This window comes from Demequina aestuarii (assembly GCF_000975095.1).
Classification (GTDB): domain Bacteria; phylum Actinomycetota; class Actinomycetes; order Actinomycetales; family Demequinaceae; genus Demequina; species Demequina aestuarii.
The window spans coordinates 1,721,548-1,777,269 of sequence record NZ_BBRD01000001.1 but is presented as its reverse complement, the minus strand read 5'-3'; the positions used below and the strand labels follow the sequence as shown (position 1 = coordinate 1,777,269).

General features: G+C 69.5%; 59 protein-coding genes and 1 pseudogene (2 of these 60 cut by a window edge). 47 read left to right on the top strand and 13 right to left on the bottom strand.

Annotated features, from left to right (window positions below; translation table 11 throughout):
• Positions 1-5, top strand: the end of a protein-coding gene (smc, locus tag AOP72_RS08375; RefSeq protein WP_062134947.1) for a chromosome segregation protein SMC. 3,556 nt of this gene lie to the left of the window's left edge; 5 of the gene's 3,561 nt are visible here — the last part of the coding sequence; the start codon falls outside the window, past its left edge; it ends in the stop codon at positions 3-5.
• 31 nt (positions 6-36) lie between these two features.
• Here smc and AOP72_RS08370 read toward each other — a convergent pair whose 3' ends face one another.
• Positions 37-1,332, bottom strand: coding sequence for a hypothetical protein (locus AOP72_RS08370; RefSeq protein WP_152650309.1), 1,296 nt, complete (start codon positions 1,330-1,332; stop codon positions 37-39).
• A gap of 129 nt (positions 1,333-1,461) precedes the next feature.
• On the opposite strand from AOP72_RS08370, the gene AOP72_RS08365 reads away from it, so the two are divergent.
• The 13 genes from AOP72_RS08365 (at position 1,462) to AOP72_RS08305 (ending at position 13,873) form a co-directional block, all read left to right on the top strand.
• Positions 1,462-1,833, top strand: coding sequence for a hypothetical protein (locus AOP72_RS08365; RefSeq protein WP_152650308.1), 372 nt, complete (start codon positions 1,462-1,464; stop codon positions 1,831-1,833).
• A gap of 24 nt (positions 1,834-1,857) precedes the next feature.
• Positions 1,858-3,009: a signal recognition particle-docking protein FtsY gene (ftsY, locus tag AOP72_RS08360; RefSeq protein ID WP_062134937.1), complete on the top strand. Its 1,152-nt coding sequence runs from the start codon at positions 1,858-1,860 to the stop codon at positions 3,007-3,009.
• A gap of 153 nt (positions 3,010-3,162) precedes the next feature.
• Positions 3,163-4,401 (top strand): ammonium transporter, encoded by a 1,239-nt coding sequence (locus AOP72_RS08355; protein WP_062134934.1) that lies wholly within the window; start codon positions 3,163-3,165, stop codon positions 4,399-4,401.
• Positions 4,402-4,403: 2 nt separating this feature from the next.
• Entirely contained in the window at positions 4,404-4,742 is a 339-nt protein-coding gene (locus tag AOP72_RS08350; protein WP_062134931.1) for a P-II family nitrogen regulator, read from the top strand.
• Between the two features lie 31 nt (positions 4,743-4,773).
• Positions 4,774-6,558 carry a [protein-PII] uridylyltransferase family protein gene (locus tag AOP72_RS08345; protein WP_238581644.1) on the top strand — a complete coding sequence of 595 codons (1,785 nt, stop codon included), beginning with the start codon at positions 4,774-4,776 and terminating at the stop codon, positions 6,556-6,558.
• 72 nt (positions 6,559-6,630) lie between these two features.
• Positions 6,631-8,220 (top strand): signal recognition particle protein, encoded by a 1,590-nt coding sequence (gene ffh / locus AOP72_RS08340; RefSeq protein WP_062134923.1) that lies wholly within the window; start codon positions 6,631-6,633, stop codon positions 8,218-8,220.
• Positions 8,220-9,302 carry an amidohydrolase family protein gene (locus tag AOP72_RS08335; protein ID WP_062134920.1) on the top strand — a complete coding sequence of 361 codons (1,083 nt, stop codon included), beginning with the start codon at positions 8,220-8,222 and terminating at the stop codon, positions 9,300-9,302. Before ffh ends, AOP72_RS08335 begins: the two co-directional genes overlap by 1 nt.
• 128 nt (positions 9,303-9,430) lie before the next feature.
• Positions 9,431-10,777 carry a ferredoxin reductase family protein gene (locus tag AOP72_RS08330; RefSeq protein ID WP_062134917.1) on the top strand — a complete coding sequence of 449 codons (1,347 nt, stop codon included), beginning with the start codon at positions 9,431-9,433 and terminating at the stop codon, positions 10,775-10,777.
• Between the two features lie 4 nt (positions 10,778-10,781).
• On the top strand, positions 10,782-11,399 hold the full coding sequence (locus AOP72_RS08325; RefSeq protein WP_152650306.1) for an FMN-binding protein: 618 nt from the start codon (positions 10,782-10,784) through the stop codon (positions 11,397-11,399).
• Positions 11,400-11,429: 30 nt separating this feature from the next.
• A complete protein-coding gene (locus AOP72_RS08320; protein ID WP_062134912.1) occupies positions 11,430-12,188 on the top strand; it encodes an FAD:protein FMN transferase in 759 nt (252 codons plus the stop codon).
• A gap of 60 nt (positions 12,189-12,248) precedes the next feature.
• Positions 12,249-12,926, top strand: a complete 678-nt coding sequence (locus AOP72_RS08315) for a hypothetical protein (protein WP_152650305.1) — start codon at positions 12,249-12,251, stop codon at positions 12,924-12,926.
• A gap of 159 nt (positions 12,927-13,085) precedes the next feature.
• The gene (rpsP, locus tag AOP72_RS08310) at positions 13,086-13,640 is read left to right on the top strand and encodes a 30S ribosomal protein S16 (protein ID WP_062134906.1); all 555 of its coding nucleotides are present in this window, start codon (positions 13,086-13,088) and stop codon (positions 13,638-13,640) included.
• 2 nt (positions 13,641-13,642) lie between these two features.
• On the top strand, positions 13,643-13,873 hold the full coding sequence (locus tag AOP72_RS08305; protein ID WP_062134901.1) for a KH domain-containing protein: 231 nt from the start codon (positions 13,643-13,645) through the stop codon (positions 13,871-13,873).
• An 85-nt stretch (positions 13,874-13,958) separates the two neighbouring features.
• Here AOP72_RS08305 and AOP72_RS08300 read toward each other — a convergent pair whose 3' ends face one another.
• Entirely contained in the window at positions 13,959-14,351 is a 393-nt protein-coding gene (locus AOP72_RS08300; protein ID WP_152650304.1) for a DUF7144 family membrane protein, read from the bottom strand.
• 115 nt (positions 14,352-14,466) lie between these two features.
• Here AOP72_RS08300 and rimM point away from each other — a divergent pair, with 115 nt between their 5' ends.
• From rimM to rnhB, 5 genes are all read left to right on the top strand, one after another.
• The gene (rimM, locus tag AOP72_RS08295) at positions 14,467-15,006 is read left to right on the top strand and encodes a ribosome maturation factor RimM (protein WP_062134897.1); all 540 of its coding nucleotides are present in this window, start codon (positions 14,467-14,469) and stop codon (positions 15,004-15,006) included.
• Positions 15,007-15,008: 2 nt separating this feature from the next.
• Positions 15,009-15,689, top strand: a complete 681-nt coding sequence (gene trmD, locus AOP72_RS08290; protein WP_062134895.1) for a tRNA (guanosine(37)-N1)-methyltransferase TrmD — start codon at positions 15,009-15,011, stop codon at positions 15,687-15,689.
• Positions 15,690-15,857: 168 nt separating this feature from the next.
• Positions 15,858-16,205 (top strand): 50S ribosomal protein L19, encoded by a 348-nt coding sequence (gene rplS / locus AOP72_RS08285; RefSeq protein WP_062137053.1) that lies wholly within the window; start codon positions 15,858-15,860, stop codon positions 16,203-16,205.
• A gap of 91 nt (positions 16,206-16,296) precedes the next feature.
• Positions 16,297-16,923, top strand: coding sequence for a signal peptidase I (gene lepB, locus AOP72_RS08280; protein ID WP_062134893.1), 627 nt, complete (start codon positions 16,297-16,299; stop codon positions 16,921-16,923).
• Positions 16,923-17,618, top strand: a complete 696-nt coding sequence (rnhB, locus tag AOP72_RS08275) for a ribonuclease HII (RefSeq protein ID WP_062134889.1) — start codon at positions 16,923-16,925, stop codon at positions 17,616-17,618. The genes lepB and rnhB overlap by 1 nt, the downstream gene beginning before the upstream one ends.
• A gap of 83 nt (positions 17,619-17,701) precedes the next feature.
• Here rnhB and AOP72_RS08270 read toward each other — a convergent pair whose 3' ends face one another.
• From AOP72_RS08270 to AOP72_RS08245, 6 genes are all read right to left on the bottom strand, one after another.
• Positions 17,702-19,942, bottom strand: coding sequence for a glycoside hydrolase family 31 protein (locus AOP72_RS08270; protein WP_062134886.1), 2,241 nt, complete (start codon positions 19,940-19,942; stop codon positions 17,702-17,704).
• Positions 19,939-21,042, bottom strand: coding sequence for a glycoside hydrolase family 15 protein (locus tag AOP72_RS08265; protein WP_062134883.1), 1,104 nt, complete (start codon positions 21,040-21,042; stop codon positions 19,939-19,941). Before AOP72_RS08265 ends, AOP72_RS08270 begins: the two co-directional genes overlap by 4 nt.
• Positions 21,043-21,132: 90 nt before the next feature.
• Positions 21,133-22,398, bottom strand: coding sequence for an ABC transporter substrate-binding protein (locus AOP72_RS08260; RefSeq protein WP_062134880.1), 1,266 nt, complete (start codon positions 22,396-22,398; stop codon positions 21,133-21,135).
• 35 nt (positions 22,399-22,433) lie between these two features.
• Positions 22,434-23,249 (bottom strand): carbohydrate ABC transporter permease, encoded by an 816-nt coding sequence (locus AOP72_RS08255; RefSeq protein WP_062134877.1) that lies wholly within the window; start codon positions 23,247-23,249, stop codon positions 22,434-22,436.
• Entirely contained in the window at positions 23,242-24,186 is a 945-nt protein-coding gene (locus tag AOP72_RS08250) for a carbohydrate ABC transporter permease (RefSeq protein ID WP_193746427.1), read from the bottom strand. The genes AOP72_RS08255 and AOP72_RS08250 overlap by 8 nt, the downstream gene beginning before the upstream one ends.
• Positions 24,183-25,394 (bottom strand): ROK family transcriptional regulator, encoded by a 1,212-nt coding sequence (locus AOP72_RS08245; RefSeq protein WP_062134874.1) that lies wholly within the window; start codon positions 25,392-25,394, stop codon positions 24,183-24,185. The genes AOP72_RS08250 and AOP72_RS08245 overlap by 4 nt, the downstream gene beginning before the upstream one ends.
• 176 nt (positions 25,395-25,570) lie before the next feature.
• Between AOP72_RS08245 and AOP72_RS08240 the strand changes: the two genes are divergently transcribed.
• The 5 genes from AOP72_RS08240 to AOP72_RS08220 all read left to right on the top strand — a co-directional run bounded on the left by AOP72_RS08240 (position 25,571) and on the right by AOP72_RS08220 (position 30,391).
• Positions 25,571-25,897, top strand: a complete 327-nt coding sequence (locus AOP72_RS08240; protein WP_062134871.1) for a DUF2469 domain-containing protein — start codon at positions 25,571-25,573, stop codon at positions 25,895-25,897.
• A 52-nt stretch (positions 25,898-25,949) separates the two neighbouring features.
• A complete protein-coding gene (locus AOP72_RS08235; protein WP_193746390.1) occupies positions 25,950-26,612 on the top strand; it encodes a TetR family transcriptional regulator in 663 nt (220 codons plus the stop codon).
• Between the two features lie 37 nt (positions 26,613-26,649).
• Positions 26,650-28,281: an MDR family MFS transporter gene (locus AOP72_RS08230; RefSeq protein ID WP_062134865.1), complete on the top strand. Its 1,632-nt coding sequence runs from the start codon at positions 26,650-26,652 to the stop codon at positions 28,279-28,281.
• 128 nt (positions 28,282-28,409) lie between these two features.
• Positions 28,410-29,000: an ArsR/SmtB family transcription factor gene (locus AOP72_RS08225; protein WP_062134862.1), complete on the top strand. Its 591-nt coding sequence runs from the start codon at positions 28,410-28,412 to the stop codon at positions 28,998-29,000.
• A complete protein-coding gene (locus AOP72_RS08220; protein WP_084631574.1) occupies positions 28,997-30,391 on the top strand; it encodes an MFS transporter in 1,395 nt (464 codons plus the stop codon). Before AOP72_RS08225 ends, AOP72_RS08220 begins: the two co-directional genes overlap by 4 nt.
• A 269-nt stretch (positions 30,392-30,660) precedes the next feature.
• On the opposite strand, the gene AOP72_RS08215 is transcribed toward AOP72_RS08220, so the two are convergent.
• The 3 genes from AOP72_RS08215 to AOP72_RS13610 form a co-directional block, all read right to left on the bottom strand.
• Entirely contained in the window at positions 30,661-31,092 is a 432-nt protein-coding gene (locus tag AOP72_RS08215) for a hypothetical protein (protein ID WP_062134859.1), read from the bottom strand.
• A gap of 176 nt (positions 31,093-31,268) precedes the next feature.
• On the bottom strand, positions 31,269-31,694 hold the full coding sequence (locus AOP72_RS08210) for a hypothetical protein (protein WP_193746389.1): 426 nt from the start codon (positions 31,692-31,694) through the stop codon (positions 31,269-31,271).
• Positions 31,688-31,840 carry a hypothetical protein gene (locus AOP72_RS13610; RefSeq protein WP_193746388.1) on the bottom strand — a complete coding sequence of 51 codons (153 nt, stop codon included), beginning with the start codon at positions 31,838-31,840 and terminating at the stop codon, positions 31,688-31,690. Before AOP72_RS13610 ends, AOP72_RS08210 begins: the two co-directional genes overlap by 7 nt.
• 429 nt (positions 31,841-32,269) lie before the next feature.
• Here AOP72_RS13610 and AOP72_RS08205 point away from each other — a divergent pair, with 429 nt between their 5' ends.
• From AOP72_RS08205 to AOP72_RS08185, 5 genes are all read left to right on the top strand, one after another.
• Positions 32,270-32,626 (top strand): YraN family protein, encoded by a 357-nt coding sequence (locus AOP72_RS08205; RefSeq protein ID WP_062134853.1) that lies wholly within the window; start codon positions 32,270-32,272, stop codon positions 32,624-32,626.
• Complete coding sequence (locus AOP72_RS08200) at positions 32,623-34,140, top strand: YifB family Mg chelatase-like AAA ATPase (protein ID WP_062134850.1); 1,518 nt, start codon at positions 32,623-32,625, stop codon at positions 34,138-34,140. Before AOP72_RS08205 ends, AOP72_RS08200 begins: the two co-directional genes overlap by 4 nt.
• Complete coding sequence (gene dprA, locus AOP72_RS08195) at positions 34,137-35,324, top strand: DNA-processing protein DprA (protein ID WP_062134847.1); 1,188 nt, start codon at positions 34,137-34,139, stop codon at positions 35,322-35,324. The genes AOP72_RS08200 and dprA overlap by 4 nt, the downstream gene beginning before the upstream one ends.
• A 122-nt stretch (positions 35,325-35,446) precedes the next feature.
• A complete protein-coding gene (locus tag AOP72_RS08190; protein WP_062134835.1) occupies positions 35,447-36,442 on the top strand; it encodes a tyrosine recombinase XerC in 996 nt (331 codons plus the stop codon).
• Between the two features lie 7 nt (positions 36,443-36,449).
• A complete protein-coding gene (locus AOP72_RS08185) occupies positions 36,450-37,283 on the top strand; it encodes a sigma-70 family RNA polymerase sigma factor (RefSeq protein ID WP_084631571.1) in 834 nt (277 codons plus the stop codon).
• 118 nt (positions 37,284-37,401) lie between these two features.
• On the opposite strand, the pseudogene AOP72_RS13830 reads toward AOP72_RS08185, so the two are convergent.
• Positions 37,402-37,584 (bottom strand): annotated as a pseudogene (locus tag AOP72_RS13830) (peptidoglycan DD-metalloendopeptidase family protein); the annotation flags it as partial.
• Here AOP72_RS13830 and AOP72_RS13825 point away from each other — a divergent pair.
• The 14 genes from AOP72_RS13825 to AOP72_RS08115 all read left to right on the top strand — a co-directional run bounded on the left by AOP72_RS13825 (position 37,520) and on the right by AOP72_RS08115 (position 51,275).
• Positions 37,520-37,696, top strand: a complete 177-nt coding sequence (locus AOP72_RS13825) for a hypothetical protein (protein ID WP_238581643.1) — start codon at positions 37,520-37,522, stop codon at positions 37,694-37,696. The pseudogene AOP72_RS13830 and the gene AOP72_RS13825 sit on opposite strands and share 65 nt — an antisense overlap.
• A gap of 477 nt (positions 37,697-38,173) precedes the next feature.
• Positions 38,174-39,229, top strand: a complete 1,056-nt coding sequence (gene rpsB / locus AOP72_RS08175) for a 30S ribosomal protein S2 (protein WP_062134830.1) — start codon at positions 38,174-38,176, stop codon at positions 39,227-39,229.
• Positions 39,230-39,238: 9 nt separating this feature from the next.
• The gene (gene tsf, locus AOP72_RS08170; protein WP_062134828.1) at positions 39,239-40,078 is read left to right on the top strand and encodes a translation elongation factor Ts; all 840 of its coding nucleotides are present in this window, start codon (positions 39,239-39,241) and stop codon (positions 40,076-40,078) included.
• A 59-nt stretch (positions 40,079-40,137) separates the two neighbouring features.
• Entirely contained in the window at positions 40,138-40,887 is a 750-nt protein-coding gene (gene pyrH / locus AOP72_RS08165) for a UMP kinase (RefSeq protein ID WP_062134826.1), read from the top strand.
• Between the two features lie 23 nt (positions 40,888-40,910).
• On the top strand, positions 40,911-41,468 hold the full coding sequence (gene frr, locus AOP72_RS08160) for a ribosome recycling factor (protein WP_062134825.1): 558 nt from the start codon (positions 40,911-40,913) through the stop codon (positions 41,466-41,468).
• 28 nt (positions 41,469-41,496) lie between these two features.
• Positions 41,497-42,471: a phosphatidate cytidylyltransferase gene (locus AOP72_RS08155; RefSeq protein WP_062134824.1), complete on the top strand. Its 975-nt coding sequence runs from the start codon at positions 41,497-41,499 to the stop codon at positions 42,469-42,471.
• Positions 42,468-43,577 (top strand): dual-specificity RNA methyltransferase RlmN, encoded by a 1,110-nt coding sequence (gene rlmN, locus AOP72_RS08150; protein WP_062134823.1) that lies wholly within the window; start codon positions 42,468-42,470, stop codon positions 43,575-43,577. The genes AOP72_RS08155 and rlmN overlap by 4 nt, the downstream gene beginning before the upstream one ends.
• Entirely contained in the window at positions 43,577-44,131 is a 555-nt protein-coding gene (locus AOP72_RS08145; RefSeq protein ID WP_062134822.1) for a DivIVA domain-containing protein, read from the top strand. The genes rlmN and AOP72_RS08145 overlap by 1 nt, the downstream gene beginning before the upstream one ends.
• Complete coding sequence (dxr, locus tag AOP72_RS08140) at positions 44,128-45,291, top strand: 1-deoxy-D-xylulose-5-phosphate reductoisomerase (protein ID WP_062134821.1); 1,164 nt, start codon at positions 44,128-44,130, stop codon at positions 45,289-45,291. Before AOP72_RS08145 ends, dxr begins: the two co-directional genes overlap by 4 nt.
• 9 nt (positions 45,292-45,300) lie before the next feature.
• The gene (locus AOP72_RS08135; protein WP_062134819.1) at positions 45,301-46,611 is read left to right on the top strand and encodes a M50 family metallopeptidase; all 1,311 of its coding nucleotides are present in this window, start codon (positions 45,301-45,303) and stop codon (positions 46,609-46,611) included.
• A gap of 45 nt (positions 46,612-46,656) precedes the next feature.
• Positions 46,657-47,811 (top strand): flavodoxin-dependent (E)-4-hydroxy-3-methylbut-2-enyl-diphosphate synthase, encoded by a 1,155-nt coding sequence (gene ispG / locus AOP72_RS08130; RefSeq protein ID WP_062134816.1) that lies wholly within the window; start codon positions 46,657-46,659, stop codon positions 47,809-47,811.
• The gene (locus AOP72_RS08125) at positions 47,808-48,728 is read left to right on the top strand and encodes a GNAT family N-acetyltransferase (protein WP_062134813.1); all 921 of its coding nucleotides are present in this window, start codon (positions 47,808-47,810) and stop codon (positions 48,726-48,728) included. Before ispG ends, AOP72_RS08125 begins: the two co-directional genes overlap by 4 nt.
• A 135-nt stretch (positions 48,729-48,863) precedes the next feature.
• Complete coding sequence (locus tag AOP72_RS08120) at positions 48,864-49,412, top strand: hypothetical protein (protein WP_062134810.1); 549 nt, start codon at positions 48,864-48,866, stop codon at positions 49,410-49,412.
• A gap of 69 nt (positions 49,413-49,481) precedes the next feature.
• Entirely contained in the window at positions 49,482-51,275 is a 1,794-nt protein-coding gene (locus tag AOP72_RS08115; protein ID WP_062137044.1) for a proline--tRNA ligase, read from the top strand.
• Between the two features lie 214 nt (positions 51,276-51,489).
• Here the strand turns inward: AOP72_RS08115 and AOP72_RS08110 are convergent, their stop codons facing one another.
• Complete coding sequence (locus tag AOP72_RS08110) at positions 51,490-52,482, bottom strand: hypothetical protein (protein ID WP_152650302.1); 993 nt, start codon at positions 52,480-52,482, stop codon at positions 51,490-51,492.
• Positions 52,483-52,572: 90 nt separating this feature from the next.
• On the opposite strand from AOP72_RS08110, the gene rimP reads away from it, so the two are divergent.
• From rimP to infB, 4 genes are all read left to right on the top strand, one after another.
• A complete protein-coding gene (rimP, locus tag AOP72_RS08105; protein ID WP_062134806.1) occupies positions 52,573-53,037 on the top strand; it encodes a ribosome maturation factor RimP in 465 nt (154 codons plus the stop codon).
• A gap of 51 nt (positions 53,038-53,088) precedes the next feature.
• Positions 53,089-54,117: a transcription termination factor NusA gene (nusA, locus tag AOP72_RS08100; RefSeq protein ID WP_062134803.1), complete on the top strand. Its 1,029-nt coding sequence runs from the start codon at positions 53,089-53,091 to the stop codon at positions 54,115-54,117.
• Between the two features lie 12 nt (positions 54,118-54,129).
• The gene (locus AOP72_RS08095; RefSeq protein ID WP_084631564.1) at positions 54,130-54,411 is read left to right on the top strand and encodes a YlxR family protein; all 282 of its coding nucleotides are present in this window, start codon (positions 54,130-54,132) and stop codon (positions 54,409-54,411) included.
• A 136-nt stretch (positions 54,412-54,547) separates the two neighbouring features.
• On the top strand, positions 54,548-55,722 hold the beginning of the coding sequence (infB, locus tag AOP72_RS08090) for a translation initiation factor IF-2 (protein ID WP_062134800.1). The gene runs 1,537 nt beyond the window's last position; the window shows 1,175 of its 2,712 coding nt (coding positions 1-1,175); it begins with the start codon at positions 54,548-54,550; the stop codon falls past the right edge of the window.

The following is a 55,722-nucleotide window of genomic DNA, read 5'->3' as shown; positions in this document are numbered from 1 at the left end:
CCTGACCCTGCGCTGTCCGTCCCCGGCACCGTTGAGCTACGCGCCCCCGCCGGCGACGATGCGCAGGTCGTAGTCCGCTGCGATCCCGGTGAAGTACGTCGTCACCGCGATGATCCACTGGCCTTCCGGCACCGTCTGATCGAGCAGCGGGTCGAAGTCCGCGAGCACGTCGGAGTACGGGTTGCCGTCGGCCCATGCGAGCCGGTACGGCGCCTCGTCGAAGCCCAGCACCTCGAGCACCAGGTCCTGGTCCGTCACGGTCGCGGCCTGGAGCGTCAGCCGCTGCGCCCGGTCGTTGTCGAGGCACACGTAGGTGCGTTCGCCCTCGACCGTGAGGGTGTCGCCCGGCGCGACCGAGGCGCCGTCCCCACAGACGTCCGGCGTGACGTCGGCGTGCATGCTGGTCGCCTGGCCCCGGCGGAACAGATCCGCATCGTCGTCGTAGTAGAACTCGACAGCGCCCGTGGCGCCGCCGAGCCACGCGCTCGCGGCGATCATGTACGTGCCAGGGTCCAGCTCGAGGCTCGTCTCGGGATCGAATCCGATCGCATCGTCCGCTGTGCGCACGAGCGTCGCGTCGCCGTCGCTGCTCGTGAGGTAGACGGCCATGGTGAGGTCGGGGGAGTCGACGTCCTCGGGATCCTCCGACGAGAGACCCACCTTGGCGAACACCGGCTCCTCGACCACGACGCAGGCGTAGTGCACGTCGCCCGGCGCGCTCGGGTCGAGCGTCGCCTCGGTTCCGACGGGGTCCGCCGCGACGGGCACGGGCGCGTCGTCCGCCAGCAGCGGCACCTCAGCGCCGCATGCCTCGGTCGACGGCACCTCGGCGGTGTCGATGCCGTCGTCGGGTGCGGCTGAGGTCCCTGGCTGCGGCGCAAAGGTCGCGGTGTAGAGAAGGAACGGAGGTTCCTCTCCCATGGCGATTCCCGCGACCTCGATCACGTACGTGCCGGGCTCGAGGTCGACGGTGATCTCGGGGTCCCAGTCCGGCGCGCTCGCCGCCGTGGCCAGCTCCGTCCCGGCCTTGTCGTAGACCGTGAGCTCGATCGTGTCCGTCGGCTCGAGCGCTGCGGCGCCGATGGTCACCGACGCCGCGGCGTCGAGCTCGAAGCAGGTGCGCGGCTCGGGCTGCACCACCTGGATGTCGAGGTCGATAGACTGTCCCTCGACGCCAGCGCAGCCGTCACTCGCCTCGGTGGGGCCCATGGTGGGCTCGACCGTCTCGGAGGAGCCGCCCAGCGTCACCAGCGCCGCGATCACCGTGCCCGCAGCGACCACTGCTCCTGCCGCCCAGAGGGCAACCTTCCGGCCATGCCACGCGTTGTCCATGCTGGGAGGGTAGCCGCTTGATCCCTGGCCGCCTGAGACGCTGCCGGGCGCGCCCTCCTGAGTGAATCTGAGTTGAATCTGAGTTCGATGGCGGGTCACACTCTGTCCGAAATGTTCCAAGAAGGAGACGTGATGCTCTCGTCCATGATCGGCCCGCTGTCGTTCGCCATGGTGCTCGCCACCGCCTTGATGCTGGCAGCGATGATGGCTGAAGGCCGCGGCCGTCACCTCGCGCGTCTCGTGTTCGGCCTGCGGTCGCGCCAGAGCCTTGGCGACATCCTCGAGGATGCGCCTCGCGAGGCGGGCGACTGGGAACTCGTCGCGCACGTCGACTCGACACCCGACCGGCCCGCGCCGGGCGCCCGCGCCGCGACCTGGGTCGCCGACGCTGGGACCAAGGCCTCGCGCGTCGTCGCCGAGCGCGCATCGGCCCTCGCCCGTCCCGACGACGCCGTCGAGAGCACGCCGCGCAGCGGCGAACTGGGCCTCGCACGCCAGTAGCCGCGCACCTGACAGACTGACGCCATGGACGTCTCATGGATCCCCGGTTCTGCTGACCTCGTCGTCATCGCCGTCGCCGCTGTGGCGGTGCTCGGTGGCGTCGGCGCCTATGTGGGCGGTCGTCGCAAGCGCGATGCGCCGACTCCTCGGGGCGATGCGCCCTCCGGCCCGGCCGATGCGCCGGCGCGGGAGACCCCGGCCGAGGCCTCCGTCACCACTGCGCCTTCTGACACCACTGCGCCTTCTGACACCACCGAGGCCCCCGAGTCCCCGGACTCGCGCCTGGCGCGCCTGCGGGCGCGCATCGGCGGCGGTCTGGGCGCAAGCCTGCTCGCGATCTTCTCGCGCAGCAGCCTGTCTCAGGACGACTGGGACGAGCTCGAGGAGACGCTCCTTCTCGCTGACGTGGGCGCCTCCGCGACCGACGACATCCTCGCGGGCCTCCGGTCGCGCCTGCGCGCCGAGCCGGACGGCGACCCGCGCGCGATGCTGCGCGCCGTCCTGATCGAGACGATCGACCCCGCTCTCGACCGCTCGCTGCGTCTGGCGGCGCCGGGCGCGAGCGAGTTCGAGCCCATCGTGGTGGTGGGAGTCAACGGCGTCGGCAAGACGACCACCGTCGGCAAGATCGCCCGCATGCTCGTGGCCGAGGGGCGCTCCGTCGTGCTGGCCGCCGCGGACACGTTCCGCGCCGCGGCCGCCGACCAGCTCGAGACGTGGGGAGCCCGGGTGGGCGTGCCCGTCGTCAGGTCGGACCGCGAGGGAGCCGACCCCGCGTCCGTGGCGTTCGAGGGAGCGGACCGTGCCCGCACGGACGGCGCCGATGTGCTGCTCGTCGACACCGCGGGGCGCCTCCAGAACAAGGCGGGGCTCATGGATGAGCTCGGCAAGCTCGTGCGGGTGGTGACCAAGGTCAAGGCGCCCGTCGAGGTGCTGCTGGTGCTCGACGCGACCACCGGTCAGAACGGCCTGGCCCAGGCCCGCGTCTTCGCCGAGGTCGCGCAGGTCACGGGCATCGTGCTGACCAAGCTGGACGGCACGGCGAAGGGCGGCATCGTGGTCGCGGTGCAGCGTGAACTGGGTGTGCCCGTCAAGCTCATCGGCCTCGGCGAGGGCGCCGACGATCTCGCGCCCTTCGACGTCGTGCAGTTCGTCGACGGACTCCTCGGTTCCTGAGAGGTTCCCGCTCCTCCTCACCCGCAACACACCTTTTACCGCAGCGCGGCTGATGTAACCGTACGGAAACACGGCGGAGGTTCAGAGGCAACACAACTGCGGGAGGGTGACTCCTGACTCGCCGAACGGGCGGGAAAACAAAGGAGAAGCAGAATGGATAGCGGCAACATTGCCTGGCTCCTGACTTCTGCGTCGCTCGTGTTGCTGATGACGCCTGGACTGGCGTTGTTCTACGGTGGCATGTCGCGTGGCAAGTCGGTCCTGAACATGATGATGATGAGTTTCGGCGCGATGGCAGTCGGAACGCTGGCCTGGATCACCTTCGGGTTCTCGATCTCCGCGGGCGACACCATGAACGACATCATCGGAGACCCGCTCTACGACTTCGGCCTCCAGAACGTGATGGAGGGTGGCGATGCGATGGCCATCATCTCCGCCGGTTTCGGTGCCACCTTCGCCATCATCACGGTCGCGCTGATCTCGGGCTCGATCGCTGATCGCGTCAAGTTCAGCTCGTGGCTGATCTTCGCGTTCCTGTGGGTCATCCTGGTCTACTCGCCCGTCTCGCACTGGGTCTGGGGCGACGGCTTCGCCGCCCTCCTCGGCCCCGACGGCCCGTGGTTCGCTGACCTGCCCGGCCCGTACGACTTCGCCGGCGGTACCGTGGTGCACATCAACGCTGGTGTGGCCGGTCTGGTGCTCGCGCTGGTCGTCGGCATCCGCAAGGGCTTCGGCCGCGACCCGATGCGTCCGCACAACCTGCCCTTCGTCATGCTGGGTGCCGCGCTCCTGTGGTTCGGCTGGTTCGGCTTCAACGCCGGTTCGGCCTTCGCCGCGGACAACTTCGCAGCGACCGCATGGGTCAACACCACTGTCGCCACGGCGATCGCGATCCTTGGCTGGCTGGTCGTGGAGAAGCTCCGCGACGGCAAGGCCACCTCGCTCGGCGCCGCGTCTGGTGTCGTCGCCGGTCTGGTCGCCATCACGCCGGCCTGTGCCTCGGTGGACGCCTTCGGCGCGGCCATCATCGGTCTGGTCGCCGGTGCGCTGTCCGCGCTCGCAGTTGGCCTCAAGTACAAGCTGGGCTACGACGACTCGCTCGACGTCGTGGGCGTCCACCTGGTCTCCGGACTCTGGGGCACGCTCGCCATTGGCCTCATCGCCAACGGCACCATCAACGGTGACGCCGGCCTGTTCTACGGCGGCGGCATCACGCTGCTGGGAGTCCAGGCAGCAGCTGCGGCGGTCGTCATGGCCTACTCGGCGGTTGTTACGCTGATCATTGCACTGGCCATCAAGTACACCATCGGTTTCCGCGTGAGCGAAGAGGTCGAAGTTGCAGGCATCGACTTCGCCGAGCACGGCGAGACTGCCTACGAGGAGGCGAAGTAGCCATGAAGCTGGTCACCGCAATCATCCAGCCCCACCGCGTGGACGAGGTCCGTGCTGCTCTCGAGGCCGCAGGCGTCAAGGGCGTCACGGTTTCCGAGGCCGCCGGCTACGGCCGCCAGAAGGGTCACACCGAGGTCTACCGCGGTGCGGAGTACACCGTGGACCTGGTTCCCAAGACCCGCATGGAGGTCCTCGTCGACGACGCGGATGCCGCCGTGGTGACCGAGGCGATCGTCTCGGCCGCGCAGACCGGCAAGATCGGCGACGGCAAGGTCTGGACGGTCCCCGTGGACGACGTGGCACGTGTTCGCACGGGCGAGCACGGCGCCGACGCCCTCTGATCGGTTCCGTTCACTCTCAATGAAGGACCCGATGGGCACTGCCTCTCACGGTCCGCACGCTGAGGTCCCGCACCCCCACGGGGTGCGGGACCTCAAGCGTGAACGGGCCGCCCTCGCCGATTCGCTCGTCACCGCCGGAGTCACCGGGCCGGAGCGCCGCACGGCGATCACCGAACTGATGCTCACCCGGCTGCGCGAGCACTGGGATGACTCCGAGCCGCTCGCTGAGGGAGTGGCTCTGGGCGCAGTGGGGTCGATCGGCCGCGGCGACGCGGGCCCGTGGTCCGACCTCGACCTGGTGCTGATCCATGACGGGCGCACCCACGCCACGCAGGACGTCGCGGAACTTGCGCAGCGCCTGTGGTACCCGATCTGGGACGCCGGGCTGGAGCTCGACTATTCGATGCGCTCGCTCACCGAGTGCCGCCAGGTGGCGTCGAAGGACCTCGCCGCCGCGGCCGGCCTTCTCGACCTGCACCCGGTCGCGGGTGACGCGGCACTTGCTCAGCAGGCGCGCTCGGCGATCTATCAGGACTGGCGTTCCGCCGCGCGCAAGCGCCTCCCCGAACTGCTCGCCGCGTCGCGTCAACGCGCCGAGCGTCACGGCGAACTCGCGTACCTGATCGAGCCTCATCTCAAGGAGGCGCGTGGTGGGCTCCGTGATCACATGAGTCTGACCGCGCTGTCCGCGACGTGGCTGACTGACCGACCGCACGGCGCTGTCGACGAGGCGGGCATCCACCTCAAGGACGTCCGCGACGCGATTCAGATCGTGACCGGCCGGCCCGTGAACGTGCTGGGGCGGCACATCGCTGACGAGGTGGCGGAGCTCCAGGGCTTCGATCACCCCGATGATCTGCTGGCGTCGCTCGCCGAGGCGGGCCGCACCGTCGCCTACGCCCTCGACACCACCGAGCGCGGTGCGCGCAGTGCGCTCGAGCGCTCCGGCATCGGCTCGCGGGCGTGGAAGGCGCGCCGGCGCGGCATCGCCCCGCGCCATGTCGAGGTCGCCTCCGGGCTCATCGACGTCGATGGCGAGCTGGCCCTGGCCCCGCACGCTGAGCCCGTCTCCGACGCACTGCTGCCGCTGCGCGCCGCCTCGACGGCCGCCACGACGGGACTGAACTTCTCGCCGCACCTGCTGGCGGCGCTGGCGCACACGCCTGATCTTCCTGATCCGTGGCCGGAGCAGGCCCGCGTGCACCTGCGCGACCTCCTGCGCGCGAGCCAGCACCTCATCGCCGTCTGGGAAGCGGTCGACCTTCACGGTCAGGCCGTGCGCTGGGTCCCCGAATGGGAAGGGGTGCGCAACCGTCCGCAGCGCAGCCCGGTGCATCGGTTCACGGTCGACCGCCACATGCTCGAGACGGTGGTGCTGGCGGGCAAGCACCGTCGTCACGTGGCCGACGGCGACGTGCTGCTGCTCGCGGCGTGGCTCCACGACATCGGCAAGCGCCCGGGAGCGACGAACCACTCGCTTGATGGCGCCGCGCTGATCCCCGGCATTGCTCGCAGGCTCGACCTGGCACCTGCCGCCGCACACGATCTCGAGCTGCTGGTGCGCGAACACCTCACGCTCGCGGAGCTCGCGACCAAGGAGGACCCGACCGCGCCTGCGACGGTCGCGCGGCTGCTGGACGCCGTGGAGCATCGGCTCGACCTCCTGGACACGCTGCGGGCTCTCACCGAGGCCGATGCGCGGGCCGCAGGGCCCAAGGCGTGGACCCCCTGGCGGGCCAGCCTCATCGACACCTTGACCGCCCACGCCCGGCGAGCGCTGGGCCAGTCGGACGGCCCTGGCGAGCGCGGCGTCTGAACCGGCCCGCGATCAGACGCACGGTGAGGCGCCGGGTAGGCTGGTGGCCACGCTTTCCTCGAAGGGACACCTGTGTTCGCGAACCTCTCCGACCGCCTGACCTCCACCTTCCGCAACCTGCGGGGCAAGGGCAGGCTGACCGAGGCGGACATCGACGGGACCATCCGCGAGATCCGCCGCGCACTGCTCGACGCCGACGTCGCCGTGTCCGTCGTGAAGACCTTCACGGGCAACGTGCGCGAACGCGCGCTCGGCGTCGAGGTGTCCGGCGCCCTGAACCCTGGTGAACAGGTCGTCAAGATCGTCAACGAGGAGCTCATCGCGATCCTCGGCGGCGAGTCCCGCCCGCTGCGCCACGCCAAGCACGGGCCCACCGTGATCATGCTCGCGGGTCTCCAGGGAGCAGGAAAGACCACGCTGGCGGGCAAGCTCGCTCACCACCTCAAGGAGCAGGGGCACACCCCGCTGCTGGTGGCGGCGGACCTGCAGCGACCCAACGCGGTGAACCAGCTTCAGGTGGTCGGCGAGCGCGCCGGGGTGCCGGTCTTCGCTCCGGAGCCCGGCGTCACACGCGAGGGGGAGCGCGAGCGTGGCAACCCTGTCAAGGTCGCCAAGAAGGGACTCAAGGAGGCGGAGCAGCGCCAGCACTCCGTGGTGATCGTCGACACCGCCGGTCGCCTGGGCGTCGATGCCGAGCTCATGAAGCAGGCCGCGGACATCCGCAAGGCGGTCGAGCCAGACGAGGTGCTGTTCGTCATCGACTCGATGATCGGCCAGGACGCCGTCGCGACTGCCACCGCCTTCCAGCAGGGCGTCGACTTCACCGGTGTGGTGCTCACCAAGCTCGACGGCGACACGCGCGGTGGCGCGGCGCTGTCCGTGCGCGAGGTCACCGGCCGCCCCATCATGTTCGCGTCGACGGGTGAGAAGCTCACCGACTTCGAGGTGTTCCACCCCGACCGCATGGCGGGGCGCATCCTCGACATGGGGGACATCCTCACGCTGATCGAGCAGGCCGAGAAGGCCTTCGACCAGGACGAGGCCGCCCGCATGGCGGAGAAGGTCTCGAAGGGCGAGGACTTCACCTTCACGGACTTCCTGTCGCAGATGCAGCAGCTCAAGAACATGGGCTCGATGAAGAAGATGCTGGGGATGCTCCCCGGTATGGGCGCCATGCGCGACCAGATCGAGAACTTCGACGAGCGCGAGCTGGTGCGCACCGAGGCGATCATCCAGTCGATGACGCCTCTCGAGCGCGACAACCCCAAACTGCTCAACGGCTCGCGTCGTGCGCGCATCGCGCGCGGCTCTGGCATGACCGTCGCGGACATCAACTCTTTGGTCAAGCGCTTCGAGCAGGCGCAGCAGATGATGCGCGCGATCAACGCCAACGGCGGGAACATGCCGCAGCTGCCCGGCCAGGGCGGCGGTCCCGGAGCGTGGGGCGGGATGCCCGGCGGCAAGAAGTCGAAGGGCAAGCAGGCGCCGCAGCGCAAGGTCAAGGGCAAGTCGGGCAACCCGGCCAAGCGTGCCCAGCAGGAGGCGGCCGCGAAGAACCGCACCCCCAAGCAGGCGGCGCCAGGCAGCGCCTTCGGCCTGGGCAAGCAGGAGGACTTCGATCCGTCCTCCGTCGACGCGGACCTGAGCAAGTACCTCAAGTAGTGCCCGCCCTCCACCTCACCGGGCCGGTCGTCGTCGGGGATGACGACGTCCGCGGCGAGGCGTGGGTGATCGACGGGCGCATCACGTACGAGCGCCCGCGCCACATGGGCGAGGTCACCACGGTCCCGGGCATCGTGATCCCTGGGCTGGTCGACGTCCACTGTCACGTGGGCCTGGACTCCGGCGGCGCTACCGACCGTGACCTGGCCGCCAAGCAGGCGACGGTGGACCGGGACGCCGGCACGCTGCTGATCCGGGATGCAGGCTCACCGCTCGACACGTCCTTCGTGCACACGCGCGCCGACCTGCCCCGCCTGATCCGCGCCGCACGGTTCATCGCGCGTCCCAAGCGCTACCTGCGCTACTACGCCCGCGAGATCGAACCGGAGGACCTCACCACGGTCGCCGTCGACGAGGCTCGCAAGGGAGACGGCTGGATCAAGCTCATCGGCGACTGGATCGACCGCGAGGAGGGCGACCTCACCCCATTGTGGAGCCCCGCCCAGGTGGCGGATGCGTTGGCCGCCGTGCACGCGGAGGGCGCCCGCGCGACGGTCCACGCCTTCTCGCACGAGGCGATCGGTCCCCTCTTGGACGCGGGCATCGACTGCATCGAGCACGGCACCGGCATGACCGAGGAGCACATGCGTGTCGCGGCCGCCGCCGGGATCCCCGTGGTGCCCACGCTGCTGCAGGTGGAACAGTTCGCGGCGTACGCGGACGCCGGGGATGCCAGGTTCCCGCGCTACGCCGAGCGCATGCGCGGCATGCACGAGCGTCGCTACGAGCAGGTCCGCGCGCTCTGGGAGACGGGGGTCCCGCTCCTGGTCGGCACCGATGCGGGCGGCACCCTCGGGCACGGACTGCTGCCTCGCGAGGCCGCTGAGATCGTCACGGCGGGAGTTCCTGCGGCCGATGCGGTGGCCGCCGCGAGCTGGCGTGCGCGCGCGTTCCTGGGCGCGGACTCGCTCACTGAGGGCGCGAGCGCGGACCTGGTCGTGTACCGGCGGGACCCGCGCGCCGACATTGCCGAGCTTGCCCATCCGGCGCACGTCGTGCTGAGGGGCGTGGCGGTCGGCTGAACTGAGCCGGGATGAACCCGCGGGTGTGCTGAGGATCGTGCCGAGCACGATGACAAAGGCCGGGAACGCGGGGGATACTGGCGACGTTCGTCCACCGACGGCGAACCCAAGGGAGACACGTGACAGCGATGACGACGGGCCCGCGCGCCCGCACTGCCGAGCGCCGGGGCTGGTGGATCGACGGCCTCGAGGCCGCCATCTGGCTCGCGTGCGCGTGCGGCATCGCACTCATGATCGCCTCCGGCGGTCTGCTCGCGGAGACCGCGACGGACTGGTTCTACACCCTCGGGCGTGCGCTCGGGATCGTCGCCGCAGTGCTGATGATGACGCAGGTGCTGCTCGCCTCACGCGCGCCGTGGGTGGAGCGCGCGATCGGTCACGACCGTGCGATCGCCCGGCACACCCGCATCGGCCCCGTCGCCATCGTCCTGCTGTTCGTGCACCTGGCGCTGATGACGGGCATGACGGGCATCTACGACGGGCGCTCATTCGTGGAGCAGTCGCTGTCGTGGTCGAACTACGGCTGGTTCATGCTGTTCGCGCAGATCGCCGCAGCCGCCTTCCTCATCGTGTTCGTGACCTCGGTCGCAGCAGTACGGCTGCGAGTGCCGTACGAGCGCTGGCACGCGGTGCACATGCTGGTGTACGTGGGTGTCGCGTTCGCCGTGCCCCACCAGTTCCTCGAGGGATCCACCTTCCGGTCGGGCGGTCTCGCGTGGTGGTTCTGGGCAGCCCTATGGACCGCGTCCATCGGCTCGTTCGTGGTGTTCAGGCTGATCCGTCCGCTGGTGCTGCTGCGGCGCCACGGGCTGACGGTGGAGTCGGTCGACGCCCGTCCCGACGGTTCCACGACCGTCACTCTCACCGGGCGCGACCTCGCGCGGCTGCGCGCCAGCGCCGGTCAGTTCTTCCTGTGGCGGTTCCTCTCGCCGGGGCTGCGCACCCAGTCGCACCCGTACTCGCTCTCGGCAGCGCCGGGCGACCGCCTTCGCATCACCGTGAAGGCCTCGGGGGACGGCTCGGCACGGGTGCGAGCTCTCGAGCCCGGGACCCGCGTGCTCGCGGAAGGACCGTTGGGCGTCTTCACGCACGCGACGAGGACCCGGGAGTCGCTGCTGCTGGTCGCGGCGGGCATCGGCGTGACGCCCGTGCGCTCGATGCTCGAGGCCGCCCCCTCGGGGGACGACATCACCGTGGTGATCAGGGCGCGCTCACGGGACGAGGCGCCCCTGCTTGACGAGGTGGAGGCGCTCGCTGCGGAACGAGGGGCACGCCTCGAGGTGCTGCTCGGTGCTCGCGGCGACACGTGGGGCACCCTCGAACAGCCGGCCGCGGTGCGGGAACTCGTGGACCGGCCGGGCGACACGGACGTCTACATCTGTGGCCCGCGACCGTGGGCGCTGGCGGTTGAGGCAGATGCGCTGGCCGCGGGGGTTCCCCGCGACGCGGTGCATCGCGAAGAGTTCGGGTGGTGACGGCATGAGAGCATCTCGGTCAATCATGGTGGGCGGGGCGTCCGCCGTCATTCTGACGGCGGGGTGGGTCGCAGCGCCCGATGCGGTCGAGCAGACGCAGGCGCAGCCGGGTGCCGATGACCCCTGCGCAGAGGGCGGAACGGGCGCGGCGCTGCGCGTCGCGGCCGACGACGACCGCGACATCGATCCCGACTCCAACTCGGGCCGCGGCAATTCCGACGACTCTCTCGAGGAGCGCGAACGAGACGACGATCCGAGCGACGACGATCAGGACGAGGACGCACCCGTCGAAGGCGGCGTGCCGTCAGCATCTCCTGCGCCCCCAGCGGGTGGGGGCGAGGAGTGCGGCGACGTCATCGACGGACCGGTCGTGACGAACATCCGTGGTGACTACCAGGTGCGGCTGCACATCGTCGACGGCGTCGTCGTGGACGTGGAGTTCCCCGTCGCGGGAACCGAGGCGGCGGAGTCGCGCCAGGTCAACGCGATGGCGCTGCCGGTGCTCGAAGAGCGCATTCTCGAAGCGCAGAGCGCCGACGTCGAATACGTGTCCGGCGCCAGCTACACGTCGCCCGCGATGGTGGAGTCCGCGCAGGCGGCGTTCGACGACGCCGGGCTCTAGCGCATGAGCGCCTCCTGCACGGTCACGGCGATGACCATGGACTTCCGCCTGGAGGCGGAGGGCGACGTCTCGCCAGAGGCGCTCGAGGTGGTGATGAGTCACGTCGAGTCCGACCTGCGGTGGGTCGACGAGGTCTTCTCCACCTATCGAGAGGACTCGTGGATCTCGCGCCTGTCGCGGGGAGAGTGCGGGGTGGCTGATGCGCCGCCCGCCGTGGCCGAGGTGCTCGACCTGTGCGAGCGGTTCCGCGACGAGACCTCGGGAGCGTTCGACGCGCGCAGTCCTGCGGGCGCGATCGACCCGACCGGCGTCGTCAAGACCTGGGCGATGGAACGGGTGCGGTGGAGGCTCGGGCTGCTCGGGGCGACCGGGTGGCTATGGGGATGCGCGGGCGACGTCGTCGTCGACGGCCGTGGGCCTGCCGACGGCGGCTGGCGCGTGGGGATCGCGGATCCGCGCGCCGCCGCCGCAGAGACGTCCGTCGCGCCGATGGTGAGCGCGACGGTGCTCGATGCGCGCGCATCGGCGCTCGCCACCTCCGGCGACGCCCACCGACCGGGCCACATCTGGGACCCCCGGACGGGCACGCCGGCGACGCACTACGCGCAGGTCAGCGTGCGCGGCACCGACCTGATCGCGTGCGATGCCTGGGCGACCGCGATCGTCGCCGGGGGGAAGAAGACTCTGAAGCTGGCTCTCGATCACGGTGTCGACGTGATGGCCCTGCGCACCCTCGAGGGGAAGGTGCACGCGCAGTCGAGCCCCGGATGGGAGCGCAGGCGGGCGTGATGCATCATTCTCAGTCTTGCGCTAGATTGGCGGGCACACGGCTGAGCCGAGGGGAAATCGATGGCAACGATGAACACTCCCCGGCGGGCATGGGTGCTCGCTGGCGCGTTGGTGCTTGCAGCATGCGAGCCCGCCGCGGTGGATGGCGCGCCCGCGCAGGCGGAGCTCCAGACAGACGTCTCGACGGCGGCTGACTCGTCAGCGCTCGACGCTGCCGAAGGCGCCGGAGACGCCAACGACACCGCAGACTCAGCCTCGGCGCTCGTGTCTGAGGGCCTTCAGCATCTCGTGGCGATGTCCGGACAGCCGGGTGAGGATGGCGCCCTGGGCGCCGGATGTGCGGACGAAGAGGCGGAGACCCTGCCGGACGGCGACTGGTACGCGTTCGTGGTCGACTACGACGAGTTCCGGGTGACGGTGGACGTCGCGTGCGTCTACGGTCCCGGAACAGAGCAGTTCGAGGCGTATGCCGCGACCCAGACCGACGAGGACGAGCACGGCGTGCTCGCCAACCACGTGGTCAACAACGACGTCATCCATGAGCGCACGTTGCGCATCGCCGCCGGCGCGGACGCCTACCTGGCGTCAACCCAGTGGGAGCCGATCACGGCGGCGGGCTTCCCGCAGGCCACGAACGGACCCGACTCGGGCGATCACCGCGGCGTGTGGCTGCGCCTCGAGGGCGGCGTCGTCACGGCAGTGGTCCAGCCGTACATCGCAGGAGTCGCCGCGGGCTGACGGTCGCCGTTGCTCGCACGGCAACGGATCTGGCACAATAGGGGGCTGGTCGTAGCGGCCCTCTACCCGCCACGGCTATTCGTCTTGCCAGCACTCGTTGCCCACCTTTCCCCGGGCGTCGAGCGCCGGCTCACACCGAATACACAAGGAGAAGCCATCATGGCTGCAAAGATTCGTCTCAAGCGCTTTGGCAAGAAGAAGGCCCCGTTCTACCGAGTCGTCGTGATCGACAGCCGCGCCAAGCGCGACGGTCGCGCGATCGAGGAGATCGGCCTCTACCACCCCCTCGCGAACCCCTCGGTCATCGAGATCAACTCCGAGCGCGCGCTGTACTGGCTCGGCGTGGGCGCCCAGCCCTCCGACCAGGTCCGCAAGCTGCTGACGCTCACGGGCGACTGGGGCACGTTCAAGGGCGAGAAGGACTCGAAGAGCACCGTCGAGATGCCCGCGGGCAAGCTGTCGCCGGACGAGCAGATCCAGGCCAACGCCGATGCCGCTGAGAAGCTGAAGGCCGAGAAGGCTGCCGCTGACGAGAAGGCGAAGCAGGAGGCCGATGCGGCCGCCAAGGCTGAGGCCGATGAGGCTGCGAAGGCGGAGGCCGAGAAGGCGGCCGTCGCCGACGCCGCGCCCGCCGAGGACGCTGCCGCCGCAGCGCCCGCGTCCGATGAGGCCACCGGGCCGGCTGAGCCGGAGTCCGCTTCCGAGGACAAGTAGCGATGGTCGTCGACGCGCTGGAGTTCCTGATCAAGAGCATCGTCCGCAACCCGGACGATGTCACCGTCACGGAGCGCGATGGTCGCCGCGGCACCACGCTGAACGTCGTCGTCAACCCGGATGACCTTCCGCGCGTGATCGGCCGCCGTGGCCGCACCGCGACGGCGATCCGCACCGTGATCGACGCCATCGCCCGCGATGACGTCCGCGTCAACATCGTCGACGTCGACTAGCGCCACACCCGCGATAAGGGCCTCTGCCGGGCACTGCTTGAATCCAAGCCGTGCGGCAGGGGCCCTTTCGCGTAGCCGGGCGGGGTCAGCGCTGGTGGAAGTACCGCGACGCGGGGGCGGTGGTCAGCAGTATCAGGATGAGCAGTGACCAGGCGATCGACACCAGTCCCTGCGGCAGAGAGTAGCCGTCGATCTGGACGATCGCGAAGACGTCGAGCCCGATCCGCAGCACCATCAGCGCCATCACCAGGAACCGGGAGAACCGCGAGCCACGGAACAGCCCGATTCCCACCAGCAGGATGATCACGCCGAGAGCGACGGCGGTCCACCCATAGGCCTGCGCATCGTCCGCCGTCGTGTCCACGTCGCCGAGGACGTCGGCGTCACCTGCGGCCCACAGCCACATCGCGCCCACAGCGAACGTCGCCAGGGCGTTGAGGAGCACCAGGACTCCGACGAACGCCACACTCACCGGCATGCGACCGATCCCTTGCCTGTCCTTCGTCATCGCCGTCACCGCCCTTCGAGATGGAACGTGACTCCACGCTACTGCGCGGCGCTGCCGTGCGCGCGGTGGCCGTACCCTGGGTGCCATGAAGCTGACTGTCGCGCGCATCGGCCGTGCCCACGGATTGAAGGGAGAGGTCAGCGTCGAGCTGCACACCGACATCCCCGAGGAGCGACTCGTGCCGGGCGAGGCGCTTGAGACGGAACCGGCCACCGCGGGGCCCCTCACCGTCGAGTCGGTGCGCACCCAGTCCGGTCGGTGGTACGTCCGCTTCGGCGAGGTCACCACTCGCGAAGGCGCGGATGCCGTGCGCGGCGTGGAACTGGTCATCGACGCCGAGGAGTCGGACGAGGACGACGCGTGGTTCGTCCACGAACTCGTGGGTCTGGCGGCGGTGCGCCCCGACGGAGAGAGGCTGGGCGAGGTCGTGGACCTGCTCTCGATGCCCGCCCAGGACCTGCTGGTCATCAGGCAGCCAGACGGACACCGTGCGATGGTGCCGTTCGTCGAGGAGTTCGTGCCTGAGGTCGACATCGACGCCGGCACCGTCACTCTCACTCCGCCGTACGGGCTGCTCTCGGGCGAGACTCCCGAGGCCACCGGCGAGACCCGCGGAGCGAACTGACCGTGCGCATCGACGTCCTGACGATCTTCCCCGAGTTCTTCCAGGTGCTCGACGTGTCCCTGCTGGGCAAGGCCCGCCAGGCGGCACTCGTCGAGACGCACGTGCACGACCTGCGGGACTGGACCCACGACGTCCACGGGACCGTGGACGACGCGCCCTTCGGCGGCGGCGCCGGCATGGTCATGAAGGCCGATGTGTGGGGCGCGGCGCTCGATGACGTCCTCCAGCCCGGCGCGCACCTGGTGATCCCCAGCCCGGCCGGCACGCGGTTCACCCAAGGACAGGCCGCGGAGCTCGCCACCGAGAGTCAGCTGGTGTTCGCGTGCGGTCGCTACGAAGGCATCGACGCCCGCGTCGCTCAGCACTATGCCGATGCGGGATTCGGCGTGAGCGAGGTGTCGCTCGGCGACTATGTGCTCAACGGGGGAGAGGTCGCGGCCTTCGCGATGATCGAGGCGGTCACGCGGCTCATCCCTGGCTTCATGGGCAACGCGCAGTCGATCGTCGAGGAGAGCCACTCCGATGGCCTGCTCGAGTACCCCAGCTACACCCGGCCCGCCTCGTGGCGCGGTCTCGACGTGCCCGACGTGCTCCTGAGCGGTCACCACGCGAAGATCGCACAGTGGCGACACGACCAGCAGGTGGAGCGCACACGCGAGCGACGCCCGGATCTGCTGGCCTAGGAATCGCGCCGCGGCCCGGCGCTGCCTGTGGCATAATTGCTCCTCGGTGCGTGCGGCGCTCTTGCCTGCCACAGGGGGTCGAGCGAAATCCGCTGCGCACAGCAACCATCAGATGCCGCAAGGCAGATACCGTGCAGGACCTGTGGCGTGTGCGAGGAGAAGAATCTCATGCAGAAGCTTGACCACATCACCGCGGGCCAGCTCCGCGACGACGTGCCGGACTTCCGTCCCGGTGACACCGTCAAGGTGCACGTGAAGGTCGTCGAGGGCACCCGCTCGCGTATTCAGATCTTCCAGGGCGCCGTCATCGGCCGCCAGGGCCAGGGCATCGGCGAGACCTTCACGGTCCGCAAGGTGTCGTTCGGCGTGGGCGTCGAGCGCACCTACCCGGTGCACACCCCCACGATCGACCACATCGAGCTCGTGAGCCGCGGCGACGTCCGCCGCGCGAAGCTGTACTACCTGCGCGACCGTCGCGGCAAGGCCGCACGCATCCGCGAGAAGCGCGAGAACTGACATCAGCGACACCGAGGGCGCACCGGCGGTAGGGCAGCAGCCCTCCGCCGGTCGTCGTCTGTGGGGGTGGGGCAAAGAGCTCCTCATCATCGTGGTCAGCGCCCTCGTGCTGTCGCTGGTGCTCAAGACCTTCTTCTTCCAGTCGTTCTGGATTCCCTCGGGTTCCATGGAGCCCACGCTCCAGCTGAACGACCGCATCCTGGTCACCAAGTGGCGCCCCGGCGTGCTGGACCTGCGCCGCGGCGACATCGTGGTCTTCAAGGATCCGGGCGGCTGGCTCGATCCGGTCGACGACTCTGACGACACTCCGCTCGAGTCCGCAGGCAAGACCATCCTGACCTTCACCGGCCTGCTTCCCGAGGATGCGGGAGAGCACCTGGTCAAGCGCGTCGTGGGGCTCCCCGGCGAGACCATCGAGTGCTGTGACGACGACGGACGCCTCCTCGTCGACGGGGAACCGCTGGACGAGGACTACCTCGTCGAGGGCATCGCGCCGTCCGACACTGAGTTCTCCACCACCGTGCCCGCCAACTACGTCTGGATGATGGGCGACAACCGCCCGCACTCCGCGGACTCCCGCGCCCACCAGGGCAACCCCGGCGGCGGCTCGGTGCCGATCAGCTCGATCGTGGGCACCGCCTTCGTGACCGTCTGGCCGCTCCAGCAGTGGCAGACGCTCGGCAACCCTTACGAGAACCCGGACGCCGTCGAGGACTGATGCCAGTCTCGCTGTCGCACGAGGCGTCGCTGTGGGACGCCGGTGCCACCGTGGTGGCCGGGATCGACGAGGTGGGCAGGGGAGCGCTGGCCGGCCCGGTCTCCGTCGGCGTGTGCGCGGTCGCCCGATGCGACGCGTGGCCCGAGGGCCTCGCGGACTCCAAGGAACTCACCTTGCCCAAGCGGCTCGCGATGGCCGATGCGCTCGTCGCCTTCGCGGGGACGGGCTTCGGTCTGGCGAGAGCGGTGGGCCACGCCAGACCCGCTGAGATCGATGAGCACGGCATCATCGCTGCGCTCCGGCTCGCCGGCATGCGCGCGCTCAGCACGATCGCCGATGCCGGCGTCACCGTCGACGCGGTGCTGCTCGACGGCAAGCACGACTGGCTCACCCCGCCGCCGGCGACCCTGTTCGAGGACTCGGCGCAGGTCGACGACGCCGTGAGCGCATCGGCCACCGTGCTCGTTCCCCCCGTCACGATGGTGATCAAGGGCGACGGGCTGTGCGCGTCGATTGCGGCGGGCTCCGTCATCGCGAAGGTGGAGCGGGACGCCATCATGACCGCTGCTCACCGCGACCACCCCGAGTACGGCTGGGACTCGAACAAGGGCTACGGGGCGGCGAGTCACCTCGACGCGATCCGTGCACTCGGGCCGACGCCGCTGCATCGCCGCAGCTGGCGACTGCCTTCCTAGCCGCCCACGTTCCCGTCGCCCGCGACGCACCGAGACTCCCAGTGCACGGGGAGTCCCGGTGCGTCGACAGCGGCGCGAGGTCGCTACGAGGACGCGGTGAAGACGTCGCGCAGCTCGTCCCACCCGGCATCACGCACGAACACCGGTACGCGGTGGCGGGGCGTCGATGTTGCGATCACGGTCCCACCGCTCACCTTCTCGCCCGTCCACGCATCTCGCCACAGGCCTGGGGGAAGAAATACGTCCCACTCAGCGCCGGGTGCGAGCACGGGCGCGATGAGCAGGTCGTCGCCGAGCATCCACTGCAGCGGATGGCTCCACACGCGGTCATCGTCGTAATCGAAGAAGAGTGGACGCATGAGCGGGCGCGACGACTCGATAGTGAGACGCGCCTGCTTCTCCAGGTACGGCACGAGGCGCTCTCGCAGGTGCACGATCTCGCGTATCTCACCGATGACCTCGGTGTCGCCCGTGAGGTCGGCCATGTTCCACGGCGTGCGGTCACGTCTGGGCCGCCGATGGTGGTTGAACTCGGAGTGGTACTGCATGATCGGCACGAATGCGGACGCGGCGAAGGCGCGCACATAGAGCTCCGGGTCGGGGACCGGTCCAGAGAAGCCCGCGATGTCCCAGCCCCAGTACACGACACCGCTGGCTGCGGCCGACAGCCCCGCCACCATGGACCAACGGAACGCCTCCCAGGTCGAGTTCTCGTCGCCGGCCCAGAACAATCCATGTGCTTGCGAGCCAGTGAACCCGGCCCGGCTGAACGTCACGGGAGCCTTTCCCGCCGAACGCAGGAGGTCGCCGTACGACTTCGCATACGCGACGGGATAGGTGTTGTTTGCTTCGCCACCGTCGCGGCCGTCGAGATAGCGGAGGTCCGATCCCCACGCGTGTTCACCGCCGTCGGTCTTGAATCCGTCGACCCCCACCTCCTCGACCAGGTACCTGCGCTTCTCCGTCCACCAACGTGCTGCTTCGGCATCCGTCAGGTCTGGCATCAGTCCTAGGGGGAACCACCACCCGCGGTTGCGGTACGGGCGCAGGCCGCCGTCGGGCGCCACTTCCTCGATCAGGCGCCGCTCGCGAATCGCGGCGTCGGCATCGTGCCTTGCCTGACCGGACGGGTGGGGTCTCATCTTGATCAGCGGGATCTGCCAGAGCAGCACCTTGACGTCTGCGGCGTGCAACGTGTCGACCATGGCGACCGGATCCGGCCACGCACCCTCTGTCGGGAACGTGAAGTCTGCGAGCGTCAGGGGACCGCCATCCTCGCGGGGCGTGTATTCGGCGTCGCGAAACGCGGTGAACGACGACTCGTCGCTCCACGCCTCGATGACCACCGAGCCGATGGGGATGTCGTGATCTCGGTGGAGCGCGACTTGCCGTTCGATCTCCGCTTGCGTGTTCCACTCGTTACCGGATGCCCACAGTCGGAACACCCACGACGGGAGCTCCTCGGCGCGACCCACACGATCAAGAAATGCGCGCAGCACGGTGGTCGGCTTGCCGTCGAAGAGTGCGATCTCGAGAGCGGTGTCGCCCAGCAGCGCATCGGTCTCCGCCTCGATGGAGAGCAGGTCCGGCGTCGAGTCGCCCACGTCGAACCACACGCGCCTGGTGGTATCGACATGGAATCCCCAGCCCACGCCGCCCGCCACATGCGCGAACGGCATCGGCATATAGGTGCGCCGCTGCGCGCCCTGCGACTTGTACTGCTCGAACACCATGGAGTCGAGCGTGGTGCCGCGGTGGTCGAGGCGATCGAACCGCTCTCCGAAGCCCACCACGTGCTCGCCCTCGGCCAGCGGCAGGGAGCACCGCACCCGGCGCACTCGTCCGTCCGCGATGAGCGCGCTCACCTGAGTGACCGAGTGATGACCGGAGCCCGTGATGCGGACGGTGTCCGCGTCGACGCGGGTCCAGCGCGCCACGGGAGTCACGAACTGGCGGGTGCGTTGCTCGGCGCCGCGTGATCGGGCGATCAGACGGTACTCGATGCCGGTGGCATCAGTCGGGAGGTCCAGGTGGGCCTCCCAGCCGCCCGCACGGCGAGCCAGCTTCGCCTGAGCCGATGCCAGGTGGCCGCCATCGACGTCCTGCCCGCGCGATGACCGCGCGACCGGAGCGGCCGCCGTGCGCAGTACGTCTCCGGTCGTGTCTCCGCGTAGGCGCCACTCGACGTCGACCGCCTCGACGTCGGCACTGGTGCGGGCTCCGATGCGCACTCGTTCTCCCGCAACCGGAAGGATGGGAGAACGCTGTTCAGTGTCATCGGTGTAGGGATGGCCTGACCCGAGCGGGCGGTGTCGAATGCTCATCGAGACACCTCCGAGCGAAGCCGCAGATACATGGCGTGAGACCACAACAGAGGAGTGGCGACCGGCCCCCAGCGGTCGATCCATTCCTGCTCGAAGTCGGGTGCGAGCAAGTGATCAGGAACCTGCTCGGGCAACGACGAGCCATCCCGCACGGTGCCGGCCGCCCAGGCAAGGTAGGCACGTGCCGCGGAGTGGTCTCCCATTGCGGCGTGCGCGAGTCCTGCGAAGCAGGAGAGGAGCGGCCATTGACCGCCGCCGAAGAACGTATCGCCCAGGTACCGGTGCATCCCGCCATCCACGGCAAGCTCAGACTCGATCCGGGTCAGGGTCTGCGATGTCAGCGCGGAGTCTGGTGGGAGGTACCCCATCGGAGCGATGAGGGCGAGCAGGCTCGCATCCACGGCGCTGGAACCGAGCCACTTGGTGAGATGACCGGACGTGACGCCCTCCGCGGAGATCAGCATCCGGATCTCTCGCGCCACGGCCTCCGCTCGGTCCGCACGGTCCGAGTCCAGGATCTCCATGGCGATGGCTGCTTCGAGGCCAGCCCCGACACAGCCGAGCGTCGACACGTGGCGGTGCTCCGTGTGTTCCTCCCACCAGTCGAAGCACGGACGGTCCCATGTCGCAGTGAGATAGTCGACGGTGAGCATGACTGCATCCGCGAGGGAGTCAGGAAGGCGCCCGTGGCGACGCGCGTGAGCTTCGAGAGCCCACAGCCAGGTGCCGTAGCCGTCGAGCTGGAAGTCCCACCAGTCGTCTGAGCCGTGCGAACCGTCGAGAAGGAACCGGGTCGGCAGCATCTGGCTGTCGTCCAAGGGCTGCCCCAGCGCCCTGGCGGCGGCGACTCTCGAGATCTGGTCACGGTGGTCGAGCACGACGCTCGAGCACCACTCGAAGAAGCGATCGGCGGAGCTGGGGTCCCCTGCGGCGGACATGCCGTCCGCGATGAACGAGCCGTCGCGGAACCAGCAGTATCCGGCGTAGGCCGAGAACGTCGGGCTCGCCGGGTAGGCGCCCGAGGGGTGTTGCAGGGATGAGATCAAGGCGAGCGAGGCGTCGGCGAGCGCGTCTCCGCTCGCAGCGGCAGCCGTGGTCATGGTCACTCTCGTTTCTGGGCGGGTAGTGTCGATCGGGCCTGGTGGCGGCGAGTTCTGGACGTCGCCACCAGGCCCTTGCAATGGACGGAATCAGCCGATGAGGCCGTTGACTGCTTCGGCCGCCGCGTCGAGGGCTTCCTCGACCGTGATGCGGCCTGCTGCGGCTTCTGTCAGCTGTTCGCCCATGACCTCTTCCATGCGGGCCTGCTCCTCGCCGATCACGGGGGGCAGTGCGATCGCGTCGAGGGAGTCGAAGACTGCCTGCCGATTGGCCGGCTCAGGCTGGTCCAAGTAGGCGGCCAGTTGAGATTCATCCGAGATGGGCGGCAGCTCCCAGCCGGCGTCAAGGCGGACATCGACCATGGTCGGGGAGCTCGAGAGGTAGGCCGCGAAGGCCTGTGCCGCGGCTTGGTTCTCGGACGTCGCAGACACGCCGAGTGCGTTCGAGAACACCGCGGACGCGTTCTGCGCCTGACCGGGCTCGACCGCGATGTCCCATGCGAAGTCACTGTCGGCTGCGGCTCCGAACATCCAGATGCCGCTGTGCCACATCGCGAGCTTGCCGTCAGCCCAGAGACCGGTATCGAAGTCGGGCGTGCCGGCCCCTTGCTCGGGCGAAGGCATGACCGTCCCGGACTTGTCCACGAGCCACTGTGCGGCCGCGATGCCTTCGGGCGAGTTGAACGCGACGGATGCACCGTCATCGTCGAGGAACTGACCGCCCGCCTGCACGAGAGCCTTGTAGAACTCGTAATACGAGATGGGCTGGTAATCGCCCCACACGCCCGCGTCGATGTCGGTCAGGGCCTCGGCCGCGGCCTGTTCGTCCTCCCATGTCCATTCCGCCGTGGGGTAGTCGAGGCCGGCCGTGTCGAAGAGGTCCTTGTTGAAGTACAGGACGACGGTGGAGAACGAGGAGGGCAGCGCATAGGCCGTGCCATCGGTGGTGTACGCGTCCGCGACATCGCCGCGGTACACCGACAGGTCGACCCCCTCGAGAGGCGCCAGTACGCCGTTGGCCTGGAATCCGGCGTACGACGAGTACTCGATGTCGAACACATCCGCGGCGGTGCCCCCAGCGAGGTCTGTCTGGAGAGCAGTGCCGTAGTCCTCGTAGGGGAACGTCGTCACATCGACCGTGATGTTCGGGTTCTCCGCCTCGAACGCATCGATGATGGCCGCGAGGTTCTCCTCATTGCCTCCGTTCGAGACGAAGTTCGAGTAGGTGATGGTGACGGGCTCGTCGCTCGCCGTGGTGGGGCCGTCTGTCGTCTCGCCCTCCGGCGTCGAGGAGCAGGCGGTCATGGCCAGGAGTCCGGCGACGATGCCGGCACCTGCGGTGACTGTCTTGCGCATGAGTGGTGTCCTTCGGTTTTTGGGTTTTCCCGGGTTCACTTGAGCCCCGAGCCTGCAACGCCCTGAACGACCTGCTTCTGGGCGACGATGTAGATGAGCAGCATGGGAATGATGGAGATGACGGAGCCCGCCATCATCACGTCCCATTGGGTCGTGAACTGCCCTTGGAGTTGCGCGAGCGCGACGGGAAGCGTCTTGAACTCGTCGGACCGCAGGATGATCAGAGGCCACAAGAAGCTGTTCCAGCTGCTCATGAAGGAGAAGATCGCGAACGTCGCAAGTGCCGGCTTGATCAGTGGAAGCACGACGCTGCGGAAGATGCGGAGGTGGCCGGCCCCGTCGAGGGTCGCGGCCTCGTCGAAGTCCCGCGGCACCACTGCCATCGCCTGGCGAAGAAGGAATACGCCGAAGGCGCTCGCGATGGACGGCACGATCACACCCGCGTACGTGTCGACCAGGCCGAGCGCGCGCATCTCGACGAACAGCGGCACGATCAGCACCTGCATCGGGATCATCATGGTCGCGAGGTAGACGGCGAACATGACCGAGCGGCCGGGGAAGCGCAGTCGCGTGAACGCGTACGCAGCGAGGGCGCTCGTGCTGACTTGAGCAACGGTGACGATCACCGCGATTCCGACTGAGTTGGCGACGACCCGCGCGAAGTTCGTCGAGGAGAAGAGGGTCCGATAGGCGTCCAGGGTCGGGTTCTCAGGGATGAGGCTGGGCGACGACGTGAGGCCTGCCCCGGACGACACCGAGGTGATGACGCTCCACACGAACGGGAAGACCATGGCCACCGCGCCGATCACGAGCACGGCCGTCAGGGTGTGACGCTTGACGTTCCTAGGCATAGTTGACCCACCTCCGCTCACCGCGGATCTGGATCATGGTGACGATGAGCACGACGAGGAACAGGATCATGGACAGCGCCGAGGCGAGGCCGGCGTCGCCGAATCGGAAGGTGAGGTCGTAGATGCGTTGGACAACGACCTCGGAGGAGCCTGCCGGACCACCGCCGGTCATGGCGTACACCTGGTCGAACACCTGGAAGCCGTTGATGAGCGTGATGATGATTACGAAGAAGATCGATGGGGTCAGGAGTGGGAGCGTGATCGATCGCAGGCGCCTCCATGGCGATGCACCATCGAGCGTTGCTGCCTCATTGACTTGTTCTGGTATCGCCTGAAGCCCGGCGAGCAGGAGGACCATGACGAACCCGAGGTCCTTCCACGCGCTCGCGATGATGATGGACGGCATCGACCACGTGGGATCGGTCCACCATCCAGGACCGTCGACGCCGAACCACGCCAGGACCTGATTGACGACGCCCACTTCCGGGTTGAGCAGCCAGCGCCACAGGATCGCGACGGCGACCCAACTCGTGACCACGGGCAGGAAGTACATGCCTCGCAACAGGTTGCGACCTTTCATCGCACGGTTGAGGCCGAGTGCGAGTGCCAGCCCACCGCAGAAGACGAGGGGGAGGGTGCCGCCGATGTAGTAGAGGGTGTGGGTGAACGCTGCGAGCGTCTCGGGGTCTCGGACCAAGGCGACGTAGTTGTCCACGCCGACCCACTGCATGGGCGTGATGAGGTTCCAGTCGTGGAGGCTTGCCCACGCCGCCTGTGCCATCGGGTATAGGACGAACGCGGTGAGAGGAATCGCCGACGGTGCCAGGAACGCGTAGGCGATCAGCGCTTCGCGCCTGCGCCGCGCTCGTGGAGTGCTCCCCGTGCGCCGCCGTGGCTCTCGGCGGGCAGCTGCCTCGATGCTGGTCGCCGCGCTCACGCCGAGGCCTCCGTGTCCCGCACCTCGGTGAGGCGTGTGCGGATTCGCTCTCCCTGCTCGCCGGAGACGCCCGTGGCATCGAACGGAGTGCCGAGCACCAAGCACGCGGCGCCCTGAGCCCAGCGATCGTCCTGCCATGCTTCGACCGCGACCTCGACGCCGCGCTTTCGCGGGATGAGCGCGGCCCGGAACGACGGCTCGAAGCCGCGCGACCAGTGCCGCCACGAGCTTGCGCCCTCGCCAAGGACGACGACGATCTGGGGGTCGAGCGTGTTCACCACACCGGCGATCGCTCTCCCCAGGAGCTTGCCTGCTGCAGTGAAGACCCCTTGAGCGTCATGATCTCCTCCATCGGCCAGAGCGGTCACGTCGGCAAGAGTGCCGCCGATGACGATGCCCCGAGCAGTCGCCTCACGCATCAGGCCGGCCTGTCCGATCAGGGCCTCCAGACAACCGGCAGCGCCGCATTGGCACAGCGGACCGTTCTCGACCACAGGGATGTGGCCGATCTCGCCGGCGTTGCCGGTGTGCCCACGCACGATCGCGCCGTTGGCGACGATGCCAGCGCCGATGCCTGAGCCGATCGTGACGACAAGGAAGTCCTCGTGGCCCCGCCCCACGCCATAGAGCGCTTCGGCGAGCGCCAGGGCGCTGACGTTGTTGTCGATGAGCACTGGTAGCCCGGTGGCGGAGCGCAAGGCCGAGCCGAGGGGGACCTGGTTCCATTGAAGTTGAGTCGAGTCCACCAGGTCTTCGCTCTGCCCCAAGACCGATCCGGGGAGGCCGACGCCGATGCCGAGCAGCTGGGAGTGATCGCCTTCGCCGATGAACCCCGTCGTGATGTCGACCAGGCTGCGAAGGGCAAGGCGGTCAGTGGCGTCGAAGCCCGCAGTGGACGTTCGCGTCACCACCCCGTCGATCCCCACCTCGACGAGGGTGAGGTGGTCGGGAGCGATCTTCAGTCCAATCGCGCCTATGGCGTTGGAGGCCAGTCCCAACTGACGCGCAGGGCGCCCGCCACGGGACGGCTGGTGCTCGAGTTCGTTCAGGAGACCGTCCGCGAGAAGGTCTCGGGTCAGCTTGGTGAGAAGGGCCGGGGACAGGTCAAGCGCACGAGCGAGGTCGGCTCGGGATGCGGGGCCGCGGGCCCCCAGGTGAGCGAGGATCGCGGCGCGATTGGCATCGGTGCGCATGGCGGCCATCTCCATAGTTGACTCCTTTGTTTACTACTAAAGATACTCTAGAACGAAGCGTGGCGATCGGTCAACCCCGTCGGTGCGCGCGGGCTCGATCGGCGAGGTGTTGATTCCGGGGGCCCGGAACGGGCGCGGGGCGCCCGGCGCGCCGGATGCGCGCATCGGCCGTCTGTGGCCATGATGGTCCGGTGAGCAGCGAGGACCTCGAGAACTATGAAACCGACGCCGAGCTGGCGCTGTACCGCGAGTACCGCGATGTGGTGGGCCTGTTCCAGTACGTCGTCGAGACGGAGCGACGCTTCTACCTGTGCAACAAGGTGGACCTGCAGGTGCGCGCGTCTGGGGGTGACGTCTACTTCGAGGTGACCATGACCGATGCGTGGGTGTGGGACGTCTACCGCTCGGCGCGGCTCGTGCGCAACGTGCGCGTGGTGACCTTCAAGGACGTCAACATCGAGGAACTGTCGACGGACGACGGTGCGATCCCCGACATTCGGCACCTGCGCCCGCGCTAGCGCCACTTGACAGTTCGTTGCACACTCTGCAAATATGCAGACTATGCAACGGATGGAACATGAGGGCGCCCGCGCGCCCGATGGCGCATCGGTCGCAAAGCCCGAGGGCCTGCGCGAGCGCAAGCGGCGCGAGACGCGCGAGGCCACACGGCGAGCCGCGATCGCGCTCGGCCTCGAGCATGGGTGGGATGCCGTCACGGTCGAGATGATCTGCGACGCCGCGGGGATCTCACCGCGCACCTTCTACAACTACTTCCCGAGCCGCGAGGCCGCGGTGCTGGGCGAGGGCAAGCCCATGCCGAACGAGTCCCAGGTCGCGGCGTTCGTCGCCGCCAGGGGGGTCTCCGACGTCGAGGCGTTCGCCGTCATGATGGCTGAGGTCTGGACGGCGGCCGAGCCTGATCGCGAGCTGTTCCGCCAGCGCCGCACGCTGCTCGACGCCACGCCGGAGCTCGCCGCGGCGAACATGATGCGCATCACCGAGGCCAGGGCCCAGTACGCGGGGATCGTCCGTCAGCGCCTCGACGCGACCCGTCCAAGTCTCGGGGATGCGGACGCCGAGATTGAGGCCGCCATGGCCGTGTCGATCGCCATGGGCGCGTTGCAGGTGATGGCCCGCGGCTGGCTCGCCGGCGATGGCGAGGCCCCGCTCGCCTCCCTCATCCATGACTACTTCCCCCGCGTGCGGCGCCTCACCCAGGCGCCGTCCGCGTAACGCACACCGCCCGACCGGCGGTACGACAGACGAGGAAATGACTGTGTCCCACCCCACGCCTACCCGAGACCAGGTGGCGGCGGAGACGCCCGACCGGCGCCAACTGCTGCTGATGTTCATCGGCCTGATGACCGCGATGCTGCTCGCGGCGCTCTATCAGACCATCTTCGCGACGGCCCTGCCCACGATCGTCGGCGAGCTCGACGGCGTGGATCGCATGCTCTGGGTGACGACCGCCTACATCCTGGCGGCGACCGTCACCATGCCCATCTACGGCAAGCTCGGCGACCTCTACGGCCGCAAAGGGCTGTTCATCACGGCGATCGGGCTGTTCTTGGCCGGCTCCGTCGTGGGTGGATTGGCGCAGGACATGGACTCCCTGATCGTCGGTCGCGTGATCCAGGGGCTCGGCGGCGGCGGGCTGTTCGTGCTCGCGCAGGCGATCATCGCCGACGTCGTGCCGGCGCGCGAGCGAGGCCGCTACATGGGCGTGATGGGCGGCGTGTTCGCATTCGCGACATTGGCGGGGCCGCTGCTCGGCGGCTGGTTCACCGAGTCCGTCGGCTGGCGCTGGGTGATGTGGTTCAATCTCCCGCTCGGCGCACTCGCCATCGCCTCTGCGGTGCTCTTTCTGAAGATCCCTGCACGGCCCCGGGCGGGACGCAAGATCGACGTAGGCGGGATGGTCCTGCTCGCGATCGCGTCCACGTCGTTGGTGCTGATGACGAGCTTTGGCGGGCACCAGTACGCGTGGGGCTCGCCTCAGATCATCGGTCTCATCGCGCTCACTGTGCTCGCCGCGGTGGCCTTCGTGATGGTCGAGCGCCGCGCGAGCGAGCCGGTGATTCCGCTCTCGCTCTTTCGCCGCCGCAACTTCGTGCTGCCCACGGCTGCCGGCCTGCTGGTGGGCGTCGGCATGTTCGGCACCGTCGGGTACATGCCCACGTATCTGCAGATGGTCGCCGGCGTGAGCGCCACCACGGCGGGGCTGCTCATGGCGCCCATGATGGGCGCGATGCTCATCACCTCCATCACGGCCGGACGGGCGGTGACGCGCACCGGTCGCTACAAGATCCTGCCGATCGTGGGGTCGGTCTTCATCGGCGCGGGCCTGTACCTGCTGTCGACGCTGACCGCGGACGGTGCCCTGTGGCACGTGTGCGCGTACCTTGCCGTCCTCGGCACCGGGCTGGGGCTGTCGATGCAGATCCTCGTGCTCGTGGTGCAGAACACCTTCCCGGTGTCGATGGTGGGGACGGCGACCGCGTCCAACAACTACTTCCGGCAGATCGGTGCGTCGCTCGGCACCGCGATCGTGGGCGCCCTGTTCACGGAGCGCCTGGTGCGACTGCTCGCCGACCGGCTGCCCGGGGGCGGAGGAGGGCTCGACGGCGGGACCAACTCGCTCACTCCCGCGCTCGTCCAGCAGTTGCCCGACGCCGTGAGCGACGTGATCGTGGGCGCATACAACGACGCCCTCACGCCGGTCTTCCTGCTGATGGTGCCGCTGTCGCTGGTCTCGTTCGTGCTGCTGCTCTTCGTCAAGGAGGCGCCGCTGGCGACCCGGATCGAGCGCGAGATCGATCGAGACGCGCCCGTGCCCGCCGAAGCCTCCGCGGGCCCGGCCAACCGCGACCCTGCGCTCGTGCGCTCCCGCCCCTCGACGTAAGGCATCGGCGCTTCTTCTCGCGCCGTCGCGCATCCCGCAATCGGCCCAGCGCACCCGCGGGGCCTGCGGGCGGGCAAGGTGCAAAGAAACTGTTGCAAAGATATCTTTGCATCGCTATCGTGGCGGCCATGACCACTCCTCAGCGTCGGCTCGACGCCGCCGCACTCAAGGGACTCGCGCACCCGCTGCGCGTCGACATCCTCGACAGTCTGACGATGGCCGGACCCGCCACCGCCTCGCTGCTCGCGGACCGGCTGGGGGAGTCCTCGGGCGCCACCAGTTACCACCTGCGCCAGCTCGCGCGGCACGGCTTCGTCGAAGAGGACCCCGAGCGCGGCACGGGGCGAGAGCGGTGGTGGCGCATGGTTCCTGGCGGCCTGACCCTCGCGGCGACCGACATGCGTGAGGACCGCGCGGCGATGGACTCCACCATCCTGGTCGCGCGCCAGTTCGCGGACCAGCGCGCGCGGCACGTCGACACGTTCCTGCGCCGCGGCGAGGCGGAGCTGGGACCCGAATGGGTCGACTCGTCGATGCTGATCTCCGCGAGCGTGCGGATGACGGCGCAGGAGCTGGATCAGTTGACCGACGCGGTCGAGGCGTTCGTGTCCGAGCGGCTCACGCCCTTCCGAGACCGCGAGGACCCGCCAGAGGCCAGGGTCGTCGCGCTCCACGTGAACGCCTTTCCGGTGGTGGGCGTGGACGGGGCGGGAGCATGAGCGCCGCCGCGACCCGCGCTCCTTTGAAGGGGTCGTCGAAGGAAGCCGCGCTCGGCAAGGACTTCGGCAAGCTTTGGGGCGCGGCCATCGGCTCCAATCTGTCGGACGGCATCGCGCGGCTCGCGATCCCGCTGGCGGCCGTCGCGCTCACCACCGACCCGATCGCGATCGCCGTGTTGACGGCCCTCGCGTACGTCCCCTGGCTGATCTTCGGTGTGCCGTCCGGGATGATCGTCGACCGCGTGGACCGGCGGCACGCGATGGCAGCGGCCTCCGTGGTGCGCGTGGTCGCGGCCGCCGGCGTGGCGCTCGTGATTGCCGCGGATCAGATCACGCTGTGGGTGCTCGCCGCCGCGGTGCTGGTGTTCGGCCTGGGCGAGACCCTGTTCGACAACGCCACCAACGCGGTGCTGCCGTCCCTGGTGCGTCGCCGCGGACTCGACAAGGCCAACGGCCGCATCCAGGCCGCCCAGGTGGGTGTCGACATGTTCGTGGCCCAGCCCGTCTCGGGCGTGCTGTTCTCGCTGGCGATCGTGCTGCCCATGGTCGTCAGCGGGGCCGGCTACCTGATCGCGGGCGCCCTGGTGCTGATGCTGCCGGCGACGGCGGCCCGGGCGGGGCGCAGCGAACCGCGGGCGGCCGATGCGGGGGAGGGTGGGGAGCCAGGTGACACGCCAGCGCCGGTCCCGCTGCGCGCGGCGCTCGGCTTCCTCTGGCGGCACCGGTACCTGCGGTCGATGGTGCTGGTCACCTCGCTGGTGGGCGGGTTCCTCGCGTTCGCGCAGGCGATCACTGTTCTGCTGTTCGTCGATCGCTACGGCGTGACCGCCGAGCTCGTGGGCGTCGTCACCGCGGGCATCGGGCTCGGCGGCGTGGCGGGCGCGCTGACGGCCGGTCGCGTGCTGGCCCGACTGGGCCGCGGCAGGACGATGCTGTCAGCGGCGATCGCCGGTGGCGTGGGACTCGTGGGAGTGGGGCTCGCCCCGAACGCGTGGGTTGCCGTCCTGGCGTACTCGGCGAGCGCGTATGGGGTCGCGATGTGGAACGTGCCGTGGGGATCGCTGCGGCAGGCGATCATCCCCGGGCACATGCTGGGCCGCGTGCTCGGCGCCGCGCGCACCGTCACGTGGGGCCTCATGCCGGTGGCGACGATGCTGGGCGGCTGGGTCGCGCGCGTCGACCTGCAGCTGCCGTACCTCATCGGTGGTGCGGGCACGGTGCTGGTGTCGCTGTTCGCCTCGCGGCTGCTCCTCAGCGCCGACGCGCACATGCCGGCTGACGACGCGGATGACACGCACGAAGCGCAGACTGTCTCCGGCACCGAGCCTGTCGACGGCGCACCTCCCGCCGGGGCGGGAGTCACGGTGCCCCAGGCTCCGCGACGGTCGTAGTGACGCGATCGCCGTCCCCAGCGGCCGCGATACTCGACTGATCCCCACCCCGCCCAGGGCCCCCGCGCATCGGCCGGGCCCCTGCGCCTCGGCTCGATCAGGTGCGGGAAGTCGAGTGATCGGCCGGTCGCGGGCCATCGTGCTGGCGGGGCTACACCCCCACGTGGTGGACGTCGAGGGTGATCTGTGCTGCATCAACAAGGGTCGGTGCTGCTGTGACTGCAACAGGTTGTGCCCGGGCGGTTGCGGCCTCGCGGCACAGCATGTGTTCAGTTCGTTGGGAGGACGAGGGCGGCAATAACCGCTGCCACCACACTCGCGGTGACCCCCAAGAAGAAGTTCGGCAGGGGGCGGCTTGCCCAAGGCGCAGGTGGGATCTGGACTTCGTGTTGCAGTCGCAGTTCCGCGGCGTCGCGTGCCTCCACGAGGCCCCGCGCGGCGTGAGTATCGTTGTGATACGCCAAGCCGTTCTCCCACCGAGCGTGAACGGCGCCAACAGCAGTCTCGTACTCTGCAGCCGTGTTCTTCAGTCGCTGGATCCGAGACTCGGCGGAGCGGGTCTCTTCCGGGTAGGTTCCGGGCTCTTCCGCTTTCGCGGCGGCCTTCCGCCGCTTCTCTGCGTGGTTGCGCAGACCGTCGATCACGACTCCGAATCCGGAAGCGAGTGCGACTGCGATGACGAGGGTGAGAAACCAATCCATGGCGGCATTCTGCCAGCGCAGTCAAGCACGGTGCTCTCGATGGGTCTCACTGGTTACATGCGACTAGTCGTGTCAGGCCGCGCATGCGCGTTCTGTCAGAGCGTGTCGTCACGAGAATAGAGCGCGCCCGATGAGTGGGATCAGGTTTGTTGCTGCGACACCCGCGAAGAAGCTTCCTACGGCGAGTCTGATCTGAAAGCCCGATCAGCGAGCCGTGCGTTTGCCTGCTCCTGCTTGAGGTCCTCCGTGATCTCTCTGCGCATCATCTCGCGCAGGCCACGCAAGTGTTCTTCCTTAAGTTCAGCGAGCGCGGTCGCGCTCTCGGCACGCGCAGTTGCTTCGTCACCTTCCTTCTTCGCGGCCCACGTCGCCGCGGTCTGCAGGTCGAATGACCGCTTCAGATCGCGGTTCAGCGTGTCGAGTTCAGAACTGAGTGCGCTGACGCGGTTGACCTTTGCCGTGATGCTCTGCGCATCGAGCGCCTCATCCGACCGCCTTTCAAGGTACGCGATCACGCCACGCTCAAGCTTCTCGCGCCGATGCGCGCGTTCTCGGCGTCGAAGGGGTATCAGCGATAGGGCTGAGAAAGCACCGGTCAGCACACCGGTGCGTCTTCAGGAACGTCGGCATCCATGGGGGAGAAGTCCGTGGTCTGCCAGTGTTCAGTGGAGACGCCATGTGTGTCGTTCTCCATCCGAACCGCCAGCATGCCGTCGTCGCTCCGGATCAGATCGACGAGAAGCGACATTCGCGAGTTCTACTCGCTTTCGCTCGTGACTTCCTCGTTGGTAGGGAGCGAAGCCGCCGCTCCGAGAAGTCGGAGCGCACTTCGTTCGAACACTTCCTTGTTGTGCCTCAGAAGAAGAACCTGGTCAGGTGATGCATTGTGGCGTTCCTCTTGCCCTGTGATCTGCTCGCGCTATTCGAGGGCTGCCACCGCGTCGCTCTTCCGGCCCGGCGCGCACGCGGTACTGCTCGCCGGGATGCGTCCGGAAGCACTCTGCGCCCTCCGCGACGGCCTGGTCGTATTCGGCGATCGCGGGGGCCCGTCCGGCGGGGGGCGGGCTCCCGCGATCGCCGTCCCCAGCGGCCGCAATACTCGACTGATCCCCACCCCGCCCAGGGCCCCCGCGCATCGGCCGGACGAACCCGCCACCGTGGTCCGCGGAGGTGGGACATGGCGGCGAAGGATGCGGTGGGCCGGCACGGGGAACAGGTGGTGGCGCGCAGGCTCGAGGAGGACGGCTGGGAGGTGCTCGCGCGCAACTGGCGCGTGGCCCGCGGCGAGATCGACATCGTGGCGGTCGATGGGCACGCGGTGGTCGCGGTCGAGGTCAAGACACGGCGCACCGACGCCTGCGGGTCGCCTCTCGAGGCGGTGACGCCCGCGAAGGTGGCTCGCCTGCGCGCACTGCTGGCGGCGTGGTTGCGGCAGCAGGACCGCACGTTCTCTGACGCACGCATCGACGTGGTCGCGGTGACGCTTCCCGCGGCGGGTGCCGCTCGGCTCGACCACGTGCGGGGCGTCGAGTGATCGGCCGCTCCAGGGCCATCGTGCTGGCGGGCCTCCATGGGCACGTGGTCGACGTCGAGGCGCACATCGGGTCGAGCCTGCCCGCCTTCACCATCGTCGGCCTTCCCGATGCCTCCCTCACCGAGGCGCGCGACCGGGTGCGCGCCGCGGTCGCCAGCTCGGGGCTGTCGTGGCCCCAGCGGCGGATCACCGTGAACCTGTCGCCGGCGTCCTTGCCCAAGCGCGGGTCGGCCACCGATCTCGCCATCGCCGTGGCCGTGCTCGCGGCCGCCGGGATGATCGACCCCGCGCGGGCCGGGGCGGGGGCGCACCTCGGCGAACTCGGGCTCGACGGCAGGGTGCGGCCCATTGCAGGGGTGCTGCCAGCGGTGGCTGCGGCCGTCGATGCAGGCATGGCATCGGTCGCGGTGCCGTGGGCGAACGCCGACGAGGCCAGGCTGGTGCCGGGGGCCGACGTCCGCCCGGTCGCGTCCCTCGCCGAACTCGCCCGTGCCTACGGGAGCGCCGATGCGGTGGCGACGGCCAGCGATCCCGTCCCCGCGCCAGCAGCGCCGGCCCAGGCCGAGTCCCAGGCGGACCTGAGCGACGTCAGGGGTCAGGGGGAGGCGCGCTGGGCCCTGGAGGTCGCCGCCGCAGGCGGTCATCACCTGCTCATGACCGGGCCACCGGGTGCGGGCAAGACCATGCTCGCGTGCCGGCTGCCCGGAGTGCTCCCTCCGCTCGCGGACGCCGATGCCGTGGCCGCGACCTCGATTCACTCCCTGTCCGGCTCGCTCGACGTCTCCGGCGGCCTGATGCGTCGCGCGCCGTTCGAGGCACCGCACCACTCGGCGTCGGCGGCGGCGATCGTGGGCGGGGGCAGCGGGCTCGCACGGCCCGGCGCGATCTCCCGTGCTCACGCCGGTGTGCTCTTCTTGGACGAGGCGCCCGAGTTCCCGGCCCGCGTGCTCCAGACACTGCGCCAGCCGCTCGAGAGCGGTGAGATCGTGCTCCACCGGGCCAGCGGTGCGACACGCTACCCGGCCCGGTTCCAGCTGGTGCTCGCCGCGAACCCGTGCCCGTGCGGCCATTTCTACGGTGACGGCGATCGCTGCACGTGCAGCGCGATCAACCGGCGGCGGTACTTCGGCCGGCTCTCCGGCCCGCTGCTCGACCGCGTCGACATTCAAGTCGACGTGCATCCGGTGCGACGCGGAGCTGACCACCAGGGCGAGAACTCGGCGCAGGTGGCCGCACGGGTGGCGCGGGCCCGAGAGAAGGCCGGCGCCCGGCTCTCCGCTCATGGCTGGACGCTCAACTCCCAGGCCTCCGGCGCCTGGCTCCGCCGCCACACCTCACCGCGCGCGGTGACGCCGGTGTGGAGGGCGCTCGACAGGGGAGTGCTGTCCGCGCGGGGCGCCGACCGGGCACTGCGGCTGGCGTGGACGCTCGCGGATCTGCGCGAGGCGGACGAGCCAGGGGAGGACGACGTGGCTCAGGCGATGACGCTGCGTTCGCGGGGGCCGGCCGCATGAGCGCCGATGCGTGGATCGAGTGGAGTGCGCTCGCTGAGCCCGCGGACGACGCCGCTGGCTGGCTTGTCTCCACGCTCGGCCCGGATGCCGCACGGGAATGGGTGGACGTCGCGGCGCGTGACGTGGTGGAGGCCACGATCATGCTCGCGGGCAGCGCGCCGGAGCGGACCATCACCGATGTGGTGCGTGCGAGCGAGAGGTGGGCGCGACGGCGGGAAGGGGCACAGGCCGCCGCCCTGCGCGAACGCGCCCAACGATGTGGCGCTCGCGTGGTCGTGCGCGACGACCCTGAGTGGCCCGTCGCTGTCGACTCTCTCGGTCAAGGCGCGCCCTTCGCGCTCTGGGTGCGAGGGGTCGAGCCCCTGGGTGGACTGTTCTTGCGATCGGTGGCGATCGTGGGAGCGAGGTCGTCGACGTCCTACGGCGATCACGTCGCGAGCACGATCGCCGCGCACGCAGCCGATCACGGGTGGAGCGTGGTGTCGGGCGGCGCCTACGGAATCGATGCGGCCGCTCACCGCGGCGCGCTCGCCGCCGGAGGCCGCACCCTCGCCGTCATGGCAGGAGGCGTGGACCGCCTGTATCCGGCCGGCAACAGCGACCTCCTGGCGCGAGTCCTCGACCAGGGGGCGGTGATGAGCGAGGTGCCGCCCGGATGGGCACCGCATCGATCGCGATTCCTCACTCGCAACCGCCTCATCGCGTGCGCGAGCGCCACCGTGGTCGTCGAGGCCGCGCGGCGCTCCGGTGCGCTCAGCACCGCGAACCGCGCTGCGGAGCTGGCGCGCCCCGTGGCGGCCGTCCCCGGGCCGGTGACCAGCGCGGCGTCAGCCGGATGCCACACGCTGGTGCGCGACGGGGTGGCGGTGCTGGTGACCGGGGGAGCGGACCTCGTGGAGCTGGCCGGACCCATTGACCTGCACGGCGGCGACGCTGAGAACGGCGCGGCAGCCGACGACACCGGCGGGACGCCCGAGTTCGCGGCTCCGGCGGACCGCGCCGTCTTCGACGCTCTCGGACGCCGGGCGAGGGACCTCGACGCGCTCGCCACCACCGCGGGCCTCACGCTGGCGGAAGCGAGAGCCGCCCTCGGCCGTCTCGAGCTTGCGGGAGCAGTGGTCCGGGACCGGCACCGCTGGCGACGGAAGCCGGATCCACGGGCGAAACGTTTCGCCACCAGGTAGCGCGCGCAGCGAGCGCAAAATCATGACAAAACAGGACAAAGACGGCGTGAGTGATGAGATTGATGTGACGAATGTGACAAGAGGGGTTGATATGACTGGTGTGACGGTGCCACAGTGACTGCATGCCGACCAGGGGTGCGAGGGGACGGACCGGGCTGATCGCCCTGTTCGAGGGCTACCTGCGCCATCAGCGAGGCCTCTCCGAGAACACGGTGCGCGCCTACCGCGGCGATCTGTCCCACCTCGCGGCCTTCGTGACGCACGGAGCTGTGACGCACGGAGACGTGGCGCCCTCAGCGCCCGACGACGATCACGACGACGACGGTGACGACGCGCTGGATATCGACTCCGCGCTCGAGACGGTGGAGCTGCAGGATCTGCGCGCGTGGCTCGCGATGATGGCCGGCGCGGGACTCAGCCGCACGACCCTCGCGCGACGGGGCGCCTCCGTGCGCGCCTTCTATGCGTGGGCCCACAAGAACGACCATGTGGATCACAACCCGGCCCTGCGGCTCGCGTCCGCACGCGCCGCATCGACCCTCCCAGCCGTGATGAGCCCCGCAGACGTGATGACGCTGCTGAGCGTCGCCCAGACCCGGTGCGACGACGGCGACGCGATGCACCTGCGCGACTGGGCCGCGGCCGAGCTGCTGTATGCGACCGGGATGCGCGTGGGCGAACTGGCCTCCGTGGACCTGGCCGACGTCGACCTCGACGAGCGGCTCGTGCGCGTGGTGGGCAAGGGAAACAAAGAGCGCGTGGTGCCGTTCGGGGTCCCGGCCGCCCGTGCCATGCGCGCATGGATCTCCGATGGCCGACCGGCGCTGGTGAGTGCTGAGACCGATGCTGCGTTGTTCCTCGGACGCCGTGGTGGCCGCGCCGGCCAACGTCAGATCCGCGAGGCGATTCACGCGCTGTGCCGCGCAGCAGGGGTTCCGGAGATCGCTCCGCATGCCCTGCGACACAGTGCGGCCACGCACCTGCTCACCGGCGGTTCCGACCTTCGCTCGGTCCAAGAGGTGCTGGGCCACGCAAGCCTGAACACGACCCAGCGATACACCCACGTGTCCGCAGAACGCCTGCGCGCCACCTACCAACTCGCGCACCCGCGCGCCTAGGAGAGCCATGTCGAGCTTGAACGCTGTGGGGACTCACGCGACGGAGGACGCGATGCGCGACGCCCCCGAGCGTCCCGACGCATGCACGGTCGCGACGTGGTGGGAGGACCTGCGCTGCGAGGACGAGGCGATCCGCCTCGAGGCGCGAGATGCGCTCATCACGCACCACGCCCCGCTGGTGACGCAGGTGGCATCGCGGATGATCGGCCGCCTGCCGGACACCGTCGAACTGGCTGACCTCGTGTCCTACGGCATGTTCGGCCTGATCGACGCCGTCGCCAAGTTCGAGCCCGCTCGCGGCTACAAGTTCGAGACGTATGCGGCGCAGCGAGTGCGAGGCGCCATCATCGACGAGCTCCGCGCAGCGGATTGGGTGCCACGCTCCGTGCGCTCCAAGGCCCGCACCGTCGAGCAGGCGACTCGTGCGCTCGAGCAGACGCTGATGCGGCCCGTCACGGATGAGGATGTCGCCGACCACCTGGGCTGGCATACCGCAGAGGTGCGCACCGTCCGAGCGCAGGTCGCGCTGTCGCACGTGGCGGCCCTCGACGGCATGGTGTCGGGTGGCGAGACCCAGGCCATCGACTCCGCGCTCGCGCACTCGGCGCCCGAGGCCTCCATGTCGTTCGAGGCTCGCGAGACGCGGGCGCTGCTGGCGACGGCCGTCCAGGGCGTGCGCGACCGCGAGCAGCAGGTGCTGCACCTGTACTACTTCGAGAACCTGACCCTCGCGCAGATCGGTCAGATCCTCGGGGTGACGGAGTCGCGCGTCTCCCAGATCCATTCCGGAGCGGTGAAGAAGCTCCGAGAGTCGCTGCTGCGCACCGGGGCCTTCGTCTGAACGACTGCGCCGATCGCGGAAGGAGTCGCACCCGGCCATACCCCTCGAGCACGTCGAGAGGGTCGATGTAGGCGCCGTCCACCCGGACGCCCCAATGCACGCACGCCACGGGGGCGCAGTGCCCGCTCGCCTCGCCGACGGTGCCGAGCACCGCACCGCGGCCCACGCGATCGCCCACTGCCACCGCCGCATCGACCGGCTCGAGGCTGGTCAGCGCCCCATCGTCGTGCCTGACGGTGACCACGCCGCGATTCACCACCCAGCCGACGAACGCGACCACCCCCGCCGCAGGCGACGCCACCGGCGCACCGACCTCGGCGGCGAGGTCCACGCCGCGATGGCCGGCGATCCACGGCTCCGGCGGGATCCGTGCGAGCGCGACGGCGCGCATGGGCTCGACGGGAGCCCGGTAGGGAGCGGCCGGCACCCACGGCGTGCTCGCGGCCGGAGCGCCAGACCACGCGAGCCCGATCACGAGCGCCGCCACCAGGGCGACTGACCACCTCGACACTCGTCTCATGGGTTCATCTCACCGATGCGCTGCGCACGGAAGGGCTCGGTGCCGTGCCGTCGGTGGAGGGAGCAGTCGGCATCGGGACGGGGGACGCGGGCGTCAGGGGACCGACGTCGGGTATGCCGCCTGCGCCCCGGTCGGGTATCATCGCCAGTGCATCCGGCATGCCCGGATGACATCGCGTGCCATTCGCGCCGCCCACCGGTTCACCGGCAGGGAGCGCGCCGGGAAGGCGAGGTCCGAGCCCAGCTCGGTGCCGACCCGCGTTGGCGCTAGGGATTCGACCCAGATGGGTCGCATCGTCAACCGAACACGCGGGGTCCTCCGACCCCGCACACGAACATGCACGCCTCGCGCGTGCGGAACAGGACGAACCATGGCCGTCGTGACCATGCGACAGCTGCTCGACTCCGGTGTGCACTTCGGACACCAGACCAGCCGCTGGAACCCCAAGATGAAGCGCTTCATCTTCACCGAGCGCAACGGCATCTACATCATCGACCTGCAGCAGTCGCTCGCGATGATCGACTCCGCCTACGAGTTCGTGCGCGACACCGTCGCTCACGGCGGCACGGTGCTGTTCGTCGGCACCAAGCGCCAGGCGCAGGAGCAGATCGCCGAGCAGGCCAAGCGCGTGGGCATGCCCTTCGTGAACGAGCGCTGGCTGGGCGGAATGCTCACCAACTTCCAGACCGTGAGCAAGCGCGTCTCGCGCCTCAAGGAGCTCGAAGAGATCGACTTCGACGACGTCGCCGGCTCGGGCCGCACCAAGAAGGAACTTCTGGGGATGCGCCGCGAGAAGGACAAGCTGGACAAGACCCTCGGCGGCATCCGCGACATGGCCAAGACGCCGTCCGTCGTGTGGATCGTCGACACCAACAAGGAGCACCTTGCCGTCGACGAGGCGCGCAAGCTCGGCATCCCCGTGGTGGGCATCCTCGACTCCAACTGCGACCCGGACCAGGTCGCCTACGGCATCCCGGGCAACGACGACGCCATCCGTGCGGTGGGCCTGCTCACCCGTGTGATTGCCGATGCGGTGGCCGAGGGCGTGCGCATCCGTCACACCCCCAAGGGTGACGAGGCGGAGGCTGAGGGCGCTGCCGAGCCGCTGGCCGAGTGGGAGCAGGAGCTTCTGGGCGGCGACAAGGACGAGGCGAAGGCCGAGAAGTCGGACGCGAAGGCCGACGCTGACGAGGCGAAGCCCGACGAGGCGGAGGCGAAGGCTGACGACGCCCAGACCACCGAGGACGCCGCTCCCGAGGCAGACGCCACGGACGAGAAGTCTGACGAGGCCGCTGCTGAGGAGCCCGCCGCGAAGAAGGCGCCGGCCAAGAAGGCTGCGCCCAAGAAGCCGGCCGCCAAGAAGACCGCCGATGCGGACGAGGCCAAGGCCGATGAGCCTGCCGCCGAGACCGCCGACGAGAAGTAAGGAAACCCTATGGCGAACTACACCGTTGCTGACATCCAGGCGCTCCGTGAGCGCACGGGTGCGGGCATGCTCGACGTCAAGAAGGCGCTCGACGAGGCTGAGGGCGACCTCGACAAGGCCGTGGACATTCTGCGCGTGAAGGGCCTCAAGGGCGTCACCAAGCGCGAGGGCCGGTCGGCCTCCGAGGGCCTCGTCGCCGCATCCATCCAGGAGGTGGACGGCGGCCAGGTGGGCACGCTCATCGAGCTCAACTCCGAGACCGACTTCGTGGCGAAGAACGACAAGTTCGTGGCGCTTGCGCAGACCGTGCTCGACGCGGTCGTCGCATCGGGCTCGGACTCGGCCGAGGTCGCACTCGCCTCGCAGGTCAATGGCACGTCCCTTCAGGACGTCATCGACGCCGAGGCCGGCATCCTGGGCGAGAAGATCGTCCTGCGCCGTGTCGCCCGCATCGAGGCCCCGGTCGTGACCGAGTACCTCCACCGCACGAACAAGGACCTTCCCGCCCAGGTGGGCGTCCTGGTGGGCTCCGACTCGAAGGCCGGCGACGTCGCTCGCGACATCGCGATGCACATCGCGGCGTACTCGCCGTCCTACCTCGTGCGCGAGGACGTGCCTGAGGAGACCGTCGCCAACGAGCGCCGCGTCGCCGAGGAGACGGCCAAGGCAGAGGGAAAGCCCGAAGGCGCCCTGCCGAAGATCGTCGAGGGCCGCCTCAACGGGTTCTTCAAGGAGAACACCCTGGTGGACCAGGCATTCGCGAAGGACCCGAAGACCACGGTCGGCAAGGTCATCGAGGCCGCTGGCGGCCAGGTGACCGGCTTCGCACGCTTCCGCGTGGGAGCGTAGTCTTCCCGTCAGGAGACTCGACCACACAGCACGACGCGCCGCGACCCTAGGAGGCCCCGATGTCCGAGCCCACCACCGTGAGACCGGACACCGCGGACTCTGGAAGGGCGCGGCGCGTTCTGCTGAAGCTGTCAGGTGAGATGTTCGGCGGCGGGTCCGTCGGGCTCGACGCCGACGTCATCAACCGCATCGCGGGTGAGATCGCTGCCGCCGTCAAGGAGGGCGTGCAGGTCTGCATCGTCGTGGGCGGTGGAAACTTCTTCCGCGGCGCGGACCTCTCGGAGCGCGGCATGGAGCGCGCACGCGCCGACTACATGGGCATGCTGGGCACCGTGATGAACGCCCTCGCCCTCCAGGACTTCCTGGAGCAGGCCGGCGTCGCCACGAGGGTCCAGACGGCCATCACCATGGGCCAGGTCGCCGAGCCGTATATTCCGCTGCGCGCCGTCCGGCACATGGAGAAGGGCCGCGTCGTGATCTTCGGCGCGGGAGCGGGCATGCCCTACTTCTCGACCGACACCGTGTCCCTGCAGCGCGCCCTCGAGGTCGGCTGCACCGAGGTGTTGATGGGCAAGAACGGGGTCGACGGCGTCTATACCGCCGATCCACGCAAGGATGCGAGCGCCACTCGCCTCGACCACGTCACCTACAGGGACGCGCTCAAGCAGGGACTCGACGTCATGGACGCCGCCGCCTTCTCGCTCGCGAAGGACAACGCCATGCCGATGGTGGTGTTCGGACTCGAGGAGCCCGGAAATGTGACTCGCGCGCTCCTGGGTGAGAGAATCGGCACGCTGGTCACGGCCTGAGCCGTGCAGACAAGGGAGCACACGTGATTGACGACATCCTTCTCGAGGCCGAGGAAAACATGGACAACGCCGTTGCGGTGGCGAAGGACAACTTCGCAGGAATCCGCAGCGGCCAGGCGTCGGCGTCGATGTTCGCGAACATCACCGTCGACTACTACGGCGCGCCCACCCCGCTGCAGCAGCTGGCATCGATCACGGTGCCCGAGGCGCGGATGGTGCTGATCGCGCCGTACGACGCCTCCGCCAAGAAGGAGATCGACTCCGCCCTGCGCAAGTCGGACCTGGGGGTCAACCCCTCCGACGACGGCACCGTGCTGCGCATTCAGATGCCGCAGCTCACCGAGGAGCGCCGTCGCGACTACGTCAAGCTCGCCAAGAGCAAGGCCGAGGATGCTCGGGTGACGGTGAGGAACATGCGCCGCAAGGCGAAGGACCTCATCGACGCCGCGGTCAAGGACGGCGACGTGGGCGAGGACGAGGGTTCGCGCGCAGAGAAGGAGCTCGACGGCCTCACCAAGCGGCACGTCGACGCGATCGACGCTCTGCTCGCGCACAAGGAGAGCGAGCTGCTCGAGGTCTAGCCTCGCGCCGCCTCTCCGGGGCCGATCCATGAGCATCTTCCGACGCAGTCGCCCAGCCGACGCCCCCGAGAGCACCGCCCCGGCGGCGCAGTTCGGCACGGCGGTCGTGCGCGATGGCGTGGACGACCCGCGCGTGGACCCCGCGGCGCCCGAGGGCGTCGAGGAGCCCGTTCCGCAGGTCGCCCCCATCTCGCGATCGGGGCGCAACATGCCCATCGCCGCTGCCGTGGGACTGTTGCTGCTCGGAGGCGTGCTCGCCGCCGCGTGGTGGCACCCCGCAGCGCTGGCCGGACTCGTGTGCCTCGGTGCGTTCGCCGCGGTGATCGAATGGCGCAGAGTGCTCGGGCGCTCGGATCGCCGTGTTCCCCTCGCCCCCATCGGCCTCGCGACCGTGGGCCTCGTGGTCGCCACCTGGTACGGCGGGCCCGAGGGACTGGTCGTCGCGCTCATGGTGGGATGCGCAGGCACGGTCGCCTGGCGGGTCGTGGATGAGCGCATCGAGAACACCCTCGCGGACTCCATGGCGTCGATGCTCACCCTGCTGTGGATCCCGTTCCTCGCGTCCTTCCTGGTGCTCATGGAGCTGTCTCCCGACGGGTGGCAGCGCGTGATCGTGGTGGTGCTCGCCGCAGTCGGGTCCGACACCGGCGGGCTGTTCGCCGGCATGCTGTTCGGCAAGCACCCGATGGCGCGGCGCGTGAGCCCCAAGAAGACCTGGGAAGGCTTCGCGGGCGGGCTGCTGCTCGGGACGCTCACTGCCTCGATCGCCGCTTTCTTCTTCTTCGATGGCCGGTGGTGGATAGGCACGGTCGTGGGCCTTGCCTCCGCGATCGCCGCCGTGCTGGGCGATCTGGCCGAGTCGGCGGTCAAGCGCGACATCCAGGTCAAGGACATGTCCAGCGTGATCCCGGGTCACGGCGGCATCATGGATCGCATCGACTCGCTGCTCTTCGCCGCGCCCGTGGCCTACGTCGTATTCGGACTTCTGTTGGGAACCTCATGACTACTCGTCCACTGCTCCAGATGTCAGCGCCGCGGCGCGGCAAGCCGCCTCTCCATTTCGCGGACCTCACTCACGACGAACGCGTCGAGAGGATGAGGGAGCAGGGACTGCCCGCGTTCCGCGCCAAGCAGCTCGCGACGCACTACTACACGCACCTCACCGTGGACCCCGACGACATGACGGACCTGCCCGCAGCGGTCCGTGACGACCTCGCGGCCCAGATGTTCCCGTCACTGATGACGCCGGTGAAGTCGCTCGTCGCGGACGGGGGCGACACGCGCAAGACGCTGTGGAACCTCCACGACGGCGTGAAGGTCGAGTCCGTGCTGATGAAGTACCCCGAGCGCGCGACGCTGTGCGTGACAAGCCAGGCGGGCTGCGGGATGGCCTGCCCGTTCTGTGCGACCGGCCAGATGGGTCTCACGCGCAACCTCTCCGCAGCGGAGATCATCGAGCAGGTGCGGCTCGCGGCCCGCGCGTCCCGCGATGGTGACCTTGGCGAGCCCGTGCGCCTGTCCAACGTGGTCTTCATGGGGATGGGGGAGCCGCTCGCCAACTACAAGGCAGTGATGCAGACCGTGCGGGCACTGGTCGCCCCCGAGCCTCACGGCTTCGGGCTGTCCGCGCGCCACGTCACCGTGTCGACCGTGGGCCTGGTGCCGGCGATGGACAAGCTGACCAAGGAGGGCATCCCGGTGACGCTCGCGCTGTCCCTGCACGCGCCCGACGACGAGCTGCGCAACGAGATCGTGCCCATCAACACCCGATGGACCGTGGACGAGGCCCTCGACTCCGCGTATCGCTACTACGCCGCGACCGGCCGTCGCGTGTCGATCGAGTACGCGCTCATCCGTGACATGAACGATCAGGCCCACCGCGCGGCGCTGCTGGCCCGCAAGCTCCGCGAGCGCGGGGATGGCTGGGTCCACGTGAACCCCATCCCGCTCAACCCCACGCCGGGGTCCATCTGGACGGCGTCCGATCCCGAGGTGGAGCGAGAGTTCGTGCACACGCTCCGTGATCACGGGATTCCGACCACGATCAGGGATACTCGAGGCAGCGACATCGACGGCGCCTGCGGGCAGCTCGCGATCAAGGAGGACTGATGGCCGATCTGTTCCCACGGGTGCGCACCTTCGCGCTCGGCTACCGCATGGCGGAGGTCGACGAGTACTTCGACAACGCGCGCGCGGCGTACGAGCAGCCGGGACTGTCCGACGAGCTCGCCGCGATCGACGTCCGGCGTGCCAGCTTCGACCTCAAGCGCGGGGGCTACTCCACGGCCGCTGTGGACTCGGCGCTCGACCGGCTCGAGGTCGCGTTCGCCGTCCGGGTGCGCGAACGGTTCATCAAGGAGTACGGCCACGACGCGTGGATGGCCGAGCTCGCCAGGCGCGCCCAGGTGCTGTACCCGCGCCTGCGCCGGCCAGCGGGGGAGCGGTTCGCCGCGCCGGGCACGCTTCACACCGGCTACGACCGCAAGGAGGTCGACGCCGCCCTCGACCGACTAACCGCGTTCTTCGATCAGGGCCGTCCCCTGACGGCAGAGGACGTCCGAAGCCTTACCTTCAAGCGTCGCCGCGCGTGGGGCGCCTACGAGGAGCGCGTCGTGGACGCCTACCTCGCGCGCACCGTCGACATCCTGCTCGGGGCCGCGTGAGCGCTGCGCGCACCGTCTCGCTGCTGGGCTCGACCGGATCGATCGGCACCCAGGCTCTGGACGTGATCGCGCGCCACCCTGACCGCTTTGACGTGGTCGCCCTGGCCGCGGGCGGCTCCGACCCCGATGCGGTGATCGCGCAGGCCACGGCCGTTCGCCCCGCGCTGGTGGCCGTCTCATCGGCCGATGCGGCGGCGCAGATCGCTCGCGCTCTTCCGGGGATCGAGGTGGCAGCGGGCGCCGATGCGGTCGTGGCGGCTGCCGGCTGCGGCGCCGACGTGGTGCTCAACGGGATCACCGGATCCGTGGGGCTGCGGCCCACCCTCGCCGCTCTTGAGGCCGGCAGCACGCTCGCCCTCGCGAACAAGGAGTCCCTCGTCGCCGGGGGCGCTCTGGTCAGAGCGGCCGTGCGCCGCGAGGGCCAGATCGTGCCCGTCGACTCCGAGCACTCGGCGCTCGCGCAGGCGCTGCGAGGAGGCCGCGCCGACGAGGTGCGCCGGCTCGTCGTGACCGCATCGGGCGGTGCCTTCCGTGGCCGGACCCGCGCCGAGCTCGCGGACGTCACCGCCGCTGACGCGCTGCGCCACCCGACGTGGGACATGGGCCCGGTGGTGACGATCAACTCCGCGTCCATGGTGAACAAGGCGCTCGAGGTCATCGAGGCGCACCTGCTGTTCGACATTCCGATGGATCGCATCGACGTGGTGGTGCACGCACAGTCCGTCGTGCACTCGATGGTCGAGTTCATCGACGGCAGCACTCTCGCCCAGGCCTCGCCGCCGGACATGAGGCTGCCGATCGCGCTCGGGCTGTCGTGGCCCGATCGCCTGGCGGACGCCGTGCCGGGGTGCGATTGGACGCAGGCGGCGACCTGGACCTTCGAGCCTCTCGACCAGGACGCGTTCCCCGCCGTGCGCGTCGCGCGCGCCGCCGTGGCCGCATCGGCCCTTCACCCCGCAGTGTTCAACGCGGCCAACGAGGAGTGCGTGCAGGCGTTCGTGGAGGGACGGCTGCCGTTCCTCGGGATCGTCGACACGGTGCGAAGCGTTGTCGAGCAGTACGAGGCTCCCGCAGAACTGTCGCTCGACGCCGTCGACGAGGCTGAGCGGTGGGCGCGAGAGCGGGCGTCCGCGCTCATCGGTCGAGACACGAATACGTAGGGTAGGAGCATGGACACGCTGATCGGCATCCTGGTGCTGGTGATCGGACTGCTGGTCTCGATCGCGCTGCACGAGGTCGGGCACATGGTGCCCGCCAAGAAGTTCGGGGTGCGCGTGAGCGAGTACTTCGTGGGGTTCGGACCCAAGGTGTGGTCGCGTCGGGGACGAGAGACGGAGTATGGCGTCAAGGCCATCCCGCTCGGCGGCTACGTGCGCCTGGTGGGCATGATTCCCCCGGAGGACAGGGTCAAGCCGGTGCGCGGCACGGGGTGGGCTTCGCGGCTCATCGCCGATGCGCGCGAGGCCGCGGTCGAGGAGATCCAGCCCGGCGAGGACGCTCGCGCCTTCTACCACCTGGCGTGGTGGAAGAAGGCGATCGTCATGCTCGGCGGCCCGCTCGTCAACCTCATCCTGGCCGTCCTCATCTTCACCGGCGTGCTGATGGCGGTCGGCGCGCCCACCGCGTCGCTCACCGTCGGTTCCGTGGTGCCGTGCGTGCCTGCCCCCGCAGCCACCGAGTGCGCTGCGGACGACCCGGCCTCTCCCGCCAGCGAGGCCGGCCTCGAGGCGGGCGACACCATCGTCGCGGTGGGCGGCACGGTCGTCGACGACTGGGAGCAGGCCACGGGACTCATCGCGGACTCACCCGGGGAGACGCTCTCCCTCGAGGTGACGCGCGACGGCGAGCCCTTCGCACTGACCGTCACGCCGAGCGCGCGCGACCGCGTGGTTCTCGACGACGACGGTCAGGCGGTGGTCGACGAGTCCGGGGCTGCCGAGCTCGAGACAGTCGGGTACCTCGGCATGACCTCAGAGTTCGTGACCGTCCGCCAGCCGGCAACCGCGGGCCTCGCGCGCACCGGGGACTACCTGGGCCGCACGGTCGAGGTGGTCGCGACGCTGCCGGTGCACCTGTACGACGTCTCGCGCGCGGCTCTGGGGCTGGAGGAGCGCAGCCAGGACTCGATCATGGGCGTGGTAGGAGTGGGCCGCGTGGCCGGAGAGATCTCCGGCGCCGAGGTCGAGGGCTACGGCCTGACGCAGAAGGTCGCGGACATGCTGATGCTGCTGGGCGGGCTCAACCTCGCGCTGTTCGCCTTCAACATGATCCCGCTCGTGCCGCTCGACGGTGGCCATGTCGCGTCCGCACTGTGGCAGGGCATCAAGAATGGGTGGGCGCGGCTCAGGTCGCTGCCGACCCCCGCTCCAGTCGATGTGGCCCGCATGATGCCGGTCGCTTATGCCGTCTTCGGAATTCTGTTGGTGATGGGCGTCGTTCTCATTTACGCGGACATCGTCGCACCCGTGAGGATCGTGTGACATGCCCGGGACCGGCTGTCCCGATCTTGAGGAGATAATGACACTGTGACTTCCATCGGACTAGGAATGCCCGCAATGCCCCCGCCCACCCTGGCGCCTCGCAAGAAGACGCGCAAGATCAAGGTGGGCAGCGTCGATGTGGGCGGTGACGCCCCCGTGAGCGTGCAGTCGATGACGACCACGAAGACCACCGACATCAACGCCACGCTGCAGCAGATTGCGGAGCTGACGGCGTCCGGCTGCGACATCGTGCGCGTGGCATGCCCCACGCAGGACGACGCGGATGCGCTGCCGATCATCGCGAAGAAGTCCCAGATCCCGGTGATCGCGGACATCCACTTCCAGCCCAAGTACGTGTTCGCGGCGATCGAGGCCGGCTGCGCGGCCGTGCGCGTGAACCCCGGAAACATCAAGCGGTTCGACGACCAGATCAAGGAGATCGCCCAGGCCGCGAAGGACCACGGCACCTCGATCCGCATCGGCGTCAACGCCGGGTCGCTCGACCCGCGCCTGCTCAAGAAGTACGGCAAGGCCACCCCGGAGGCGCTGGTCGAATCCGCTGTGTGGGAGGCCAGCCTGTTCGAGGAGCACGATTTCCACGACTTCAAGATCTCGGTCAAGCACAACGACCCCGTGATCATGGTCGAGGCCTATCAGCAGCTCTCCGAGCGCGGGGACTGGCCCCTTCACCTCGGCGTGACCGAGGCGGGGCCCGCTTTCCAGGGCACCATCAAGTCCGCGACGGCGTTCGGCGCGCTGCTGAGCCAGGGCATCGGCGACACCATTCGAGTGTCGCTCTCGGCCCCGCCCGTCGAAGAGGTGAAGGTGGGAATCCAGATCCTCCAGAGCCTGAACCTGCGCCCCCGCAAACTCGAGATCGTCTCGTGCCCCTCGTGTGGACGTGCCCAGGTGGACGTGTACGAGCTTGCTGAGAAGGTCACCGCGGGCCTCGAGGGCATGGAGGTCCCGTTGCGCGTCGCCGTCATGGGCTGCGTCGTGAACGGTCCGGGTGAGGCACGCGAAGCGGACCTCGGCGTGGCCTCAGGCAACGGCAAGGGGCAGATCTTCGTCAAGGGCGAGGTCATCAAGACCGTTCCCGAGAGCATGATCGTCGAGACCCTGATCGAAGAGGCGATGCGCATCGCCGAGACGATGGAACCCGTGGAGGGCGCGAGCCCGCAGGTGATGGCCGGGTCATGACCGATTCGCTGCTCCGGCGCGCACAGCACAGTCTGGCGCCGGCGCAGCGGCGCGACCTGGAGGAGATCCGTGCCATGTGCGCGGAGGACCCGGTCGCGAACGTGGTCCCCATGGCTCACGTCGAGAGCGCGCTGTCGTCCGGGACTCTTCCCGCCGGGCTGTGGACGGTGCGCCGGCGCGCGGGCTGGGGCAAAGAGATGACCGGAGCCGTGTGGGCCGGCGCCAATGTCTGCGCCGTGCTGCCGGAGGCGGACCCCGAGTCGGCCGAGGAGCGCATGGCGGGTCTCGCGGCCGCACTCGTGGCCAGGGTCAGCCGGCCGGCCGCGCTCGTCGGTCCCGCGGCCACCACCCTTGATCTGTGGGGACGCGTCGAGCCGTGGTGGGGGCCGGCACGCGAGGTGCGACCGCGACAGGTCTCCATGCGCATCGACGGCCAGGTGCGACACGTGCCGCCCCTCGCGGCTCTCTCGCTCGGCCTGGACGCGGTGCGCCCCGCTCGGGAGGACGACTACGACGCGCTGCTTCCCGCATGCGTGCACATGTTCATCGGCGAGGTCGGGTACGACCCTATGCGCCACGGACGCGCTGCGTACGAGGACAGGCTCCATCGTCTGGTGAAGGCCGGGCGCGCCTATGTGCAGTTCGGGTTCGCCGAGGGGCGCCGTCAGATCGTCTTCAAAGCCGAGGTCGGAGCGCTCGCGGGCGGGGTGGCCCAACTGCAGGGCGTCTGGGTTCACCCGCATCTGCGCGGCCGCGGGCTCGCGCGTGCTGGTCTCGCGGCGGTGGTGGAGGCTGTGCACGCCGACCTTGCGCCCACCGTGTCGCTGTACGTCAATGACTTCAACACCGCGGCGCTCGCGACCTACGACGCGGTGGGCTTCGTTCGCGTGGGGAGCTTCGCGACCGTCATGTTCTAGCTGTCCGGATGCCCTGACTGCGCGGTGCCAGGCAGCGCCCGACGAGGGACGCGACGCTGGTGACGGCGGGCCGTGGGCACAGTACCGTCGAGCCGTGCGATGCGCTGCGGGTGACATGTCACGAGCTGAGGGCCAGTGACGGCCGTGGGCAGTGGTGCGCGGATCGTCGGAACTCTCGCGCTCCTGGTGGGGGTGGCCAGCGGTGGTGGCGCTCAGGCCCCTGCGGACGTGCCGACCCTAGCGGCGGCAGAAGGGGCTCTGGCCCGAGCCTTCGAAGCCGGCGCTGCGGAGGCCACGCTGTGCGAGGTCGCGGCGTCACATGGCAACTGTCGCGCCCTGCTCCACGGTGCCGGTGTGCCCCCAGCGGCACCGCCGCGCATCGTCTGCAGTTCGGCCTACCCGGGCACCGACCGCTACAGCCCAGGCCTGCTGTTGCGCATCGAGACGAAGAACGGGGACGGTTCGACCGTGACCATGGACACTCTCGCGATTGCGGTGGGCGGAGGGGACGGGGCGAGGTTGATGAACCCGGTGTACTGGGTGCCCGCCGGGGTGTCCGTGTCACAGGAGACCGGTGACTCGCTCGAGGTGTCGTGCGCTGAGGTGGCGAGCGCGCCGTCGGCACCCCACTCATCGGTCGGGTGGGCGTCGGTGCGGAAGGCGCATGGGCGACTCCCTCACTGACTGATCGCAGTGACGTGAGTGGCGACGGTACGCGCGCCGCCCGCCACTAGGCTGATGGTCATGCTCCGCATGTCCACACTCTTTCTCCGTACGCTCCGCGAAGACCCGGCCGAGGCCGAGGTCGCGTCCCACCGATTGCTGCTGAGGGCGGGTTACATCCGCCGCGCGGCCCCCGGCATCTACTCGTGGATGCCGCTCGGCCTGCGTGTGCTCGCCAAGGTCGAGGCGATCGTGCGCGAGGAGATGGAAGCCGCAGGCAGCCAAGAGGTGCACTTCCCGGCGTTGCTGCCGCGCGAGCCCTACGAGGCCTCCGGACGGTGGGAGGAGTATGGGCCGAACCTGTTCCGTCTCAAGGACCGCAAGGGCGGCGACATGCTGCTCGCCCCCACCCACGAGGAGATGTTCACGCTGCTCGTGAAGGACCTGTACTCCTCGTACAAGGACCTGCCGCTGTCGCTGTACCAGATCCAGACCAAGTACCGCGATGAGGCCCGGCCGCGCGCTGGGCTGCTGCGCGGGCGCGAGTTCATCATGAAGGACGCGTACTCGTTCGACATCGACGACGAGGGACTCGAGGCCGCGTACCAGGTGCAGCGCGCCGCGTACATCCGGGTCTTCGACCGGCTCGGCATCGACTACGTGATCGTCTCCGCGACCTCGGGTGCCATGGGCGGGTCGAAGTCTGAGGAGTTCCTCGCCCCCACCGCCATCGGCGAGGACACGTACGTGCGCTCGCCCGGTGGCTACGCCGCCAACGTTGAGGCCGTCACGACCCCGGTGCCCGATGCGCTGTCCATCGACGACGCTCCTGCCGCGCACGTCGAGAACACGCCCGACACCCCGACCATCGACACCCTCGTCGCGCACGCCAACGCGCACCACCCGCGGCCCGACCGCGAGTGGACCGCTGCGGATACGCTCAAGAACGTCGTGCTCGCACTGACCTCGCCGGCGGGGGAGCGCTCGCTGCTCGCCGTGGGCCTGCCTGGCGACCGCGACGCCGACATGACGCGCCTCGAGGCGGCCCTCGCGCCCGCGACCATCGAGCCCGCGACCGAGGCGGACTTCGCCCGCCACCCGGAGCTCGTGAAGGGCTACATCGGCCCCGGCGCGTTGGGTCCGCAGGCCCGTCCCGAGGGCCTGTCGCGAGGCGACGAGGGCGACGCCGCGATTCCGTACCTCCTCGACCCGCGCATCGTCCCCGGCACGCGCTGGATCACGGGTGCCAACGAGCCCGGCCGCCACGTCTTCGAGCTCACCGCGGGTCGCGACTTCGCCGCCGACGGCACGGTCGAAGGGGCCACCGTCCGCGAGGGCGATCCGGCTCCCGACGGCTCGGGTCCTCTCGAGCTGGCTCGCGGAGTCGAGATCGGCCACATCTTCCAGCTGGGCCGCAAGTACGCCGACGCCCTCGGGCTCCAGGTGCTGGATGTCAACGGCAAGCAGGTGACCGTCACGATGGGTTCGTACGGCATCGGCGTCACCCGTGCACTCGCCCTCCTCGCCGAGCTCAACAACGACGAGCGGGGCCTCACGTGGCCCGCGCACGTCGCGCCCTATCACGTCCACGTGGTCGCGGCAGGCAAGGATCAGGACGTCGCGGATGCGGCCGAGCGGCTCGCGCTCGACCTTGAGGCTGCCGGCGTCGAGGTGCTCTACGACGACCGCCCCAAGGTGTCGCCCGGCGTCAAGTTCAAGGACGCGGAGCTGCTCGGCGCGCCGTTCATCCTCGTCGCGGGGCGAGGCCTCGCGGACGGCGAGGTCGAACTCAAGATCAGGGCCGACGGCACCAGCGAGGCACTTCCGGTGGCCGATGCGGTCGCGACGCTGACCGCTCGCGTTCGCCAGGCGCTCGGCGACTAGCGGCCTGACCCACCCGGCGGGCGTCGATGGCGACTGCCGCGCCCCCTCCGTCCTCCCTCGCGTGCGGTGGGTGCGCGGCCCAGACTGCGATGGCCGCACGAATGGCGATCGGCAGCAGAGCGTTCCCGCCCCCACCAGCGGGCCCGTACGAGCGAGCGGTCGCCGCGCCGCGCACACGTGGAAGCGACGCGGGAGCCGGCGGGGTGGACGCGCCCTAGCTGCCGCCGCCCACCGTGATGCCCGGGAGCGGGGGCACTGGGTAGGACTCCGCCGTCGGCTCGCCGAACGCGGCCGCCTGCGCGTAGGCGTCGAATGCGGCGTGGAGCAGCCACGGCATGTCCTCCGCGTCCGCGCCATTGAGCATCGTCGCGTACGTCACGCCCGCGACAGTCTCGAGGTCCTGAGCCGTCGCGAGGCGCGCCGCGGAGTCCCCGGAGTCCTCGCTGCGCAGCACATATACCGACTCCCGCCGGTCAGCGACGCCCGGCAGTTGGGCGAGCGCTGTCGCGCGGGCGTCCTGCAGATCTCTGCGGGCAAGCCATCGGTCACGCTCCTCGTCGGCGGCCCGGGCGGCGAGCACCTCGTACGCGTAGCGCGCCTGGTCGTGCATCACGACCAGATCAGCGACGACGGCGGGGTCGATGCTCGTCGCGGATGGCACCGGGCCGCCGTCGGGCAGCGCGGGCGAATCCAGCAGGCGCTCGGCGACGACCGGCTCCGTCGACTGCGCGATCGCGTCCTCCACCCACGCGGAGTACCAGGAGGAGAGCGCGTGAGACAAGCCCGCGGAACTGAGCAGGAAGGCGAGATCGGGGTCGTCCGTCACGAGGGCCTCGGCCAGATGCCCATCGCGGGCGCCCATGCCCGCGCCGATCAGGTCGACCCTGCCGTCGCTCGGTGACGGAGACGGGGACTGGTGCGGATATGGCACGTAGAACCCGCCCAACGCCTCGAGCCGTGCCGGCGCGGCGACGGATTCGATCTCGCTCAGGACCGCGGCCTGCGCGGTGGTGGACCCCGATGCGCCGGCGCCGTCCGGGGTGGCGTCGATGACCGCCTGTTCGCGCGCGGCGGCGGCATCCCGCACCAGCGTCTCCGGACTGGGCGAGGGCCATTCTGGCGGAGGCGTCTCGAGCCTCCAGGAACACGCTGCGAGCGCGAGCACGGCCACCGAGACGGCCGATGCGCGGAGGAGTCTGGCCGTCATGGCCGCCATCCTTTCATGACGGGCGACTACACTGTCCTTCGACGAACTTCAGGAACGGACCGCGCCGAGCGCACAGGAGGCTTGAGCCCCATGGATCTCACGACCAGAATCTCCGAGCTCGCCGCACCGGCGGCCCGCGACGCGGGCCTGGAGCTCGACGGCGTGACTGTCACCGCCGCAGGCAAGCGGTCGCGCGTGGTCGTCACCGTCGACCTTCCCGAGTCCGAGCTGGGCTCCGCTGATCTCGACACGGTGGCCGCGGCCTCCCGAGCCATCGGCGCCGCGCTCGACGATGCGAATGTGCCATCGACCCCCTACACGCTCGAGGTGTCCACTCCCGGCGCCGACCGCCCGCTCACTGAACGGCGCCACTTCATGCGCGCACGCACCCGCAAGGTGGCACTTGCGCTCGCAGACGGCGCTCAGGTGACAGGGGTGCTTCAGGACGTCGACGGTGACGTGCTGGTGATCGCGACTGACGCCGCGACCGAGCGCGTGGCGATCGCCGACGTGACCGGCGCAAGCGTGGTCATCGAGATGAGGCGCCTCGACTGACCTGCTTCGCCCTGACACCGTAGATTGACGATTGAACAGCAAGGAGGCGGCATGGACATCGACATGCAGGCCCTGAAGAGCCTCGAAAAAGAGCGCGACATCCGGCTCAGCATTCTTCTCGACGCCATCGAGCAGGCGCTCGTGTCCGCGTATCACAAGACTCCCGGCGCCTACCGGCACGCGCGCGCTCACGTGGACCGCGACACCGGCAAGGTGTCGATCTTCGCGCGCGAGGACCCGGATCCCGACGCCGACGAGCCGCAAGAAGCGCTGCCGGAGTTCGACCACACCCCGGACAACTTCGGTCGCATCGCGACGGCGACCGCGCGCCAGGTGATCTTCCAGCGCATGCGTCAGGCCGGGGACGACGCGGTGCTCGGCGAGTACGCGAGCAAGGAAGGCCAGCTCGTCTCGGGCATCATCCAGCAGAGCGCCGACCCCAGGAACGTCCACGTGGACATCGGCGACGTCGAGGCGCTCCTGCCGCCGCACGAGCAGGTGCCCACGGAGCGCTACGAGCACGGGCAGCGTCTGCGTGGCTACGTTCTTGACGTGGGTCGCGGCATGAGGGGCCCGTCGATCACGCTGTCGCGGACCCACCCGGGACTGGTGCGTCAGCTCTTCGAGCTCGAGGTGCCCGAGATCGCCGACGGCACGGTCGAGATCATGAGCCTCGCACGCGAGTCCGGCCACCGCACCAAGATGGCGGTGCGGGCCGTCGAGCCGGGCGTCAACGCCAAGGGCGCCTGCATCGGCCCGATGGGCTCTCGCGTCCGCGCCGTGATGAGCGAGCTGCACGGCGAGAAGATCGACATCATCGACTGGGATGAGGACCCCGCCACGTTCGTCGGCAACGCGTTGTCGCCCGCGCGCGTGGTCTCGGTGACCGTGGTCGACGAGGAGGCCCGTGCCGCGCGCGTGGTCGTCCCCGACTTCCACCTGTCGCTCGCCATCGGCAAGGAGGGCCAGAACGCCCGCCTCGCGGCCCGGCTCACGGGCTGGCGCATCGACATCCGATCCGACGAGGCGCCGGAGGTTCCCGGACGCGCCGATGAGCCTCGTTCCTCGCCGGAGCGGTGACGCGCTAGACTGATGAAGCCGAGACAGCCTTCTGGTGACCCTGGCGCGCTCCCGCACGTTCCCGTGCGGACGTGTGTCGGGTGCCGCAGCAAGGCGTCTCGGTCGGTTCTGGTGCGATACGTGCTCGAGGGCGACCGTGTGGTCGTCGACGAGAACGGACGTCAGCCGGGACGGGGCGCGTGGCTGCATCCTGATCCCGACTGCATCGCACTTGCACTCCGACGCCGTCAGTTCGGGAGAGCATTGCGCTTTCCCGGCGCCGATGCGTCGGGCGTCGTCCTTCCGGACGCGTGAGTGCGCGTGCCGCCCGCCATCCAGCCATCGACAGAACGGGACGAAAGCCCATGGTCGTCTGATGAGTGCCTCGCAATGAGTGCCTACCCGTAACGATGGTTCGACCCTGCCTCGGTCGAACCGAGACAGGAGAATTGTGGCAAAGCCCCGCGTTCACGAGATCGCGAAAGAGCTCGGAGTACCGAGCAAAGCGCTGATCACCAAGCTCAACGAGCTCGGCGAATACGTCAAGGGTCCGTCGTCGACCCTGGAAGCGCCTGTGGTGCGCAAGGCTCGCGAAGCCTTCCCCGCAGCGCCCGCAACGACGGACTCCGCCCCGGCTGCCAAGTCGGCCCCCAAGCCCGCGGCCAAGCCCGGACCCAAGCCTGCGGCCCCCAAGCCCGCGGCCCCGGAGCCTGAGGCCGCGGCCCCCGAACCCACTCCCGCGCCGCCCGCACCGTCGGAGCAGGCGCCCGCGTCGCCTCCGGCCCCGTCGGCTGATGCTGACGCCGCCACCGACGCAGGGTCCTCCTCGGACATGCCGAAGCCGCGTCCGCGCCCGGGTGGCAACAACCCGTTCTCCGAGCGCACCCCTGGGCCTCGCCCGCGTCCGCGCCCCGGAGGCAACAACCCGTTCCAGACGCAGCGTCCCGGCGCTCGTCCCGGTGGTCGTCCCGGTGCCCCCGCGCCTGGCGGCGCCGGCGCTCCTGCCGGCGCCGGTGGACCGGGTGGCGCCTCCTCCGGACCTGGCGGCAGGGGACCCCGTCCCTCGCCCGGTCAGATGCCCAACCGCACCCCCGGTCGCGGCGGCCCTGGTGGTCCCGGCGGCCGCGGTGGTCCCGGCGGTGCCGGTGGTCCTGGTGGCCCCGGTGGCCGTCCCGGCTTCGGCGGCCCCGGTGGCCGTCCTGCTGCCGGCGGACGCGGTCGCGGTGGCGGTACCGCTGGTGCCTTCGGGCGCCAGGGCGGACGCCCCGCACGCTCGCGGAAGTCGAAGCGCGCCAAGCGGGCCGAGTACGAGCAGCAGCAGGCGCCGTCCATCGGCGGCGTCCAGATCCCTCGGGGCAATGGCGAGACGCTGATCCGTCTGCGCCGCGGTGCGACGCTGTCGGACTTCGCCGAGAAGATCGACGTGAACCCCGCGTCGCTGGTCACGGTGCTGTTCCACCTCGGTGAGATGGCGACCGCGACGCAGTCGCTCGACGAGGAGACCTTCGAGACCCTCGGCGAGGAGCTGGGCTACCGGATCCAGATCGTGTCCCCCGAGGAGGAGGACCGCGAGCTCCTCGAGGACTTCGGCCTCGACATCGAGGCCGAGCTCGAGGCGGAGACCGA

Excerpts from the sequence above, each read along its gene's own strand:
- rplS (WP_062137053.1), top strand. The coding sequence starts at position 15,858 with ATGCAGAAGCTTGACCACATCACCGCGGGCCAGCTCCGCGACGACGTG.
- rpsB (WP_062134830.1), top strand. The coding sequence starts at position 38,174 with ATGGCCGTCGTGACCATGCGACAGCTGCTCGACTCCGGTGTGCACTTC.
- AOP72_RS08145 (WP_062134822.1), top strand. The coding sequence starts at position 43,577 with ATGGCCGATCTGTTCCCACGGGTGCGCACCTTCGCGCTCGGCTACCGC.
- AOP72_RS08345 (WP_238581644.1), top strand. The coding sequence starts at position 4,774 with ATGGGCACTGCCTCTCACGGTCCGCACGCTGAGGTCCCGCACCCCCAC.
- AOP72_RS08125 (WP_062134813.1), top strand. The coding sequence starts at position 47,808 with ATGACCGATTCGCTGCTCCGGCGCGCACAGCACAGTCTGGCGCCGGCG.
- AOP72_RS08300 (WP_152650304.1), bottom strand. The coding sequence starts at position 14,351 with ATGCCGGTGAGTGTGGCGTTCGTCGGAGTCCTGGTGCTCCTCAACGCC.
- AOP72_RS08220 (WP_084631574.1), top strand. The coding sequence starts at position 28,997 with ATGAGCGCCGCCGCGACCCGCGCTCCTTTGAAGGGGTCGTCGAAGGAA.
- AOP72_RS08260 (WP_062134880.1), bottom strand. The coding sequence starts at position 22,398 with ATGCGCAAGACAGTCACCGCAGGTGCCGGCATCGTCGCCGGACTCCTG.
- AOP72_RS08225 (WP_062134862.1), top strand. The coding sequence starts at position 28,410 with ATGACCACTCCTCAGCGTCGGCTCGACGCCGCCGCACTCAAGGGACTC.
- AOP72_RS08355 (WP_062134934.1), top strand. The coding sequence starts at position 3,163 with ATGGATAGCGGCAACATTGCCTGGCTCCTGACTTCTGCGTCGCTCGTG.
- tsf (WP_062134828.1), top strand. The coding sequence starts at position 39,239 with ATGGCGAACTACACCGTTGCTGACATCCAGGCGCTCCGTGAGCGCACG.
- AOP72_RS08320 (WP_062134912.1), top strand. The coding sequence starts at position 11,430 with ATGACCATGGACTTCCGCCTGGAGGCGGAGGGCGACGTCTCGCCAGAG.
- nusA (WP_062134803.1), top strand. The coding sequence starts at position 53,089 with ATGGACATCGACATGCAGGCCCTGAAGAGCCTCGAAAAAGAGCGCGAC.
- AOP72_RS08235 (WP_193746390.1), top strand. The coding sequence starts at position 25,950 with ATGGAACATGAGGGCGCCCGCGCGCCCGATGGCGCATCGGTCGCAAAG.
- AOP72_RS08370 (WP_152650309.1), bottom strand. The coding sequence starts at position 1,332 with ATGGACAACGCGTGGCATGGCCGGAAGGTTGCCCTCTGGGCGGCAGGA.
- AOP72_RS08205 (WP_062134853.1), top strand. The coding sequence starts at position 32,270 with ATGGCGGCGAAGGATGCGGTGGGCCGGCACGGGGAACAGGTGGTGGCG.
- AOP72_RS08325 (WP_152650306.1), top strand. The coding sequence starts at position 10,782 with ATGAGAGCATCTCGGTCAATCATGGTGGGCGGGGCGTCCGCCGTCATT.
- ftsY (WP_062134937.1), top strand. The coding sequence starts at position 1,858 with ATGGACGTCTCATGGATCCCCGGTTCTGCTGACCTCGTCGTCATCGCC.
- AOP72_RS08305 (WP_062134901.1), top strand. The coding sequence starts at position 13,643 with ATGGTCGTCGACGCGCTGGAGTTCCTGATCAAGAGCATCGTCCGCAAC.
- AOP72_RS08330 (WP_062134917.1), top strand. The coding sequence starts at position 9,431 with ATGACGACGGGCCCGCGCGCCCGCACTGCCGAGCGCCGGGGCTGGTGG.
- AOP72_RS13610 (WP_193746388.1), bottom strand. The coding sequence starts at position 31,840 with ATGTCGCTTCTCGTCGATCTGATCCGGAGCGACGACGGCATGCTGGCG.
- AOP72_RS08245 (WP_062134874.1), bottom strand. The coding sequence starts at position 25,394 with ATGGAGATGGCCGCCATGCGCACCGATGCCAATCGCGCCGCGATCCTC.
- AOP72_RS08135 (WP_062134819.1), top strand. The coding sequence starts at position 45,301 with ATGGACACGCTGATCGGCATCCTGGTGCTGGTGATCGGACTGCTGGTC.
- AOP72_RS08215 (WP_062134859.1), bottom strand. The coding sequence starts at position 31,092 with ATGGATTGGTTTCTCACCCTCGTCATCGCAGTCGCACTCGCTTCCGGA.
- AOP72_RS08315 (WP_152650305.1), top strand. The coding sequence starts at position 12,249 with ATGGCAACGATGAACACTCCCCGGCGGGCATGGGTGCTCGCTGGCGCG.
- AOP72_RS08350 (WP_062134931.1), top strand. The coding sequence starts at position 4,404 with ATGAAGCTGGTCACCGCAATCATCCAGCCCCACCGCGTGGACGAGGTC.
- AOP72_RS08115 (WP_062137044.1), top strand. The coding sequence starts at position 49,482 with ATGTCCACACTCTTTCTCCGTACGCTCCGCGAAGACCCGGCCGAGGCC.
- AOP72_RS08185 (WP_084631571.1), top strand. The coding sequence starts at position 36,450 with ATGTCGAGCTTGAACGCTGTGGGGACTCACGCGACGGAGGACGCGATG.
- AOP72_RS08095 (WP_084631564.1), top strand. The coding sequence starts at position 54,130 with ATGAAGCCGAGACAGCCTTCTGGTGACCCTGGCGCGCTCCCGCACGTT.
- AOP72_RS08230 (WP_062134865.1), top strand. The coding sequence starts at position 26,650 with ATGACTGTGTCCCACCCCACGCCTACCCGAGACCAGGTGGCGGCGGAG.
- AOP72_RS08110 (WP_152650302.1), bottom strand. The coding sequence starts at position 52,482 with ATGACGGCCAGACTCCTCCGCGCATCGGCCGTCTCGGTGGCCGTGCTC.
- AOP72_RS08270 (WP_062134886.1), bottom strand. The coding sequence starts at position 19,942 with ATGAGCATTCGACACCGCCCGCTCGGGTCAGGCCATCCCTACACCGAT.
- rpsP (WP_062134906.1), top strand. The coding sequence starts at position 13,086 with ATGGCTGCAAAGATTCGTCTCAAGCGCTTTGGCAAGAAGAAGGCCCCG.
- rnhB (WP_062134889.1), top strand. The coding sequence starts at position 16,923 with ATGCCAGTCTCGCTGTCGCACGAGGCGTCGCTGTGGGACGCCGGTGCC.
- dprA (WP_062134847.1), top strand. The coding sequence starts at position 34,137 with ATGAGCGCCGATGCGTGGATCGAGTGGAGTGCGCTCGCTGAGCCCGCG.
- rimM (WP_062134897.1), top strand. The coding sequence starts at position 14,467 with ATGAAGCTGACTGTCGCGCGCATCGGCCGTGCCCACGGATTGAAGGGA.
- AOP72_RS08255 (WP_062134877.1), bottom strand. The coding sequence starts at position 23,249 with ATGCCTAGGAACGTCAAGCGTCACACCCTGACGGCCGTGCTCGTGATC.
- rimP (WP_062134806.1), top strand. The coding sequence starts at position 52,573 with ATGGATCTCACGACCAGAATCTCCGAGCTCGCCGCACCGGCGGCCCGC.
- pyrH (WP_062134826.1), top strand. The coding sequence starts at position 40,138 with ATGTCCGAGCCCACCACCGTGAGACCGGACACCGCGGACTCTGGAAGG.
- AOP72_RS08155 (WP_062134824.1), top strand. The coding sequence starts at position 41,497 with ATGAGCATCTTCCGACGCAGTCGCCCAGCCGACGCCCCCGAGAGCACC.
- AOP72_RS08190 (WP_062134835.1), top strand. The coding sequence starts at position 35,447 with ATGCCGACCAGGGGTGCGAGGGGACGGACCGGGCTGATCGCCCTGTTC.
- rlmN (WP_062134823.1), top strand. The coding sequence starts at position 42,468 with ATGACTACTCGTCCACTGCTCCAGATGTCAGCGCCGCGGCGCGGCAAG.
- AOP72_RS08265 (WP_062134883.1), bottom strand. The coding sequence starts at position 21,042 with ATGACCACGGCTGCCGCTGCGAGCGGAGACGCGCTCGCCGACGCCTCG.